This window comes from Stenotrophomonas sp. STEN023 (assembly GCF_056760135.1).
In genome coordinates this window covers 1-52,448 of record NZ_JBRREF010000030.1, presented here as the reverse complement: position 1 = coordinate 52,448, position 52,448 = coordinate 1, and the positions used below count along the sequence as shown (strand labels likewise).

Genomic DNA, 52,448 nt, shown 5'->3' with positions numbered 1-52,448 from the left:
GATCTTAGGCGGCCTGACACCGGCCGCCTATGCCCAACAGTTGGCGGCCAAAGCCGCTACGATTAAATCTGGACTCTAAAGGGCCCCGCTACTGAAAGCGGGGGGACGTCGATCCCAAGCGCTTTCGCCACCGTGGCATTACAAGGGACGTAACCGTTGCTATGAAACCATCGGTAATCAAGCGCGATCGATTTAACGGCAGCCTCCAGCTCAGGAACTCGCATGATCGTATCGATCGAACGCTTGCAGCGCCACGGAGGGAAGAGAGGAGCGGCGGCCGCCTCCATTGGCCGGTGCAGGATCTCCACAACGTTGGTTCCATAGCCCGCAGCGAGCATCATCAAGGTTGGTAAGGTGATGCCCCCCTTTCCACGTAAGAGGTTATGTGCGAGTGAAATGAATCCAATAGCACGTCGATCCTCACGCGCAGGCCCGGTGACACACTCTAAGAAACTTCTCACGGAAGCACCTTCTACTGGCTCCCTATCTGCAACGCAGAAAAACTCTATTAGATGCTCGCACTGCCCCTGTACCCATAGTTCATAACGGTTCCTCCTGGTGAATGTCGGTGGCACAGTCAAGGTACTATCGCACTTGTGGCAGATTGACCACTTAGACGGATACCAGCTTCTCCATTGGGGTGCACTACAGTTGAGGCAGCGCTCAAGGATATCGCAGCCGTGACGTGGGCATACGCTGCAGCCCTTCAACGTGAAGACAAGAGGCTGATAGGGTTCATGCAGCTTCGAGGACAAGCACATCGGGCACCAGCGAAGTCGCTGTGGATTATGTCCTTGAAACCCTCTACTGGCGATTGCGTTAAGGCTGTAGAGAGTGCCTCTTCGAATGGTTGATGAGTTGGTGAGTCGGGCGAGCGTCTCAAACGTTTGTGCCCCTAGCGGCGACAATCCATCCATCACCGACGGCCACTGGCTTGAACGCGAGAGCCCTAGGGAGTTGTAAACAGAACTCATTTTATAGCCACAACGGGCGGACTGACGTGCGATCCAGGAGTGCAGAGACTCCACCATCACCGAGTTGGAATTGAGCAGGTCGTCGCTCGGGAAAGGGCGCCAAGTCACGGAGAGCGCCCCAGCGCTATACCTAGTGCCTTTGCCTTCATGAGCGCGCTGTCATCTGCAGGAAATCGGATTCTATTGAAGGTGGCTATCGAGGCCCAGATACTCTCGATAGCGTCTGCGGGCTGCACCGACTGTCTGACGGCCTCGGCTGTCAGACACGCAGACCTGTGCTTGCTCGCGTCTTCAAACAGTCTGCGCGCCTGTCCGATGATCCCGCCGGTCGCAGCATGAATCATTTTGATGCGTCTTAGAATGTTTCTATCATGCTGATAGTCGTTGAGCATGTTTGACATCACGGATGCAAAAACTCGTGTGTCTTCCTCAGTCTCTATTGAGTATGGAGGCAACCAGATTTTTGCAACCCTCCTGGAAAGCTCCGACGAGGCGTGCCACAAGTCAGGAAGGGTCTCGACGCCAACCAGAAGTATACGAACCCCTGCCGTCTCACCCCATGACATTAGGTTCTGAAGGTGCTGCGCAGGGGTTGTGTCCTTGTGATTCTTAAGCAAAGCATTCGCATGCTCGACGATCACAAGTTCGACCCCATTGCTCCGAACCAAATCGACCGCATGCGCCCACTCCTCCCTTTCAGCGGAACGTCGAGTGGTGGGTATCACCCGCATCGCCGTCTGAATCTCAGAGTCGAGCTCGGCAATCCACTCATTTGAGGCCATGTTGTCGCCCTGGCCGAGCCAGCGGATGTCAGGAAACATGATCTGCTTCTTGATAGATGTTACAAACGCAAGAGGGCTGAAGAAGGCCTTGTCTGGGAGAACTGCCATCACGCGTGCCACAGGAGTGACATTGCTTTTCCACATTGAGGCTTGGCCGAACATCTCCCGGCAGACCCGAGCGATGACCGTGCTCTTTCCAGTCCCACCGATCCCGACAAGCGCAATGATGTGACCAGGCAGGCAGCTTCTTATCGCATTGCTGAGTTTGTCGGCTGCGTCTTCGCCGAGCGGATGCTTGAAGACTCTGGTCACTTAGAGATCCTCATACTCGTCTAGCGATGTGATGTCTGTATCGGGGTAGGTTTTTTCGACAGTACTAGCGCTGGACGTGGCCTGCTCTGTGATCTGATTGGTGCCACGCTTGGCGTTGACTAGGCTCTCCAGCTCGCGCCTTGCGCGGATGAGTCTCCTCTTGGCGGCTTCTTCTCGATGAACTCGACGCAGCGAACTGATCGTCGGTCCAGCCCAATGCTTTGCGATTTTCTGGCAATCTGTCATATCAAAGGTGTCTGCGGCATCACTCCTTAACGCCTTGAACCACTGACTCCCAATCCTCGCCCAGACAAGCGATGGGTTCGTGCAATCTGAGCGGACGTCACACGGCTTTCTGTGACGCAGGGCATTCTGCATGTCTTGGTTGAGATACTTCCCCTCAGTCAGCCGAATCCCGAACTTCTCCGAGGCTTTGTACTTTGATCGTGGAACTGAAGTGGCGATGAGAAATGCGTCATCAAAAGCACAGGGCCTTCCTCCCAGGCCAAGGTGTTCACGTCGTTCCGAGTAGTCGCTACGGAATGAGGCGCCGTTGGAATTTGGGGATTCGGCGAAATCCTCGAACAGGTAGTGCTCAATCGCCTTGTAGATTGCAGGGAAAGCGTGACGTGCCGTACGAACGCTCTTGAATCGACCATCTACGGCACGTCCATACCGGTCAGGAAGTGTGTTCCCGTCCATCCAGTGACAGATGTCAATGTTGATGTAGTTGAGGATGTTCTCAGCAGGACTGTTGAAGCGTGATGCTGCCGTAGGCGTGTAGTTTAGTTGGAAGCGCGAGCGCGCGAACGCACTGTGCCATTTACTCTGGTTCTCCGTGCCTCGGTCACAGTAGACAGAGGTCGGAAGTTCGCCGTGTCGTGCTACGCAGTCGCGGTACAGGAGCGTTATGCTCTGAGTCCTAGGTTTCCCGAGTGTCACTGAGAAGGCCAGAGGGAGGCCATGCACATCGCGCATAACCATCACCCAAGCTCGATCAACTGCGCTATCTTCGCCAAGGTTAAGAATCCCCCTAACATCGAGAGCAGTGGCGTCGATGTGCACGGTGTGACCGGCTAGTGCCGTGGGCTCCGTACGATGAAGTGGTTCCGACATGCGTGCCTGGCTCTGATAGCCACGCATTCCGCCGGACTTAAGAGCCCGCTTCTCTGGATCTGTGCCGCTCAGTGCCTTGTATAGTGTCGTCCTGGAAACCGAAGGTACTCCTCGGGCATCGGATTCCGTATGTAGTTCAGTGAGTGCGTGGAGCTTCTTCGCGAACTCCCCATTCGCCCAACGCCAAGCGATTTCGCTAACGAGCTGCTGTTGTTCCGCGGAGAGCCTTGGCACACGGTTACCGCAGTTCGAAAAGTTTGGGATGAGTGGAGCTAGTGCGTTCGGATCTTCGGGTTTGCGAAGCCTAGATTCTAGCTTTCTTAGTGCTTTCGTCTTCTTTATCTTCCCCGCGAGCATGTCGTTGATGCGCGCCATCCTCGCCAGAGCGAACTCTTTCGCCTTGTCTGTGCAGGTGAGCAGTAGGTCGTCTATGGCAGGGTCAGAGTAGGCGCAGGTGAGCCTGGCGAGCCAATGGTCATCAAACGCAGCCATCGACGCTCGGTCTCTGCTGATCAATGTCCTCTCGTCGTGGATTCGACAGCTAATCAGCGGCGCGTACAGCTGGTGAGTTGCGAGTAGGTAGATGATGTGACGAACGGACGTACCAGGATGATCTTTCATCACTGCGCTGGCGGTGCGAGCCCCAGTTTCCGAAAAGCAGTTCATGATCGCCTTGGAGCGCTCTACGAATTCCTCGGAGACGTTTGAAGTCAGGACCTGATGCATCATCAACAGGTTTGCGCGGTACCTTGCTGAATGCTCTGGTGGCGACCAGACAACATGGTTGATGCTTCGTGCAAGTGCCCATTTACGATATGGGCCATGTACATATCGCCCATCCTGCATCAACCAGTCGCCGTGCTTTTCCGCGACCTTCTGCTGCAGCCATCCGAGACTCTTGCATTCCTCGGCCTGTATTCGATCTTCGTAGAAGACAAGGAGATCGAGGTGAGCGCTGGACACATGTCGCCTTCCGTTAGGCAGAGTACGAATGATTCCAGCTATTGGCACTTGCGTGTAGACGCTGACAACGGTGGGATCGAGGTCGCACTCGAGTTGACGCACGAGCTCCACGGAATGACTTTCAGAATCAATTGCGCAGTGGCTCTTCTCGAAGGTGGTCTGTGTGACAACATTGCGGAGAGCTCCTCTCCCCACTCGGCGGCCAGGCAAGGACTTGATCGCAGCCTCAAGATCCGCCTGCGCGGACAGAGGAAGCTGAATTCGTTCATAGACTCTCTGCCGTATGACTAGGTCATCGGCTTCGCTACGTCGCTCTTTCATCGACTCGTCCTCAAGCCACAGCGGACTTGACATTTTTTTAGGGACGAGCGAGGCTAAATGCGCGAGCCGTCCAAAGCGCGCATTCTGAAGGCCCGAGAGCGTCCACTCTCGGGCTTTTCTTTTGGCCTCACTCAGTGAGTTGCTGGCACTTCACATCTCCTCCAAGGTGTCTCCACACGACCCTACTCGGATTCAAGTTTCCATGCAAGATTATGATTTTTAAAGAAAAACTTTCATTAGTGTATCGGCTCGTTTTCTCGGTCTGATGTGGGCTAGCGACTACCGAAACCCTTGTCGTCACCACCTCTACAGGCAACGCCTTCATTGACTGCGGTCGCCGACATAGCGTCGGCGATACTCCTGCCCGGCTCTACTACGCGGGCTTGGGCGTCCACTCTGGCTACTACGTGGCTGTCACCCTATCGATTCGGTGGTAATCGCCCCGTGGGGCGTGGGCACCTTGTCGGTGAACACTAGCCATGCGCGGCGCATCTGCATCTGTGATGGCATGATGTCTGAACGCAGCCATTTTCCGATGTGTGGCGAAGTAACGCTCCACAATGCGATTCAATGTGACGTCCTTCAGGACGTGCGTCGTCAAAGATTATGGTGTGGGACCACAGGCATCGACGACGCTCTCGGGTAGCTCGAAGCCACCCAGCGCGTAGTTGAGCAGAGACACATCGTTGGCGTAGTCAGTGAACACGACGGGCTGAGGAATTGCACTGAGAAACTCTCGCACTGCAGCAGTCATCAACAGATCGGAAGCAGCTAACGTTCCGCGTTCAAGTAGCGGATAGACGGCAACGCCAGCGAGATCAGTAGGGGCGGAGGGCAGCGGATCACGTTCTGCATAGCAGGTGTGCCTGCCGTCTTCGCTGACGAAGGCTCAGCTCACCAGTTCATTGCCGATCACATCGGCCCGTTTGGTGTCCAGGAAGAAGTTCATGTGTCAGCCTTTGAGCGGGCATGACTGGTCATGTTCCCGTCTGAGTCTGCAGCGTCAGAGGAGTGTCCAACCACCACGCCGAGTCTCTCTGCTGGCGCACTCGCTACAGCTTGATCGGAAGGAGTTGGGAGTGACTTAGCGCACGTGCCGTGGGAGGATCGCCCGCGAGTGCGTCCCTCGGCGCGACCTCTTGCCGCAGACACGTGGTGCCCCTGGCCGGACTCGAACCGGCACAAGCCGCTTATCTGGCGCTGACGGGATATAAATCCGCTGCTCTACCCATTGAGCTACAGGGGCATGATCGTTGCGATCAGACCGGTATTCGGCTGTAGCTCTGGACGAATGGGTGGGCGGACATGGCTTAACCCTAGCATATTCGAGCGGCAACGTCGTGCCGGCATCGCTGCCCGGCAGCTGGCCACTCTTGCGCCAACTGCGCACTCCCTTCGCGCCGGGTCAGCTCGGATGCCCGCTTAAGCAGCGCTACTTCGTCCTCCGCAACTCCAGAACCGTTCGTCACCAAAGGTGCGCCCGGGTAGCAAGCAAAGTTGCGCGCCGCCCAACTTTGGTGAACCGCCCGGCATGGTTGGCTTTGGGCGGGTCAGAGTCCAGAAGTTCACCAAAGTGGCGCCCGAAGGGCGTGACTTTGCTTTCCTGCCTACCTGTTGGACATGCCCCGATAGTTCGAGCTCCCAGGCACACATCATGGGAAAGGTGTGTGCTCGAGCTCTTGATGCACTTCGACAGGACGATGCGACGGCGGTCCAGCAAACCAGGCCAGCCCAGCGCGGCTGTCGTCCAGGAGGAGGGGCGACTGCGTGCCGCAGCCGGTCCCTGGACGGGAATGGCCGGGCACGAAGCGATTGCGCCGGATATCTACAGCGTGAGTTGTGTCCCGGTGCCGCCTGGCGCCAGCACTTCCGCTGCGGCAGTCACTACCCTGCCGTGGCAGGGCGACGACTCAGATCGATGATTTCTCTCCGTCCGTCCTTGGCCTGCTCGTGCATGGCCTGGAGCAACTGCTCCAGTTGCGCGGCAAATTTATCGGACTGGTAGAGAACCGAAGTGCTCAGCTGCTCGCCAAGCTTGCGTCGGATTGCCTCCCGTTTCGATGGATTGCTGGCCAGTTCAACGGCCAGCGACACATAGTCAGCTCGACGGGTGGTGCAAAGTTCCTGCATGCCCAAGGTGTGCAACAGGCTGCCCGCCATGCGGCTGACGAAGGTTTCCCCCATGCAGGTGATCAGAGGAACACCGGCACGTAATACATCACTTGCCGTTGCCCCTGAGTTGTACGGGAACGTATCCAGTGCAATATCGGCAAGGGCAATACGTGCACGGTGATCTGCGAGCGATTGGCGTTCTGCGAAAACTACCCTTGTTGGCGCTACGCCGCGCTTCTCGGTCTGCTTCAACAAGTTGCTGCGAATCATCTCGGAGGATCCAGGTGCGATCCACAGCACGGCTTGCGGCACGCGGCGCAGGATTTCGCACCAGTCATCCCACAGCTGCGGTGTGAACTTGAAGGCCTGATTGAAGCTGCAGAAGACGACCGCGTCCATCGGCAGGTTTTCCGCTTCGCGAGTCGGCGGGAGCGCTACTGGCATCAATGGACTGTTCGGCTGGAAGCACTCGGGCATCAGCGCCAAGGCTTCGCTGAACTGGCTGGCATGCTCAGGCGGCGTGGCTACTGCGTCGCTGATGATGTAGTCGGCAAGCCGCGCCTCCCCCAAGCTGCCGATATAACCAATCCACGATGCTATGACCGGGGCTGGACGCAGTGCGCAGATTCCCAGACGGGCGTGGGTTGTGTAGCCGGTGAGGTCAATCAGGATATCGATCTGATCATCGCGTATCCGCCGCGCGGCTTCCAAGTCATCCATTCGGCTGATTACCGTGAAGTGATCAGCGGCTTCAATCAGACTGCGTCGTTCTGCATCGTCGACTTCTGGGCCATAGGCATATAGGTGCGCTTGGAAGTGCCTGCGATCATGGGCCGCAATGACCTGGGTGATTAGGTGGGCGACCGGGTGGTTACGAAAGTCGGCTGACAGATAGCCGATACGCAGACGCCCATCGTGCGCACGGGCAACTGAGGACACCAATGGATCGGCAGCCAGTGCAGATGCCCAGCGTTTACGTCCAAACTGGCTGGCGACCCTGCGTTGCATTGCGGCATCGAATTCCGGCCAGGCCAGCATATCAAGTGGCGACACTTCGCCGCCGTCGCCCTGTGCCAGCAATACGAGAAAATCGCAGATCGATGGTTGCGTGGCATTCCAATCAGCCAGCCTTCGGCGCAGACTCAGAATGCGTCCGATGATCTCGACATTGCCCGGTTGCAGTTCCAGCGCTTCCTGCAAGCAGCTCAGGGCCTCAACTTCCCTGCCGGTCTTTTCGAGAATTCCTGCGAGGTTCAGGCGTGGCTGCAGGTAGCCAGGATTGCAGGCGATGGCCGAACGAAAGCTCTCCTCCGCAGCGGTCTTGTCGCCATTGACTGTGTCGAGGGCATGGCCAAGATTGTTGTAGGCGTTGGCATAGGTCCGGTCAGCCTTGATCGCCTGCCGATAGCACGCCAGCGCTTCCGCCTGCCGGTCTGCCTTGAAGCTGCTTGTAAGAATGTTGCCCAGGTTGTTCCATGCGTTCGCTTGACCGGGGTTCAACGCCAGCGAACGGCGATAGGCCTCCTCAGCTTCAGGCAGACGATGCATGGCCGCGAGAGTCAGTGCCAGATTGGTATAGGCGTCGGCATTGTCTTCTCTCGCCGCCGCCAACGTCAGATAGCGCTCTGCGGCAGGGAAGTCTTTGTTGAGGTAGCAGATCACGCCCGCGCAGACCAAACCACCCGGATGCCGGGGTGCCAACTTCAATAGCTTGCTGTGGCAAAGCTCCAGCGCCTGGTTCAGTTGACGCCGTTGGTATAGAGCCAACACTCTTGCGTAGGTTGCATCGACAGCGCTTGCTGGGCGATTGTTTGATCGTTGCGGAAATTTTCCGTTCAAGCGACTCATTCCGCTCTCCGTGTAGATAGGTTTTCGTTCTGCCGCGCAGACAGATATGCGTGCCCTGGATGGCCGGGCCATGCGGATCTCGAAATCTGCTTTGGCGCATGAGCTCGGCTAGATTGCAACCGAGTTCACCGGGGCAGGAGAATCCTCGGAATGGTGCTATAGCTCGTAAGATTCTTCTGTAGGACAGCGCCTATTTTGATAGCCAGAACTGGCGTTGGCCTGTAGCCGCTGCTCCTCGAACAGCAGGTGCAAACAATCGCCTCCAGCTTCTCGATATATCCAGAACGGCGGTTCCTGGTGGAGGCAACCGCCAGCAATGAAGTGGCTTTCTGTAGCCGGTGCTCAGACCGGGCAGTGACGAGCTGCGAACTTCGTACCGTTACCCGATCCTTCTCTGCGTCTGTGGCAAGCCCACGCGTGGCATTGAGCCAGACACATATCTGCGCATGTCCCGTGTGCAGCGAGCGCGCAAGGTTTCACAAGTGAATCCGTTTTTTGCGGTTTCAGTGGACCTAAGCCGTCTCGGTTTCCCAAGTGAATTTCGATGTTTTGAAGCTAAGACAAGCCCTGGGATTTAAGCTGATTCTCATGTCTCAATTTAGGACAGCGGCTGATAATCCCGCCGTTGAGACCGCATTGGTTGCTTGCATCGCCAGTACGCTCCAGGCCAGCAGAAGGGCTGTTTCCGCGCATCGCTAAATGAGGAGGTCCGCATTGTGCGGGGCTCGCTCAGCATGGATAGATGCAGCAGGAGCGAAGTTTCCGCTGGCATGTTGATGCGTCTGGCAGGACAGCCAGGCGACCTGAGTGGTCGCGGACGGCATCAAGACCGGATTTCCCACGCGCCAGGGTAGAGCGCCTCCAATCCACTGATTGGAACGGTACGACGAGCAGTTTGGGCAGGCGTACGTACGCTGACTTGCCCATGCGCTCGCCATGAGACACGCGATTGTCGGCAACGACCTCCAGCACTGGTGCCGGAGGCCGCGCCGGCTGGCGCGTGCAGATAGCGCCGCGACTAGCAGTTTCAGTTCTGCAGCCTGGCGCGCAGTCGTTGCACGGCTGCACGGTCAATTCAAGTCAATGGAGACAACAAGTGAGCGCAGTAGGTTATGGCCGGACTTCACAGACGGCGAAGGTCAACTATGTGGATATGTATGCGGCAGGAAACACACCTGTGATCGAGACGATCATCGACGACCATGGCAGCAAGACAGGTGACATCGGCAACGGCGGCTACACGGATGACGGTCGCCCGGAGATCAAGGGTTGGGGAACCCCCGGTGATCTGGTGCACGTCTATGATGGGGTCAAATTGCTGGGCTATGCCGAGGTGGCTGGCGACGGCAGGTGGGCGTTCATTCCAATCCACCCGCTGGCAGATGGCAGGCACAGCATAAGCATCATCCACGAATCCCCGGATGGTGATGTCAGTGATGAATCCGAGCCGTATGTGATCATCGTGGACAAGGTGGTCCCCGAGAAGCCGGCAATCGATGCGGTGTCGGATGATGTTGGTGCGCAGACCGGTGCGATCGACAATGGCGGCAGCACCGATGACAACACGCCAACGCTGTCGGGCAGGGGCGAAGCTGGCGCGACGGTGACCATCATCGACAATGGCCAGATAATTGGTAAGGCCGACGTTGCGGACGACGGCACCTGGACCTTCACGCCGGAAGACGAGCTTCCGGATGGTCAGCATGAATTTGAAGTGGTGATTTCCGACGCAGCCGGAAACTTCTCAGAGCACTCGGAGAAGCACATCATCGTTGTTCAGGCGCCGGTACCTGCACAGATTGCCACGGTTACCTCGATGAGCAAGGACTGGGGTGCAAGCAGCAGTGACTGGCTCACCAATGACGGTGCTGCCGGGCGTCTGATGCAGGGGGCACTCAGTGCGCAGTTGGCAGCCGGTGAGCGTCTGCTGGTGTCCACCGATGGCGGCCTCAGCTGGAGTCAAGCGTCGGTAGATGGCCTTCGCTGGGCTGCACAGGACAACATTGCTCACAGCGGCAACTGGTCGATCCAGACCAAGGTTGTAAACGCCGCTGGGCGCAGTGGCGAAATAGAAGCACGCGATGTGTTCCTCGATACCCTGGCGCCGGATGCACCTACCAAGCTCAGCGTCGAGGGTTCCTACCTGACGGTGGCATTCAAGACGGCGGCCGTGTCCGCCGGCGACATTGTCAGTGTCGTGTTGAACGGACAGCGTTTTGATCACGCACTGACTGTGAAGGATGTGGATGCGGGCAGCGTACGCCTCGCTCCCGGTTTTCCAGTCGCCAGCGGCGATGTCATGGCCGCGATCATCGACAAGGCTGGCAACAGTTCGAAGTATCGGGACATGGGCGAGAACAAGCTCATCGACTTCAATGATGCCGCCTACGTGAATCTCAGTACGGGACAAAGTACGACCTACAAAGGTCTGCGCATCACCTCCGAGATCGATCATGATGTCTGGCAGATACCTGACGCGGTTACCGGACTGACCAGCCACGATCCTGCGGTCTATACCGGAATGAAGATCGGCATCACCGGGCGCACCCGTATTGATTTTACCGAAGGCCCGGTGTCCGAGCTCAAGTTCCTGGTGACCAATCTGCAGGCCGGCTACTTCGATCCCTCGGTGGTCAAGTTCTATACGGCCAGCGGTGCACTGGTCGGGCAACTTTCGCTGTCCGCCTACTGGCCGAACTCCTTGAATGCTTCGTTCAAGGCACCGGCCGGACAGGACTTCTCGTACATGGTGGTGAGCACCGGTTACAAGGTGCCAGGCTATACAGGGATCGGCAGCTGGGATTGGATTGGCCTGGATGACTTCCAGATACGCGGCGGTAGCAGCGAGCTCAATGTGCTAACGAATCAGACGATCGATGGCGGGGCTGGTAGCTACTACGGTGGCGACGAGGACAACGTATTTTCGCTGGCTAACGTCGCACTTCTATCGACGGCCAGCAGCGGTGGTGTTTTCGGCGGCGGTGGTGTGGACCTCCTCAAACTCACCGGCGCCAACCAGGGCCTGGATCTGACCGTATTGAAAGACAAGATCAACTCGATCGAGATCATCGACCTGACCGGTAACGGCAACAACACGCTGACCTTGTCATTGGAGGATGTGCTCGCCAATGGTCAGGTGGATCTGTTCCACGAGGGCGGCAAGCAGACGGTGCAGATGATGGTGAAGGGAAACACTGGCGACGTGGTCAAGCTGGATGACTTGCTCGGTGCTGGTGGTCTGGATCTCGGCGACTGGGCCTGGATGGGAAAACAGTCCATCGAAGGCCTCTCGTATGTTGTCTACCAGCACTCGGGGCTGGACGCGGAGCTGCTGGTGCAGGATGCGGTACGGGTTGACCTGATCTAAGCCTTGCGACCAGTTGCCGTCATGGTGCCGGTGTCTGGCAGGCGTCACTGCAACAGGAGGGCGGCACCCAACGGTGCCGCCTTCTTTGCATGCGATCGATGCGGACTCTTGCAGCACTGTTTGTGCATATGAGCACGAAAGCGGCTCATTACTGCGCAGGCGTTTCGTACCAGTGCGTGTGGCATCACTCAGCTACAGGCAGGCTGATGTAGCTCGGATGCTCGCTGCTGTTCCAGATGCGCTGGGTGGCCTTGCGGTAATCGGCCGGTTGCGCGAAGAAGATGTTGTCCACGTACTTCTGTGGGTTGCGGTCGTAGAGTGGGAACAGGCTGGACTGCACCTGCACCATCAAGCGGTGCCCAGGTTGCAGGGTCTGGTTCACGTTGGGAAGATCGAAGCTGTAAGTCTGCGGCGCATCCGGCGTGATGGGTTTGGGTTGGCTGAAACTCTCGCGATAGCGGCCACGGAAGATGGTGACCGCCAACGGCAGCTGGTAGCCAGCCATCTTCGGGTTGTCGGGATACTGGTCTGGGTAGACGTCGATCAGTTTCAGCACCCAGTCGCTGTCGCTGCCGGAGGTGGATGCGCTGAGTTGTACCTGTGGAACACCGGACAGCTTCATCGGCTTGTCCAATACCGGGCCGGTATAGGTCAGCACGTCGGTGCGGCCGTCAACAAAACGCTGATCACGCACCAGCCACGTCGTCCAGACATCGCGATCCCCCATGTTGACCGGGCGCGGCACGAATGGCACCGGCTTGGCGGGATCGGAAATGTATTCGGCGTATTGGGTGCCGGTGTCGGTGGCGCTGAAGGCCAGCTGCGCATCGGCATTCAGATAGAGCCTGCGTGCATTGGCGGTGCAGCCTTGCGTGCAGCTCTGCGGCCAGCTGTTGTAGGTGTCCCAGCGATTGCTGCCGGCGTTGTACACCCACACCGGCGGCGTGTTGGCGACTGTTGCACCATCCTTGAGGTATTGGTCGAAGAACGGCTTGAGCACATCGCGTCGCCACTGCAGGGCGGTGTCGCCGTTGAAGTCCAGCGCGCCCAGCGAGCTGCCGTTGTAGTTGGCGCCACTGTGTCGCCACGGGCCGATCACCAGGAAATTGCGCTTGTTGTCGTGGTCCTTGGGTTCCAGTGCGGCCCAGGCGGTGTGTGCGCCGTAAATATCTTCCTGATCCCATAGCCCTTGTTCCCACATGGTGGGAACGGTGATCTCCGGCAGCTTGGCCAACAATTTGTCCAAGGCCTGTTGCTGCCAGAACGCGTCGTAGGCCGGATGCCCGCTGACCTTGTGCCAGGCCGGGATCTGTTCAAGCCCCAGTGACCTGGCGAAGGCACCGACCGAGCCGGCCTGCAGGAAGCTGCTGTAGTCATCGCCGGTTGGCATGGCGATTTTTGCGCCGGCGCCGCGTGCAGTCATCTGCCCGCTGAAGTAACCAAGATTCACCTGCCGATAGGCGCCGTGCTGGAACCAGTCGTCACCCATCCAACCATCGATCATCGGGCTTTCCGGCGCGGCAACCTTCAGTGCGGGGTGCGGATCCAGCAAGGCCATCACCACGGTGAAACCTTCGTAGGAAGAGCCGAGCATGCCGACCTTGCCGTTGGACTCGGGCAGATGTTTCACCAACCAGTCGATGCTGTCCCAGGCATCGGTGCTGTGGTCGATCTTGGTAGGGTTGAGTGGACCGCGCGGTGGCCGGGTCATCACATAATCGCCTTCCGAGCCGTACTTGCCGCGCACATCCTGGAACACGCGGATATAGCCGTCCTCGGCGAATACCGTGTCGCCTTGGGCGAGGGCATCGACCAGACGTGTTGCGCCGGGCGTGCGATCAACCCGGCCGGCCGCGTTGTACGGTGTGCGGGTGAACAGGATCGGTGCGTTGTGTGCACCTTTGGGAATCATGATGACGGTATAGAGCTTGACCCCGTCGCGCATCGGGATCATCACCTCGCGCTTGTCGAAATCACGCGCGGGCTGCGGCGCGATGAACTTCTTGCCGGTGATGTCCGGCGTCATCGGCGCGACCTGTGCCGCGGCTGGCGGTGCCACGCCCAGGCAGGTGATGGCAGCGATGGCTGCAGCCAGAGTCAGGGTCCGCATTGCGCCTACCTCAAGTGCTTGGGTAAACGCTGACGCTATGCCTGTGTAGTGCTGGTTACACATGGCAAAGGTAATGGGAGCAATGCGAAAGGCACCCCTCCCCAACCCTCCCCTGCACCTTCGGTGCAAGGGAGGGGGCTGTTGGCTGCGCTCTGCCAGTTCATGTCGGCGCTGCTTCCACCCCCTCCTTTGCGCGTAGCGCAGGGGAGGGTTGGGGAGGGGTGCTTTTGAGCTGTTGCTGTTGCCTTTACCAGCATCCCATCACCCAACAAGCAACTCCACATGCTCTCCGGCGGGCCCACGCAGACTACGTCGCTCACCAGCATCCAAGACAACCCAGCCGGCCTCAGCCAGCACAGCAGCATCCACCACCGGCAAACGCAGCCCCAGGCTGTACTGACCCGCATGCCGCAGCTTGGGTGAAGCAGGCAGGTCAACCTGGTCAATCTCCACCATGCACTGCCCGGGCATCGGTACCACGGCCACCGGGTAACGGCCATCCAAGGCCTGCCCATAGGCGCGGTTGAGCACCGTTATTTTTGTATCGAAGGCCCAGCCCTTGGCACCCAACAATGCAGACCAGGCGCGTTGCGAGGCATCACGATCCGGCGTGGTCATCACCGCAATGAAGGTGTTGGCAACCGTAGCGTCGGTCATCGGCAGATCGAACGGTGGCACCGGTGCCGTGATCTGGGTGAGGTAAAGCAGCTCGCCGCAGGGGCCCAGCACCTGCGCGGCGCGAATGGCATCGCTCAGTTCCAGATTGGCGGCCGGCCCCAGGACCTTGAATGGCGCGTGCAGGCCTGCGGCAAGGGTATCGATAGCGCCCACCAGCACTTCCAGCGACAACCAGCCGTGACGGAACATGGGTTCGGCAACGATTGCATGCGGGTCTTCAATCACCCGCAGCACCGGCTCGCCAGCGCTGTTGGCCAGCCATGTCAACGGCGCGCCGATCAGATCTGTCAGGTCGAGTGCGGCAGCATCCTCGGCGCCCAGTGTGCCGCGTTGCTGTACCTGCAATTCCAACTGCGCGACATAGGCGTCGCAGACCTGCTGCAGGTCCGGCGCAATCAAGGTCGCATGGATGATGCCCAGTTTTGAATGCGGCGCGTTCATATGTGCCGCTCCGTGGCCAGCTTGCGCTCCAACCATGGCATCAGGCCGCCGCCGGCAACGATTGCCATCAACTCGCTGGGAATCTTCTCGCAGACGAACTCACGCCCTGTGCTGTGATTGATGATGCGTCCTTCCACCGGTCGTACTTCCAGTTCATCGCCGCGTGATGCTTCAAGCGTCGCACAAACCAGCGCGGGAACGCCGAGATTCAGCGCGTTGCGATAGAAGATGCGTGCGAATGACTTGGCGATGATCGCGCCTACGCCAAGCTCGGCCAGCGCCTGTACCGCCTGTTCGCGCGAGGAGCCGATGCCGAAGGATTCACCACCCACAACGATGTCGCCGCGGCGAACTTCGTTGGCGAAGTCCGGGTCCACCGCTTCCAGGCAGTGGCTGGCGAGCACGCTCATTGGTTCGCGCATATAAGGGCCGGGCGCCAGTACATCGGTATCGATGCGGTCGCCGAACACGAAAGCCTTGCCACGGACGTTCAAACGTCTTCTCCCAACAGCTCGCGTGGATCGCAGATTTCGCCCTTCACCGCGGCGGCGGCAACGCTGTACGGCGAGCCCAGATAAACCTGTGCCTCGGCCGAGCCCATGCGGCCCTTGAAGTTGCGTGCGGTGGTGGACATGCAGACTTCGCCGCTGCTGAGCATGCCGGCACCCATGCCGGCGCAGGCACCGCAGCCGGATGGCAGCAGGATGGCGCCGGCTGCGGTCAGCGTTGCCAGCGTGCCTTCGGCTGCAGCCTGCGCGGTCATCGCCACCGAGGCTGGGGCGATCAGCAGGCGCATGCCCTTGGCGATCCTGCGCCCTTTCAATACCTCGGCGGCCATGCGCAGGTCGGTGAGTTTGGCGCCGGTGCAGGCGCCGATATAGGCCTGGTCGATGCGTACCTTGCCGTGCTCGGCAACCGGGCGGCTGTTTGCCGGGCTGTGCGGTGCCGCCACGTGCGGTGCGATCTGCGCGGCGTCATAGCGATAGTGGTGCAGATAGTTGGCATCGGCATCGCTGCGCCACTGCGCCAGATCACCGCCGAAGGGCTTGCCGGCCTGTTCCAGCGCGGCAAGCGTGGTTGCATCGGCTTCGACGATGCCAGTCTCTGCACCGAGCTCGGCGGCCATGTTGCACAGGGTGAGGCGCTCATGCATCGGCATCGCCTGTACGGCACTGCCACCGTATTCGAATACCTGGCCTTCGTTGCCCATGCCATGTTGGCCGCACAGCATCAGCATCACATCCTTGGCGCTGACGCCGGCACCGAGCACGCCATCGAGTTGCACGCGGGTAGTCTGCGGCACCCGCAGCCACACTTCACCGGTGACCAGCGCGCCGGTGATGTCGGTGGCACCCATGCCGACCATGAAGGCACCAAAGGCACCGCCGCTGGGTGAATGCGAATCACCGCCGACGCAGAACATGCCGGGTTGCACGTGGCCGTGCTCCTGCAGCACCACATGGCAGATGCCGAGCATGTCGTAATGGGTGACGCCGTGCGCCTGCGCCCAGCGGCGGGTGAGGGCGAGGATGTCGGCGCTTTCCATGTCCACCGCCGGCACGAAGTGATCGGAGACCACGACGACCTTGTCCGGGTCCCACACCTTGGCGCCGAGCTTTTCCAGCCGCGACGCGACCCGGCGTGGACCACCTGAGTCATGCATCATCAGCAGGTCGAGCTTGGCGGTGAGGATTTCGCCCGCCTGCACGGCCTCACGCCCACAGGCACGGGCGAGGATTTTCTCGGCGAGCGTTGCACGCACAGTTGCACTCAAACAAATGTCTCCGGCTTGTTGGTTTCGTAGTCCAGGCGCATCTGGTAGCGCAGCTGGTCGGGGCGATATTGGATGTCCAGCAGATCCAGCAACTGCTGGTCGGGGCCGTAAGAGCGACGGGTCAGGTTCATCACCGCCTGGCCGGGCGACATCTGCAGGTGCATGGCGGTCATCGCACCGGCGCGCAGTGCACTGACGGTCTGCTGGACCTGCAGGAAGCGGATGCCGCAACGGCGGAACAAGGCGATGCGCGAACCGTAGGCCAGTTGTTCGGCGTTGAACTCCGGATGTGTGGTGCGGGTCCAGCTGGCGTAGTAACCAAAGGCTTGACCGTGCCGCGAGCGCACCCGCACGCAATGCACCAGGGCTTCCTGCGGACCGCTGCCGAACTGCTCGCGGATAGGCTCGGGCGGGACCGCGCGCTCCCAGCCGAGCAACCGCACCTGGGTGTTGCTGGCCAGGGTATCGAGGCTGTGGATCAGCTCGCCCAGTGGCGTCTTCAACGGCATCGGAATACTGGAGCTGCGGCTGGTACTGCCACCGACCACACGGGTGCCGCGGCCGCGCTGGCGTACCAGCAGGCCATCGTTGGCCAGCAGCTGCAGTGCCTGACGCACGGTGACCCGCGAGATGCGCAGGCGCCGGGCCAGTTCTTCCTCACGGGGCAACTGTTCGCCATCGCCAATCTCGCCACGCTCGATCAGCCCACGCAGGAATCCCTGCAGCTGGTGGTACAGCGGCGCATGCAGGTCACGGCGGAGGATGCCCTCCAGGGATTGGGTGGTGAACGGGTCCACGGTGGGCTGCCGGCAGGTCCGAAATGATCTTAATGATATATCTATATATCTAAAAGGGTCGTAGGTATAGACCTTGTTGTGTTTCGGGCAGTAGTCGGTTGGGTTGGGAGGCGCTCTCGCTGGCTGATGCGGCGCCGGGAAGGCCCCTGCCGAGCATGGCTCGGCACTACCGCTTTAGCCCCTCTCCCGCCTGCGGGAGAGGGGTTGGGGTGAGGGCGCTCCGGCCTTGGCGGGTGAAGCCCCTGCCGAGCATGGCTCGGCACTACCTGTCGCTATCAGCCCTCACCAGAACCGGTAGCTGAACTCCACGCCGTAGGTGCGCGGCACGTTCGGGTAGATCACGCCTACGCCCAGTCCAGCGATATCAAAGCCGCCGGTGGAGGCGAATTCATTGCTCAGGTTCTTGCCCCATAGCGCCACCGACCACTGCGCATCACGCGGTTCGTAGGCGATGCGCGCGTTGTACTCATGCCCGGCCTTGCGCATGATCAGACGCGAGGCATCCTGGTTCTGGAAGTAGTCGTCGGTGTAGCGCGCCTGTGCGCTGAACACCAGGTCGGCATTGCCAAGCGGCTGCACGTAACTGCTGCCAAAGGTCCATTGCAGCTTGGGTGCGTTCTTCAGCGGGTGGCCGCGGAAATAGGCGGCGTTGATGGCCTTGTACTTCTGGTATTCCGAATCGATGGTGCCGAGCGTGGCGTTGAGCTTCAGCCCGCGGGTCAGCTGCGCCTCTGCTTCCAGCTCGATGCCCTGGATCAAGGCGCCGGTGGCGTTGGTCACCACGAAGATGCCTTCCGGGTTCACTGCGGCCAGTTGGATGCCGTCGTAGTCCAGCCGGTAGTAGTTGCCGTTCAAGCGCAGGCGGTTGTCCCACAGCGTCGACTTGATGCCTATTTCATAGGCGCGCAGGGTTTCGGCATCCACCTGCACCAGGGTTGCCGGGGTGCTGCCACGGCCATTGAAACCGCCGCTCTTGAAGCCGGTGGTGACGCTGGCGTAGCCCATCACGTTGTCGTTGAAGTTGTAGGACAGCAGCGCCTTCCAGTCCGGGCGGTTCCAGCTGTTGCGCATGTTCTTGCTGAAGTTGGGGTCGCCGTTTGCCTTGACCGCGCGCACCGAGAAATCCTTGCTCTCATAGCTGTAGCGGCCGCCCAGGGTGAGGGTCAGCCTGTCGGTGAACTTGTAGTCGCCCTGTGCGTAGATCGCATACGCCGAGGTGTCCTGGGCGATGTAGTTGGTGCCACCGCGCACGAAGATGTCGCTGCGGGTTGGCTGGTCGTTGTGTTCCTTGAACGCGAACACACCGGCAACCCAGCTGAAAGGACCGTCGAGCTGTGAGGTGAACTGCGCCTCGTAACCCTTCTGGTTCTGGCGCTGGTCCTGTTCAAGGTGATAACGGGTCTGCGCGGTGCCGTCCACGTCCATGTAGAAGTGATGGTCCAGCGTGCGGTAGTGCGCGATGCTGCGCCAGGAGAACGCACCGAAGTCGGTTTCATTGGTCAGGGCCACGCCGAACTGATCGATGTCGTTCAAACCCAGCGTGTCGGTTTCGGTCTTGTAGAAGCTGCCCAGGCGTGGCACCTGGTTGCCATTTGCATCCAGCGCCACCGGTGTGCCCCAGGCCGGGGTGGAACGCTCGCGCAGGCGGTCGATGCTCAGCGTGGCATAGGAGGCTTCGCCCCAGGTCGAGGCCAGCGACAGACGCCCGGCCAGTACATCCTGGTCGTTGACCATGCGGTTGTGGGTGATGTCCTTGAGGATGCCATCGCGCTGGCGGCTGAGCGCGGCGGCGGAGATGTCCAGCGTCTCGCCGATGCGGGTGGCAAAACTCACGCGTGCGTCGCGGCGTCCAAGGTTGCCGATGCTGCCATCCAGCGCCAGCTTGCTCTCGCCGGTAGGCTTGCGCGAAATGTAGCGGATTGCGCCGCCGGTCGCGTTGCGGCCATACAGCGTGCCCTGCGGGCCGCGCAGCACTTCGATCCGCTCGACGTCATACAGGTCGAACATCGCCCCGTTCTGGCGTGGGATGTAGACATCGTCGATGTACAGCGCCACCGCCGGATCATTGGTGAACATCGACTCATCGGCACCCACGCCGCGCATGAAGATCTTGGCGCCGGAGCTGGTGCCGGTGTTCTGTTCGATGATGATGTTGGGGGCGGCGAACTTGATGTCGTCCACGCGCTTGACCTGCATGCGGTCAAGCTCCGGCCCGCTGATCACGCTCATGCTCAGCGGCGTCTTCTGCATCTGTGCTTCGCGGCGTTGCGCGGTGACACTTACCTGATCCAGCTGCACAGCTTCTTCCCCAGACGACTGGGCGAAAGCATCGCCGCTGCCGATGGCCGTCATGATCGCGACAGTTAAAGCACTCCGGTACAGAACATCTTTCATGACTTGCCTCGTAGCGTGATGAAGGAAAACCGCGTTCGGATACGGCGCACATCGACATATAGATATATCAATGCTTCCTGGCGAGTATTCCGCCATTTGTCCGGACAATCAACAGGACTATTGCTGGCTTTCTACAATTGCCAACGCGGTCCGGATCCTGCGTATCTATCTGAGATCAAAGGGTTTTGAAAAATGAATGCGGAAGCTGGTTTGTCTTATAGGTTTGGTTGTTAGGTCATTCCAGCGTGTTTGCTGCGACCGCAGTACATCCACTACAGGCGTCAATCTGCGATGTTGATCAAACGCGGAGTGGAGCTATCTGTTGATATGAAAACGATCATCACAGCCAGCGTGACCGTAACCATGCGCAGTGCTGCCGCCAGCCGTCGTCAGTTCATCCGCACCGGTGGTCGCAGCGAGCATTGCCGTTGCCCAGAGCAGGGCCTGGTGCTGTTGCATCAATCGCTGCATGACGCGTGCACCTGACCGCGCAGATGATCGAACGCTTCTTTGATCGCGAGCCGGTGATCGCACCGGTTGCACCGGGCGTTGGCTACTTCGCTGGTTTTGCAGAGGCCACATCGGAGTTTCTCGATGTGCTGGATAGCGAGTGCTTCGCGCTTGTTGTGCATCCGCACCGGCAGCTTGAACGGCATGCATCCGGCCTGGATTTCACCGGAGCGTCTGCAGTGCTGACGTCGATGGCCACGTGCTGTTCAATGTTGAAGAAAGCGTCTGTTGCAGCGAGCAATGCCTGCCGCCATCCCTGCGCAGCGGGGACGGCGGGCATCTGCATTTGCCGTGGCCACGCATGCGCCAGCAGCAGTGCTTCTTCCCATGGTGTTACCCCTTGGCGGGCAAGTCACAACACACGTATTCGTCGCTGTTTCGGCGATTTCGTGAACACCTCGCCGAGCAAGCATGGGGACAGTGAATCAACTATGTGGGCACACCCCGGGACGGGGCGGGGATCGCAACGAATAGCCTTGACTTGATAGTCGCCATCCACGATTTTCACGCTGCGGTCTTCGACAATCGAATGCTTCGCTCTCTCCACCACCTCACAGCCAATGTGTCGAGGTGGACAATGAATGCCGCCACCGGAAGTCGAAACTGCAGGACCGCAAGCAAGGACGAGAGACACCGGCCGATGAACGGGATACGCAGAGTCCAAGCTTGCGATCCCGTCGACATCGCAAGCCTGCTTCCAGGCACATCTCGGTCCCTCGACAGAGGCTGTGGCAGCGGCGCGCTGCTCAAACAAGCGGTTGTCTCCAAACCATGGCTTGAGCGCATTGCCCGCTTGGATTTTTCAAAAAAGAACAAAGAAACATCCGAACTCCCGCGATGCGAATCTCGGGGAGCGTTGATCTCAAAGGCCTGTTCAAACAGAAGTCGTGAGCGACGTACCGCCAACAGAGCCCACTCTCAATCCAGGCTGAAGCCTGAAGCACTGCTCCGAAGATAGCCCCCTACGCACACACCTATTTGAGGATCCACCACATGACCAGATTGAGTGGAAAAACCGCCGTGATCACCGGTGGCGCCACCGGCATCGGCCTTGCTGCGGCAAGACGCTTCGTCGAAGAAGGCGCGTTCGTCTTCATCTTTGGCCGTCGGCAGGAAGCGCTCGACGCCGCCGTGGCCGAACTGGGGCCGCATGCCCGGGCGATGCAGGGCTCGGTCTCCGAACTGGCCGACCTCGACCGGCTCTACGCAGCGGTGAAGGCGGAGCGCGGAACCCTCGACATCGTCTTCGCCAATGCAGGGGAGGGAAGCCGGCTCCCGTTGGGCGAGATCAGCGCCGAGCACATCGACGGGATCTTCGACACCAATGTGAAAGGTACGATCTTCACGGTCCAGAAGGCGCTACCGCTGATGGGACAGGGGGGCTCGATCATCTTGACCGGATCAAGCGCCGGCACCACCGGAGCTACGGCATTCAGTGTCTACAGCGCGAGCAAGGCAGCTGTACGCAATCTGGCGCGGACATGGGCAGAAGACCTGAGAGGCACCGGTATCAGGATCAATGTGTTGTCGCCGGGACCGACGGCGACCGAACGGGCGGCGACAATCGTGGGCGAAGAGGGCATGAAGGTCTTCGCCTCGATGAATCCGCTCCAACGCATGGCCGAGCCAGCGGAGCTTGGCGCTGCGGCGGCTTTTCTTGCTTCGCATGACAGCAGCTTCATGACTGCGAGCGAGCTCGCGGTTGACGGCGGCATCGCACAGATCTGACGCGCTGCACGCGGCCGAACGCTCCATGCGAGGGCTGGCTTGGAGCGTCGTAGGTAATGAGTCAACAGCGCGTGCCATCAACCGTGGGGCTGCTTGTGCAGACCCGCGGCCGGGTCGGGAGTCCGTTGTTTTCCGGGATAGGTTCACTACAGAGCCGTGAGCGATGCACCGCCATCACGGCAAGATTGTGACCACTCTGCAGCCTGGAGCATTCTGTCTGTTCCCTGGCCTGCGACCTTTCTCAGTCATGCCCACCGTCATCCACATCCAGTGTCATCTGGTAGGTGAACTGATCGGGCCGGTACTGCACGTTGAGCAGGTCCACCAGGTTGCCATCGCCATCGTAGGAGCGGCGTTCCAACGACAACAATGCGGTGCCCGGTTCCACCTTCAGGTGCAGCGCGGCTATGGCGTCGGCATTCACCGCTGACAGCACCTGTTCCACCTGCTTGATCTGGATGCCGGCGGTCTGGAACAGCTTCAGTCGCGAGCTGTTGGCCAGCCGCGCCTCGTTGAATTCGGGGTGGTCGGTATTGGTCCAGCTGATGTAGTAGCCGAACGGGACATCAGCACGCAGGCGCAGACGGATGGCCTGCGCCAGCACATCACGTGGGCCGGTATCGAACAGTGCCCGGATCGGCTCCGGCGGCACCGCACGGCGGAATTGCAGCAGCTGCACCTTGGTGTGCTCGGCCAGCACTTCCAGGCTTTCCAGCAGCCCGGTCAGCGGGCTGTGCATCGGCTTGGGCCGGGAGCGGTGGATGACGTGGGTGCCCTTGCCGCGACGGCGCTCGACCAGGCCTTCGGCGGCCAGCTCGTCCAGCGCCCGCTTGGCGGTGATGCGGGACACCCCAAAGCCATCGGCCAGGTCGAACTCGGTGGGGATGCGGGCGCCGCGCGGGATCTCGCCATTGAGGATGCGGTCGCGCAGCAGGCTGAACATCTGGTGGTAAAGCGGCGTCGGCAAGTCATTGCGCAACAGCTTGTGCGCGTTGGCACTCAATAGTGTGGCCAGTGTGTCTTGGGACATCTCGCTTCACCCTCCTTTGGCTTAATGCTATAACGATAGAACAAATAGGATAGGCCATGGTCACTGAAGAAACCGTGATTTGCTGGAGCCGTGACGGTGCGCTAGCCCGCATCGGCATCCACCGACCCGACAAGCGCAACGCCCTGGCCACCCGCCACTGGGCGGCAATCGAGGCCGCACTGGACGAAATTGCCGCCAGTGACGCCCAGATCGTGGTGGTATCCGGCGAACCGGGGGCGTTCAGTGCCGGCGCCGATATCGACGAACTCGGTCAGCTGCTCACCGCTCCGGCCGCCTTTGCCGCCAACAACGCCCAGGTCCAGCGTACCCAGCTCAAGCTGCAACGCCTGCCGCAGACCACGCTGGCCGTCATTGACGGTGCCTGCGTGGGCGGCGGCCTTGGCCTGGCCCTGGCCTGTGACCTGCGCCTGGCCAGCAGCCGCAGCCGGTTCGCTATCACCCCAGCCAAGCTCGGTTTAGTTTACAGCGCCGATGACAGTCGCCGGTTGCTCAACACGGTTGGCATGGCCCGCACCCGCGAAATGCTGCTCACCGGCCGGCTTCTCGATGCCGCCACTGCGCTGGAATGGGGCTTGATCAACCAGCTGGCGGGCGAGGCAGGCATCGAAGCGCTTGAGCAGGCGCAGGTGCAGCAGCTGCTGGCCACCTCCGGCCAGGCCAGGCGCGCGATCAAGACCGTGCTTGGCCACCTCGGCGGCGATGCCGGCATCAGCCTGGCCCAGGCCGATGCTGCCTTCAACGACGCCTTCAGCAGCAGCGACTTTGTCGAAGGCGCTGCTGCCTTCCTGGAAAAGCGCGCTCCAAGCTTCAAATGAGCTCTCCAGCACAGCCCTCCAATCGAGCCTGCCATGACCGCCTACCTGATCATCGAAGCGCACATCACCGATCCGCAGGGGTTCGGTGCTTACGCCCGCGCAACGCCTGACGTCGCCGCACGCTATGGCGGGCAGTATCTGGTCATGGGCGGTGCCCAGCAGAGCCTTGAAGGCGAACACGCGCCAGCCCGCACCGTGATCTCGCAGTGGCCAGACCGCGCTGCAGCGTTGGCGTTCTGGCACAGCCGCGAATACGCCGCGATCAAGCCACTGCGCGCTGGCACCGGCACATTCCGCGTGCTGCTGGCCGATGGCGTGCAGACGCAAGCCCTCAACGACACCGCTACCGAAGGTAAGGTTCCATGATCGATGCATATCGTGCGCTGGCACTGCAGACCACCTGCCGCGCCATCAATGCCTGCGCCACGCCGGAAGACGCCGCTGCTGCGGTTGCGGACAATATCGAACGCGTAGGCCGGCAGATCCGCGCCTCCAAGGCCTTCATCGGCGCCGACCTGAAACTGGTGGTGTTGCCGGAGTATTTCGCCACCAGTTATCCGCTGGGCGACACCATTCCCGGCTGGGCGGCCAAAGGCTGTTTCTCGATGGACGGCAGCGAGTACGCGCAGCTGGGCCGCATCGCCCAGGACAACGGCGTGTATCTATGCTCCAACGCCTACGAGCGCGATCCAAACTTCCCCGAGCTGTACTTCCAGTCATCGGTGATCCTCGACGACAGTGGCAACCAGATCCTGCGCTACCGCCGGCTTATCTCGTTGTACGCACCCAGCCCGCATGATGTCTGGGACAAGTACCTGGATGTATACGGCATCGACGGCGTATTCCCGGTTGCGCGCACGCCGCTCGGTCGCCTGTCCTGCATCGCCTCGGAGGAAATCCTGTATCCGGAGATCGCGCGGGCGATGGGCCTGCGTGGTGCGGAAGTCATCCTGCATTCCACCAGCGAAGTCGGCAGCCCGGAGCTGACTCCCAAGGACATCGCCAAGCGCGCGCGCGCGCTGGAAAACATGGCCTATGTGGTCTCCGCGAATACCGCCGGCATCAGTGGTGTGGATATTCCGCTGGGCAGCGCCGACGGCATGAGCAAGATTGTCGATGACCAGGGCCGGGTGCTGTCCGCTGCCGGTACCGGCGAGTCGATGGCCGCGTACGCCGACCTGGATATCGCCGGCCTGCGTCGCCGCCGGCAACGGCCGGGCATGGGCAATTTCCTGTCACGTCTACCGCAAGCGGCGATCAACGCCGGCCTGGCCAGCACCGCCTTGAAGCCCAACGCGCTGCTGGATGGCGGCCGTTTGAAGATCCCGCAGCGCGCCGATTTCGCCGCGCGCCAGAACGCCACCCTTGATGCACTGCTGAGCGCCGGAGTACTGGGCAATGACTGAAGCCACCACACTGCCGCTGCGCAATCCGCGCAGCGGGCTATCCGATGGCGAACTGCCAATCACGCCTGCCGCCGAGGTTGCGGCGTTGGGCTTGGGCCTGCGCCAAGCGCAGCTCGGCTGGGCTGAGCGCAGCATCGAAGAGCGCTGCGCATGCCTGGATGCTCTGGCCGATGCGCTGGTCGCACGCCGCGATGGCTTCCTCGATGTGCTGCTGGCCGATACCGGGCGCTGGCATGAATCGCAGATTGAAGTGGATGGTACGGTCGCTGCTATCCGCCGCTGGGCGCAACAAGCGGCGGGCTGCCTGACGGAAAAGCCGGCCCAGCCCGAAGCGATTCCCTTCATCCACAGCCAGCAGACCTGGGTGCCGTATGCGGTGGTGGGCGTGATCAGCCCATGGAACTTCCCGTTGATGCTGACCCTGATCGATGCGGTGCCGGCGCTTGCGGCAGGCTGCAGCATCCTGGCAAAGCCCAGCGAAGTCACTTCGCGCTTCGTGCCGCTGCTGCGTGAGGCATTGGAGGAAGCTGGCCTGGCAGAGGTGTTCAAGCTGGTTACCGGCGCTGGCGCCACCGGCCAGGCGCTGATCGAGGCCAGCGACCAGATCTGCTTCACCGGCTCGGTCGCCACCGGCCGCAAGGTAGGCGAAGCCTGTGCGCGTCGCTTCATCCCCGCGTCGTTGGAACTGGGCGGCAAGGACCCTGCGCTGGTCTTGTCCGATGCCAATATCGATCATGCGGCACGCGCCTTGGCCTGGGGCAGCTTCGTCAACGGCGGCCAGAGCTGCATGTCGATCGAGCGCGTCTACGTGGAAGCACCGGTGGCCGATGCGTTCATTGCCGCCTTGGTGAAGGAAGCCTCCGCATTGCAGCTGGCGTGGCCGGATCCAAAGCAGGGCCAGATCGGTCCGGTGATTGCCGCCTCGCAGGTGGAACTGGTCCGCGCACAGCTTGCCGATGCCAAAGCCAAGGGCGCACGCGCACTGACCGGCGGCGAACTGATCGAGCACGGCGGCGTCTGGTGCCCGCCAACGGTGCTGGTCGATGTCAGCGACGAGATGGCCGTGGTCGCAGATGAAAGCTTCGCCAGCGTGTTGCCGGTGATGGTGGTAGCCGATGAAGCCGAGGCCATCGCGCGCGCCAATGCCACCGAGTTTGGATTGTCGGCAGCGGTATTCACGCAAAGCCCCGAACGTGCGCAGCGGGTGGCACGTCAGCTGCAGGCCGGCGGCATCTCGATCAACGACGCCTGTTTGACCGGCATGGTCCAGACCGCCGAAAAACAGAGTTTCAAGCTGTCCGGCATGGGCGGCTCGCGCATGGGAAGCGCATCGATCCGTCGCTTCGTACGTGCACGCGCGCTGCTGATCAATACCGGCACCGCATCGCCATGGTGGTTTCCGGCAGCGTGATGCGCTGCCTCAGCACACCAGCACGAATTTGCCGAGGAAGATACCGAAGCCCAACATCCACATCGCCAGCATGGCCGGAATGCTGGCAATGCGCAGCAACCAGCGTGGGCGCGGCTGGGCATTGCGGGTAGCGCGGAAGATCAACACCACCAACAGGATCCCACCGACCACGAACAGGGCGAATACCAACCAGCCGAGCAGCCAGAAACCGGTGGATTTTCCGCCGGACTCCTGCGGGCACTGAGTCATGGCCAGCGCCAGCGGCGATGACAGATAGAGGGCGGCGGCGAACAGCGAACGGATCAAGCCGGGTGAAGCAAGAGACATGTGGACGAGTCCCCGAATGGATGCGTCAGGGGATGATCCTGCCACAACTTGCGTTCAGAACGTCTACACGCCTGACTTCACGCCGCAGTACAGAGCCCGCTGTTGTCTGATGTCAGGTAGCAATGGGGCCGGGATAGCGATCATTGCCGACGGCTTCATGCCGGCTTGTAGCTGCTGAGGACCACGGCCGCTGCGATCAGCAACCATAAGACACCCAGCACCGATGTGGCCTTGACGTAGGTACGGCGAAAGGCATCTCACTGCGGTTGTGGCAGACCTAACGCCAGGTGCTGTTGATCGCCAGTTCCAAGCCAAGCCAATAGCCGGGCACGGCACTATGCGCGACCGGCAGGATCTGCAGCAGCACTTCAGTGCTCCAGCATGAGGTAACCGGTCAGCTCGCAGGCGCTGTGCATATAGGCGGTGACGCTGGCGCGCAAGTCGACAGGTACGCGATCAGTGCTTGCCGATGAGCCGCATCGGATACAACGATGGCCATGCGCGTGCCAGCTACGCGCTTCGTCGGCGCCGCCAGATAGGCATCGAGCTCCCGCGCATTCAAGCTGATGTCGCTGGCGCGCAACGCGGGCGAGTAGCCAAAGCCGGGGCTGCTGCCGGATTACGGTTGCTGCACTGGCTCCTTTGGCATCTTCTAGCCGAAGAGAAAATGACATAGTCTCCAATTCAGGATTCTGACCGTTTGGGGAACGCGTCATGGGTAATGCAGGGAAAGCGAAGTTCCGATCCATGTTGTTGTTGGCATGCCTGGCATTTCTGGCGTGGCCGGCAGCGGCGCAGCAGGTACCGGTGGAGGCCTTTGCCAAGGCCAGCCCGTTCTCGATGCCGAGGCTGTCGCCGAGTGGCGAATATCTGGCCATGGGCACCGATTTTGGTGAAGGCAATCATGCGGTGCAGATACTGCGCCTGGGCGACATGCAGCGCACCGCAGTGCTGCGGTTGCCGCGTTTTGAAAGCCCGTACCAGATCATCTGGGTAAGCGACAAACGGCTGGTGATCGCCAAGGGACGCAAATACGGTTCGCTTGAAAAACCGCTGCCGATGGGCGAGATCATCGCCAGCGATTTCGACGGCCAGAACCAGCGGTACATCTACGGCTACGAGCAGCAGAACGCGGCGGCGGGTCTGGATCGCGGCTTCGGCTTCATCGAAGGTGTAGCCCAGGGCAATGATGGCCGCTTCTACATGCGCCAGCTCAAGCGCAACCCAACCAACTCGATGTTGTACCTGGTCGACGCGGGGCAGCGGCCCAGCTTCAAGTTGATCGCCAGCCTCAATGTGCCGAGCCTGCAGTTCGTGATCGATCGCAATGGCGTGGCGCGTTATGCATGGGGACGCGACGATGACGACAACCACCTGCTGTATGCGTCCGAAGATGGGCAGCGCTGGCAGCCGATTCCAGAGGGAAAAACAGGAGGCATCTGGACGCCGTATGCGTTCTCGGCCGACAACCAGCGCGTGTATGGTCGATTCAGTCGCAATGATGGGCCGACATCACTGATATCCAGCGCCGCTGATGGTAGTGACCGCGATACCTTGCTGGCGGATGGTTTCAGCAATGTGGGGTTGTCGCAATGGACGCGCGATCCGGCGGTACCCTTCGCTGCCTCGCCGGTGGCGGGGCGCCCGCAGCTGCAGTACTTCGACCCGGGCAAGCCCGAGGCGGAACTGCACAAGGCCCTGGCAGACCTGCTACCGGCACAGCACGTGACCATCGATGACGTGAGCCGCGACGGCCAGACGGTCCTGGTGCACCTGGCCAGCGACCGTGATCCGGGCGGCTGGTACGTCTTCCGGCGCGCGACCAACAAGCTGGAAAAGGTCTTGTCGCCGCGCGAAGGAATCGATCCGGCGTTGATGGCCGAGCGTCGCCCGGTGCGTTTCAAGGCCGGTGACGGAACGGAACTGGAGGCGATACTGACCATTCCGCGCAACAGCGAAGGCCGCAGATTGCCAACCGTGTTGCTGCCGCACGGCGGCCCGCACGGGGTAAGCGATGATTGGTTCTACGACAACGATGCACAGTTCCTCGCAAACCGCGGCTATCTGGTGGTACAGGTCAACTACCGCGGTAGCGGCGGCCGTGGAAATGCATTTGAAGAGCTCGGTTACCTGCAGTGGGGAACGCGTATCCAACAGGATGTGCTGGATGGCTTGAACCATGCGGCGACCCTGGGCCTTGCCGATACCTCGCGTGTATGCAGCTATGGTGCGAGCTTCGGTGCGTACTCGGCGATGATGCTGGCCGCGCGGCAGCCCGAGCTCATCCGCTGCGCGGTGGGCCTGGCCGGCGTCTATGACCTGAAGATGATGTACAAGAAGGGCGACATCAAGGACAACGCCTATGGCCGGAACTACCTGACGCGTGTGATCGGGCGCAGCGACGAGGAGTTGGCCGCCAACTCACCGACGAGTCTTGCGTCCAGCATCAAGGCGCCGGTGTTCCTTGCCCACGGTGAGCGTGACGAGCGCACGCCGATTGCACAAGCCAATGCGATGCGCGCGGCGCTGGTATCGGCCGGAAAGCCGCCCGAGTGGATGGCGGTGGCGGGCGAAGGCCACGGTTTCTATAACGACGACAACAGCGCGGCGTTCTATCGTGCGCTGGAAGCGTTCCTGGCAAAAAACATCGGCCAGTAAGCCTGCACGGGCACCGGAAGCGCTTGCGTGAAGGCTGCACGTCACCCCCGCTTCTGGTGGCGGGGTGTATGGTGGCGGGGTCGATGAATCGCCCGGACAGGAGCACGCAACCATGATCCCGCAAGCGCATTTCGATCTGACTGGCAAAGTCGCCATCGTTACCGGCGGTGGCAATGGCATCGGCCGCGCCAGTTCCCTGATGCTGGCCGCCTACGGCGCGGCCGTGACCATCGCTGATCTAAAGCTGGCGGCGGCGGAGAAAGTGGCAGCGGAGATCATCGCGGCCGGCGGCAAGGCCTTGGCGTTGGAGTGCAACGTGCTCAAGGACGAAGACCTGGTGCGCGTGGTCGAACGTACGGCTGCCGAACTTGGCGGCATCCATATTCTGGTCAACAACGCCGGTGGCGGCGGCGCTGGCCGCGAGAGCCCGTTCGAGATCACGTTGCAGCAGTTCGAGCGGCCGTTCCAGATCAATGTGTTCAGTGCGTGGCGGCTGTCGCAGCTGTGCGCGCCGCATATGCAGAAAGCCGGCTACGGTTCGATCATCAACATGTCGTCGATGAGCTCGATCAACAAGAGTCCAGCGATCAGTGCTTACGCTGCATCGAAGGCGGCGATCAACCATATGACTGCGAATCTGGCGCACGACTATGGTCCTGCAGGAATCCGCGTCAATGCGGTGGGGCCGGGCGCGGTGCGTACCGATGCCTTGGCGACGGTGCTGACGCCGCAGATCGAGCAGCGCATGTTGTCGCATACGCCGATCAAGCGCCTGGGTGAGGCCGATGATATTGCTGGCGCGGTGCTGTATTTCGCGGCGCCGATCTCCAACTGGGTCAGTGGCCAGACCTTGTTCGTCAATGGCGGCGGTGTGCAGACGCTGGATTGATGCGCCGCTTATTCGGGTAGCGTGGACAGGAACTCAATCACGGCCTGGCGACGCGCCGGGTCGGAGGTGGCGTTTACCATCTTGCTGCCGGGTACCTGTTTGGTTGGCGATCTGATGAAAGCGTCCAGGGTCTGTGCATCCCAGGTGATGTTGCTGGCCTTCATTGCTTCGGAGTAGTTGTAGCCCGGAGCGGTGCCGGCTTTGCGGCCAATCACGCCATGCAGATTGGGACCGACGCGGTGGCCGAGGTTGGCGCGGGTGTCGTGGCAACCAGCGCAGATGGCGAAGGCGCGTTCGAGCTCACGCTGATGTGGATCAGCGCTTGTGCTGTGGTTGAAGGCGTCGCGCTGGCCGCAGGCGCTGAGCGTCAGGCAGGCAAGAGCGATCAGTGGCAGGCGGGGCATTGCTTTCTCGGTGCAGGGGCGGCCGTGGTTGTTCGGCGTTGGCAATGATGGCCGGTGCTTGGAGGGGATGCAAAGGGTCTGGATTTTGTCGGGTTTGGGGGAGTTTGAAGGAATGGCTAAAGCAAAGGCAGAAGCAGAAGCTCCCCTCATCCGCCCGTTGGGCACCTTCTCCCGCAAGCGGGAGAAGGGAAGAGTCATGCATTTTCGGGTCTGTTGGAAAGCGCTCGAAGCAGAAGCTCGAAGCAGAAGCTCGAAGCAGAAGCCCCCTCATCTGCCCGCTGGGCACCTTCTCCCGCATGCGGGAGAAGGGATGCTTCAGAGCATTGCTTGAGCTTTGGCTTTTCGGCTCCGGACAGAGTTGGCGGAGTGCGCCGAAGCTAGTAATGCCAGCCCATGCAGAATCGAGACGAAGCAGCCCCTCTCCCGTTTACGGGAGAGGGGTAGGGGAGAGGGCAGCTTTTGAGCTTTTGGCATTTCAAGCTTCTAAGCTTCCAGGCCTTCCGGCTCATAGCTTCAAAGCCCCCACCAAAAAATCATCCCTTTTTCGCAGCAAGCGTCCTATCCAGACTCTGCTCAAACGTGTGATACCCGATCCGCTCATACAGCTCCTCGCGGGTCTGCATGGTGTCCACCACATTGCGCTGGTGGCCATCACGACGGATTGCGGTATACACATTCTCCGCCGCCTTGTTCATCGCGCGGAACGCCGACAGCGGATAAATGCACATCGCCACGCCTACCGAACCCAGCTCCTCGGTCGAGAACAGCGGCGTCTGCCCGAACTCGGTCAGGTTGGCCAACACCGGCACCTTCACCGCATCGACAAAACGCTTGTAGGTCTCAAGGTCATACGAGGCTTCGGCAAAGATGCCGTCGGCACCGGCCTCGACGCAGGCCAGCGAACGCTCGATCGCCGCGTCCACGCCTTCCATCTGGATCGCATCGGTACGCGCGATCAGGAAGAAATCCGCATCGGTCTTGGCATCGGCGGCGGCCTTGACCCGGTCCACCATCTCGCCCAGCGACACGATTTCCTTGTTCGGGCGGTGGCCGCAACGCTTGGCACCAACCTGGTCTTCGATATGGCAGGCCGCCGCATCGGCCTTGATCAGCGACTTCACCGTGCGCGCGATGTTGAACGCACTCGGGCCGAAGCCGGTGTCGATGTCCGACAGCAGCGGCAGGTCGCAGACGTCGGTGATGCGGCGGATGTCGGTGAGCACGTCGTCCATGGTGTTGATGCCCAGGTCCGGCAGGCCCAGCGAGCCGGCGGCGACGCCGCCACCGGACAGGTAGACCGCGCGGAAGCCCGCCCGCTTGGCCAGCAACGCATGGTTGGCGTTGATCGCACCGGGGATCTGCAACGGGCTTTCCTGTTTTAGCGCTTCGCGGAAGCGGGCGCCTGGACTGACAATGCTCATCAAAACTCCTGTGGGTTGATGGCGATGCTTACATCGCCGGATAGTTCGGACCGCCACCACCCTGCGGGGTCACCCACACGATGTTCTGGGTCGGGTCCTTGATGTCGCAGGTCTTGCAGTGCACGCAGTTCTGCGCGTTGATCTGCAGGCGGGTATCGCTGCCTTCGCCGACGAACTCGTACACGCCAGCCGGGCAGTAACGTGCTTCCGGGCCGCCATAGGTGGCCAGGTTGACGTTCACCGGCACGCTGGCGTCCTTCAAGGTCAGATGGCTGGGCTGGTCTTCTTCGTGGTTGGTCGAGGACAGGAACACCGAGCTCAGGCGATCAAAGGTCAGCACGTTGTCGGGCTTGGGATAGTTGATCTTCGGCTGGCTGGCGGCCGGCTCCAGGCACTCGTGGTCGGCCTTGGTGCGGTGGATGGTCCACGGCGCGTTGCGGATGCCCAGCTTGGGCAGCAGCCATTGTTCGATGCCGGTCATCAGCGTGGCCAGGGTGCGGCCCTTCTTGAACCACTGCTTGAAGTTCTTGGCCTGCATCAGCTCGGCCTTCAGCCAGCTGTTCTCGAAGGCTTCCGGATAGGTGCTCAGCTCATCACGTGAGCGACCGGCGACCAGCGCGTCGAATGCGGCCTCGGCGGCCAGCATGCCGGTCTTGATCGCGGCGTGGCTGCCCTTGATGCGGCTGACGTTGAGGTAGCCGGCTTCGCAGCCGACCAGCGCGCCGCCCGGGAATACGGTCTTGGGCAACGACAGGATGCCGCCGGCGGTGATCGCACGTGCGCCGTAGGCAATGCGCTTGCCGCCTTCCAGGTGCTTGCGGATCGCCGGGTGGGTCTTGAAGCGCTGGAATTCCTCGAACGGGCTCAGCCATGGGTTCTTGTAGTCCAGGCCGACCACGTAGCCGATCGAGACCTTGCCGCCTTCAGCGTGATACAGGAAGGCGCCGCCGTAGGTGTCGTTGTCCAGCGGCCAGCCGGCGGCGTGCACCACCAGGCCCGGCTCGTGCTTGGCAGGGTCGATCTGCCACAGCTCCTTGATGCCCAGGCCGTACGCCTGCGGGTCCTTGCCGGCGTCGAGCTTGAACTTGCTGATCAGCTGGCGGCCCAGATGGCCGCGCGAGCCTTCGGCGAAGATCGTGTACTTGGCATGCAGTTCCATGCCGCGCTCGTAGTTCGGTCCCGGCGTGCCGTCCTTGTGGATGCCCATGTCGCCGGTGGCCACGCCCATCACCGCGTCGTTCTCGTCGTACAGCACTTCGGCGGCGGCAAAGCCCGGGAAGATCGACACTTCCAGCGCTTCGGCCTGCTGCGCCAGCCAGCGGCTGACTTCGCCCAGGCTGATGATGTAGCTGCCGTCGTTGTGGAAGCACTCCGGCAACAAGGCGTGCGGCGTGCTCTTGGCGCCGGTTTCATTCAAGAACAGGAATTCGTCGCGGGTGACGGCCTGCCGCAGCGGCGCACCGCGCTCCTTCCAGTCCGGGAACAGCTCGTTGAGCGCGCGCGGGTCCATCACCGCGCCGGACAGGATGTGTGCGCCCGGCTCGGAGCCTTTCTCCAATACGCACACCGACAGTTCCTGGCCCTTCTCCACCGCCAGCTGACGCAGGCGGATGGCAGTGGCCAGACCGGCAGGGCCGGCGCCGACGATGACGACGTCAAATTCCATCGCTTCGCGCGGCGGCAGGGCGGTGTTGGCTTCAGTGTTCATGCAAGGGCTCTTGGGTAAAGGCCGGCGCGGGTTGAGCGACGACGGTTGCCTGGAACCGCCGCCTCAACGTGAGGCGGCGATGATCTGCGAAGGCGCAGCGTTCCAGATCAGCCCTGCGCGATCGGCCAGATGGGCGAACACGCGTTCCAGGTGCTTGATGCGGTGCGGCTGGCCCATCACCCACGGGTGGATGTTGAGCGCGAGCAGGCGACCCTGTCCGGTGCGCTGCGCTTCCTCCAACAGGAAATCGCAGGCATCGACCATCTGGTCCGCGTACTCGGCCTCGGCATGCAGATTTTCGCCGACGATGAAGCGATCTTCCAATTCCAGTGATAACGGCAGTGCGGTGAGCGGGCCGTTGGCGGTCTGGAAGGGGTAGGGAAGCTCGTCGTTGATCCAGTCGCCAAACCACTGCAAACCGGCCTGTTGCAACAGTTCCGGGGTGTTCTCGGACTGCGAGCGGGCCGGTGACAACCAGCCCTGGATGGGGGCGTCCGAATACGGGGCCAGCGCGGCCAAACTGCGCTGGATGTATTCAGCTTCGCGCGCCGGGTCCAGCCCGCCGTAGTGCACGCTGTCCATGTTCCAGCCATGCGCGACCAGCTCGGCGCTGCGCGCCTTGAGCCGGCGCAGCAGGGCCGGGTAGCGCTCGGCCAGTTCGCCATTGACCGCGGCGCTGGCGCGCAGACCGTACTTTTCCAGCGCATCCAGTACGCGGAACACGCCGACCCGGTTGCCGTAGTCGCGCAGGGTGTAATGGCGCAGGTCCGGGTAGGGCATGACCATGGAGCCGTGCGGCTTGAAGCCCTCGCCCTTGGGGTTGAGCGGGAAGTGCTCCAGGCTCAGGTTGATCCACAGCGCCAGCGGCTTGTCGTCGGGCCAGCGCACGGCTGGGCGTTCGGCGAGCATCGACCAGCTGTAGCGCGCGTGGTCCATGCCGTGGCGCAGCTGCTGGTACTCGAGGAAGCTGCGATCCAGGCTCATGCCGCGTCCTCCGCGTTGATCGCCGCCATCGAGGCCAGCGCGTCGTCGTAGTGCTTGTCCAGGTAGTGCTGGGCGATCTCGCGGCCGGTGGCCTTCCACACCTTGTCGTGGCTGCAGATGTAGTCCATCGCGTCGTGGAAGGCGGCCAGGCGGTGCGGGTGACTGACCTGGTAGGCATGCAGCGGCACGCACATCACCGTGCCGGAGTTTTCGCCTTCGGCGTACAGGCGGTCGAAGGCGTCCTTGATCATCTGCCCGTAGCGGCGCGGCTCGATCTTGTTGGTGACGTAGACGATGGTGTCGTTGAGCTCCAGCGAGTACGGCACCGAGACGAAGCGCTTGCCCGAACGGGTCTTCACCGGCGTTGGCTGGTCGTCGTGGAACAGATCGCAGGTGTACAGGCCACCGGCCTCGGAGAACAGGTCGATGGTGGCGTCCGAATGCGACAGCGCCGGTGCCAGGTAGCCATCGCAGTGCTGGCCGGTGTGTTCGGCGATCAGTGCCATCGAATGCGCGATCATCTCCCGCTCCTGCGCCTCGTCCATGCCGTAGGTGTAGCGGGTGTTGTAGATGCCGTGGCTGAAGAACTCCCAGTTGCGCTCTGCCGCCATCTGGATCACTTCCGGATGGTGCTTGAGCATGGCCGTGGACAGTGATACCGAGCCGCGCAGGCCGTACTGGTCCATCACCCGCATCATGCGCTGGTGGCCGACGCGGTTGCCGTAGTCGCGGGTGCCATAGCCCTGGATGTCGGGCAGTGGACGCGGCCACGGCTTGCGCTGCGGGTTGGCCGGCGGCGCGTACTCGTAGAACTCGATGTTGGGCGCGATCCATAGCGCCACGCGCGCGCCGCCTGGCCATTCGATCTTCGGCCGGCTGTCGTAGGGACAGTAATCGAACAGGCCCGGATCGGACTTTGGCGTGGCACTCATGCGCGCAAGGCCTGCAGCTGTGCGGCCACGTGCTCGACCGATTCCACGTCGCCGTACTTGAGCATGATGTCGCTGAGGTTGGCGAAGTGCGGGATCTCGTGCTTATCGGCCACGCATTCTTCCGGGACGATGCTGCGGTAGCCACGCGACAGGCTGTCGATCACGCAGGCGCGGATGCAGCCCGAGGTGGAGCCGCCGGTGATGATCAGCGTGTCGATCTTGTGGAAGGTCAGCAACGACCACAGGTTGGTTTCGAAGAACGGGCTGGCCATGCGCTTGTGCATGACGATGTCACCCGGCTGCACATCGGCGCGCGGGTCGAACTGCGCACGCTCGGAGCCGTGCTTGATGTTCTGCAACGAGTCCGGCGTGTTGGTGCGGGTGCCCCAGGTGCCGGCATCTTCGCCGGATTCCAGATAGGCAACATAGGTCCACACCACCGGCAGGCCGAGCGCGCGCACCTGCGCCGACAGCGCATTGATGTGCTCGATCTGCCGCGGGTCGGTCTCATACGCGGTCTTGAACGCGTCCATGTCGGTATAGGCGCGCTGCACATCGATGTTGACGATGGCTGGGCGCGCACCGAAACCAAACTTGGCGCGGTTGGGGTTGGCCTTGACCTGCTCCCAGTACTGGCGGGCGGTGAGGTTGGACGTTTCCATCACGGGCATGAGGTCTCTCCGTTGCAGCAGTGGGGATCAGGTGGCCGAAGCGCGGGAGCGTTCGTCGCGCACCAGCGTCGCGGCCAGCAAGGCCAGCACGATCAGCACGCAGATCAGGCTGAAAGCGATGTGGTAGCTCTTGGTGATGTCGAAGATCTTGGCTGTCACCCAGATGCCGAGACCGGCGGTGGTCGCATCGAGCAGGGTGATGGTGCCGAGGATCTTGCCGGCCGAGCTCAGACCGAAGGCGTTGACCGCCAGCAGCTGGATCATCGTGTACAGGCCGCCCCAACCCAGACCGAACAGGGCCAGCGAATACCAGATCAGGTCGGCGCGCATCGTCGCCAGGATCAATGCGCCCGCGGCCATGATGCTCAGGTTGAGCAGGAACACGCGCTTGGCCGGCAATACATCGGCAAGGAAGCCGAACATGAACTTGCCGACCATCGCCAGGCCGAACATCAGGCCAAGGCCGTTGCCGGCGGTGGCCGGTTCAAAGCCCAGGTCGCGCATGTGCAGGAACAGGTTCGAGGCCACCGCCATGATCGAGAAGAACGTCGTCATCGCCACGAACGCCAACACCCAGAAGGTGCGCGTACGCATCGCTTGCTGGTAGCTCAGGTCTGGCAGCGAGGCAGCGGCCGGCGTGCCTGCTGCGGCCTTGGCGGCCAGGGTGTCAGCGCCCCATGGCTGGATGCCGCCCGGGCGCGGGCTGCGCACGAACAGGAAGGCGATGATCAGAAAGGCCAGCGGAATCGCGGCTTCCCACAGCAGCGCGGCACGCCAGTCCATGGTTTGCATCAGGTGCACGCCGAGTTTGGGGAACACCATGCCGCCGAGGCTGGTACCGACCAGGGCAATGCCAATTGCGGTGCCGCGATGGGTGGCAAACCACTGCGAGACGAAGATCACCGCCACATTCAGGCCGGCGGCGACCAGCACCGCGGCAAAGCCGACGTGGATCCAGTACAGGTGGGCCAGCGAATGGATGTGCGCATAGGCCGCATACAGCGCCGCCAGCAAGGCGATGCCGGCCAGCACCAGTTTGCGCGGGCCGACCTTGTCGATCAGCGCGCCCAGGAACGGTGCCATCCAGCCGGCCAGCACCAGGGTGATCAGGTCGCGCAGCTTGAGCTCGCTGCGGGTCCAGCCGAAGTCCTTGAGCAGGGATTCGTCAAAGGCGGTCAGGCCAGTCACGGTCAGACCGTTGGAGACCAGCAACACCAACATTCCCACTACCGCCATCAACCACGGGTAATAACGCTTCATCAAAGCACCTCAATCGTTTGGGTTACGGCAGGTAGATACGCCGGTGGGGGTTTTCCGTCGCCGGCGTTGACCGGGGACGAATGGCATGCCTACACTTTGTCCGGACAAAGTGTGCCACAGTCTTTTACCCGGGAGGAAGCCATGCAAACCGTGATCGTCCTGTTCAACCTCAAAGCCGGCGTCAGCCGTGAGGAATACGAGGCCTGGGCGCGTGCCAGCGACCTGCCGGTGGTCAATGCGCTGCCGTCGGTGGAGAAGTTCGAGGTACTCAAGGCCAGCGGTCTGTTGATTGGGGAGGGTAGCTCCCCGTACGAGTACATCGAGCTGATGCGGGTACCGGACATGGCTGCGTTCGGCGCCGACCTCGCCGATCCGGCCGTTCAAGCCGGTGCAGCGCAGTTCCAGCAATACGCTGACAATCCGTTGTTCATCCTCACCAGCGCGCTGTAAGCGCACAAGGAACATAGGTCATGGCTCGTTTCCCCGAATTGCAAGGCAAGGTCGCACTTATCACCGGCGCTGGTCGCCGCGCCGGCCTGGGCGAGGGCATTGCCCGCCGTCTGCTGCAGGAAGGCTGCAAGGTGGTGCTGACCGATATCGGCCAGGTGCGTGGCGCCGAGATGCCGGTCACTGCGGTGGGGACCGACGAGGAGTTGGCCCAGGTTGCCGCCGAGCTGGTTGCCAGCAGCGGTGGCGAGTGCGTGGCGATGGCCCTGGATGTGCTGGAAGAGGCGCAGGTGGAGGCGGTGGTCAAGGCCACGGTCGAACGCTTCGGCCGCCTCGACATCCTGGTCAACAACGCCGGCATCGGTTACCTGATGAAGTCGCTGGTCGACATCGATGCCAGGGAATGGGACGCGGTGCTGGGTGTGAACCTGCGCGGCGCCTTCCTGACCATCAAGCATGCCGGCCGGCAGATGATCGCCCAGGGCGGCGGCCGTATCGTCAACATCGCCTCGCAGGCGGCGAAGTCTGCGTTCCCGCATGCAGCGGCGTATTGCTCGTCCAAGCACGGCCTGGTCGGCCTGACCCGCGTCGCTGCGCTGGAGTTGGGAGCGCATGGGATCAACGTCAACGCGGTATGCCCGAACCATGTGACTACGGGTCTTGGCGCATGGCAGAACGAATATTTCGCAGAGAAGCAGGGCAAGAGCGTGGAACAGTACCTGGCGGATATGCGTGCGCGCATTCCGGCCGGTCGTCCGGGTCTGCCTTCGGATACGGCCGCGGCTACCGCGTTTTTGTGCTCGGACGACGCGGTTTACATCACCGGCGAGGCGATAAATGTTTCTGGTGGTGAGGAGAACCACTGAGGCATTACCGCCGCATCCATCAGGTCGCTATTTCCACCTTCGCGGGAAAGGCGGCATAGACGCCAAGCAGCCCCCACCACGCAACCAACAACCGCACCGAGACCACCATGTCCAAACCCGTCTACCAGTGGCCCAACAATGCACGCCTGGCCTTGTCCGTGGTCGTCAATGTTGAAGAGCTCTCCGAGTACAACGTGGGCCAGGGTGACAAGATCACCGAGCCGGTGGACGAGCTGCACGTGACCTTGTCCAAGCCGGTGCGCAACTACGGCAACGAATCCAACTACCGCTACGGCATCAACGAAGGCCATGCGCGCGTATCCGCGCTGCTGGACAAGTACAACGTCACCAGCACCTATACCGCCGCTGCGGTGTCGCTGGAGCGCGCGCCGGAAATCGCCGGTTACCTGCGCGGCAGTCGCCACGAAGTGTGCTCGCACGGCCATCGCTGGATCCACCAGTTCCGCTTCAACGAAGAACAGGAACGTCAGTTCATCCGCGACGCCGCCGACAGCATCGAGCAGACCACCGGCGTGCGCCCGGTCGGCTGGCTGTCGCGCTACCTGCATACCGCGTCAACCCGTCGCCTGCTGCAGGAAGAAGGCTTCCTGTACCACATGGACGACTACTCGGCCGATGCGCCGTTCTGGGGTGATGTCGACGGCAGCGACAAGCCGATGATCGTGGTGCCGTACCAGCTCGATACCAATGACATGAAGATGTGGGTGGCGCCGTCCTACCTGCCCAAGGACTGGCTGGATTACGCCATCGACAGTTTCGACACGCTGTACGCCGAAGGCGAGTACAGCCCCAAGGTGATGTCGCTGGGCCTGCACCTGCGCATCATTGGCCGCCCAGGTCGCATTGGCGCGTTCGAGAAGTTCCTGCAATACGTCGCGCAGAAGCCGGGTACCTGGTACGCAACACGCCGCCAGATCGCCGAACACTTTGCTGCAAAGGTGAGCGCCGCATGAGCGCTGCATTGAACAATCCGCGCCGCTGCCTGCTGTTCGTGCCGGGCTCGCGCCCGGAGCGCTACGCCAAGGCGGTTGCCACCGGTGCCGACCAGGTCTGCATCGATCTGGAAGACGCGGTTGCGCCGGGTGACAAGGAGAGTGCGCGTGCTTCGCTGTTCGCGTTTCTTGCAGAGCGGCACGATGTCCGCGGTGAAATCGGCCTGCGCATCAATCCCTTGTCCACCGAGTTGGGTCAAGCGGATCTGAAGGCATTGGCGGCATCCGGTTTGAATCCGGCCTTCGTGATGTTGCCCAAGGTCGAAACCGTGGCCGAGCTTCAGCAAGCCGACAACGCGCTTGCTGCCATCGACACCGTGTTCATCGCGCAGATCGAAACGCCAAAGGGCTTGCTGGATGCACGCGCGCTTGCGACGGCAACTGCGCGTTTGCAGGCGCTGATGTTTGGTGGCTTCGACTACATCGTCGCGCTGCGTGGCCGCGCCGGCTGGGAAAGTTTCTTCCACCCGCGCGTGCAGCTGGCGACGATTGCCGCCGAAGCAGGCGTCGGCTGTCTCGATGTGCCCTTCCTCGACATCAAGGACGAAGCCGGTCTTGTCGATGAAACCGACCGCGTGATCGACCTCGGTTTCACTGCCAAGGCAGCGATCCATCCGGCCCAGGTCGAGCCCATCCAAAGCCGCTACCTGCCGACTGCCGTCGAATATGACCGCGCCCAGCGTGTGGTTGCGGCGCTGGCCGCCAGCGGTGGCGAAGCCATCCAGCTCGACGGCAAGCTGGTCGATCGCCCGATCGAAATTGCCGCCGAACGCGCTATCGCACTGGGTGCACTCGGCGTGCGCGCTGGCTGACCGCAACCCTCCATTGAACGCCTGATCACACCCCCTCTTTGACCAAGCTGCGCCCAGCGCCAGCCCAACACGCACCAAAAGGACATTGTCATGGTTCAGAACGTCAAGCAGATTTCCGAAAACCGCTTCCGCGAAACCTTCGGCCGCTACTACGAAGAGTTCAATGTCGGCGATATCTACGAGCACCGCCCGGGCCGCTCCATCACCGAGACCGACAACACCTGGTTCACCCTGCTGACGATGAACACCCATCCGATGCACTTCGACAAGGAGTACGCCAAGGCCTCGGAATTCGGCAAGGTCATCGTCTGCTCGCCGTTCACCGTGGCCTTGATGGTCGGCATGAGCGTCACCGATGTCAGCCAGAAGGCGGTGGCCAATCTTGGCTGGAGCGAGATCAAGATGACCCATCCGTTGTTCGTCGGTGACACCCTGGTCGCCGAATCGGAAGTGTTGGAGAAGCGTGAATCCAAGTCGCGCCCGGGCGCCGGCATCGTCACCTGCCGCACCGATGGCTTCAACCAGGACGGCAAGTTGGTCTGCACCTTCAACCGCACCATGCTGATCGCCAAGCGTGGGCATTCGGTGGAAGACAAGGTCAACTACTGAGGGCGCGATGATGAGCACTGAACCGGAACAACTGTGGGGCCCTGACGAAGAGCAGGCACTACTCGACTCGATTGACCATTGGGTGGAGAAGTCGGTCGCGCCAATCGCGCAGGAATACGATCTCGAAGACAAGTACCCGCATCACCTGGTCGAGGAGATGAAGGACCTCGGCCTGTTCGGTGCCACCATCTCGCCGCAGTACGGTGGACTTGGCTTGCCAGCGCGTATCTACGCCAAGATCGTGATCAAGGTATCGTCGGTTTGGATGGCGCCGACTGGCATATTCAACTCGCACCTGATCATGGCCGCGGCAATCGAGCGCTGTGGCACCGAAGCGCAGAAGCAGAAGTACCTGCCGCGCATGGCGACTGGTGAGCTGCGCGGCGCGCTGGGTCTGACCGAGCCCAATGCCGGCACCGATCTGCAGGCGATCCGCACGGTTGCCAAGCGCGACGGCGACCATTACCTCATCAACGGCGCCAAGACCTGGATTACCAATTCCATGTATGGCGACATGGTGCTGCTGCTGGTCAAGACCGACCCTGAAGCGCAGCCGCGCCACAAGGGCATGAGCATGTTCATCGCCGAGAAGGGCCAGGGCTTCATCGTCGCCAAGAAGATGAAGAAGTCCGGCTACCGCGCCATCGATACCTGTGAGCTGGTGTTCCAGGACTACAAGGTGCCGGCGGACTGCCTGCTCGGCGGCGTTGAGGGTCAGGGCTTCCAGCATGCCGTTGGTGGTCTGGAGCTTGGCCGCATCAATGTGGCGGCGCGCGGCTGCGGCATTGCCGAGGGCGCACTGCGTCTGTCGGTGCGCTATGCGCAGGAACGCATGACCTTCGGCAAGCCGATCGCCGAGCACCAGGCCATCCAGCTCAAGCTGGGTGAGATGGCAGCCAAAGTTGAAGCCTCCAAATTGCTGATCGAGAGCGCCGCCAATGCCTATGACAAGGGCGAGCGCTGCGACATGGAAGCGGGCATGGCCAAGTACTTCGCAACCGAAACCGGCGCCTATTGCGCGCAGGAAGGCATGCGGATTTTTGGTGGCTACAGCTACTCGGTGGAGTACGACATCGAACGCTTCCACCGTGACGCCATGTTGATGTGCATTGGTGAAGGCACCAACGAAATGCAGCGCATCATCATCGCCAAGCAATTGGTGGCCAGAAACAAGATCTGAAGGTTCAAGCAGACCAGGGCCCTCTCCCAAATGCATCAGACGCAAAGCCCCTCTCCCGCTCGCGGGAGAGGGGTTGGGGTGAGGGGAAGCTCTACGAGCGAAGTCAAAAGCTCCCCTCATCCGCCCTCCGGGCACCTTCTCCCGCAAGCGGGAGAAGGGATAGATCAAAAGCAAGGCCAAGGCGAAAGCCAAAGCCAAAGCAACAGCACCAGCAACAGCAACAGCACCAGCAACAGCAACAGCCAAGTAGACGCAACAGCAGCATCCCTTCACCGCGGTCCTCAGCCGCCGCGGTGCTTTTTACAAACCAGAGGCCACACATGAAAGACCTTCCCCTGCAGGGACTGCGCATCCTTGCCGTCGAACAGTACGGTGCTGGCCCCTATGGCTCGATGCATCTGGCCGACCTCGGCGCGGAAGTCATCAAGATCGAATCCCCGCCGGGCGGCGACGTTTCGCGCGGCACCGGTCCATATTTCCTGGGCGAAGGCGACAGCCTGTTCTTCCAGACCTTCAATCTCAACAAGCGCTCGCTGCGCCTGGATCTGAAAGCCCCCGAAGGCCGCGAAGTCTTCGAGAAGCTCGTCGCCAGCGCCGACGCCGTGCTCAACAACCTGCGTGGTGACCAACCCGGCAAGCTCGGCCTGGACTACGCCACGCTCAGCCAGCTCAACCCGAAGATCGTCTGCGCCCACCTGTCCGCCTATGGTCGCGACAACGAGCGCGCTGCGTGGCCGGGTTATGACTACCTCATGCAGGCCGAAGCCGGCTTCATGGCGCTGACCGGTGAGCCCGATGCGCCACCGGCACGCTTTGGTCTGTCGATGGTCGACTTCATGACCGGCACCACCCTGTCGATGGGCCTGCTCGCCGCCATCATCGGTGCAATGCGCACCGGGCTTGGCCGCGATGTCGACGTCAGTCTGTTCGATGTGGCCCTGCACCAGCTCAGCTATCCGGCCACCTGGTACCTCAACGAAGGCCACCGCACCGAGCGCCTTTCGCGCAGTGCGCACCCGTCCACCGTGCCGTGCCAGGTCTATCGCACCTCTGACGGCTGGGTGATGGTGATGTGCATGCTGGAGAAGTTCTGGCAGACCTTCGTTGAAGGCATCGGCAATCCAGCCTGGGCCGCTGAGCCGCGCTTTGCCGATTTCGCTGCGCGCCGTGAGGTACGTGAGGAACTGACCGTGCTGGTCGATGCGATTCTCAGCACCCAGCCCACCGCTTATTGGACGCAGAAGTTCGCCGGCCGCATTCCGATCGCGCCGGTGTTGGATATCGCCCAGGCGCTGGATAATCCCTATGTGCGCGATGTCGACATGCTGCAGGACGTCGAACATGCACAGGGCACGCAGCGTCTGCTGCGCAACCCGCTCAAGCTCGATGGCCAGCGGCTGAGCGGCAATGCCTGCCCGCCTCTCAATGCCGATGCCGACGCGCTGCTACGCGAGCTGGGCTACAACGATGCAGACCGCGCGCGCCTGCTCGGCGCCTGATGCAACGGAGTCGATGATGAAACTTGAAGGTGTACGCGTACTCGATCTGTCGCTGTTCCTGCCCGGCCCGCACCTGACCATGGTGATGGCCGACCACGGCGCCGAGGTGATCAAGATCGAGCCGCCCAGCGGCGAGCCGGTGCGCGACGTCGGGCTCAAGCAGGCCGGTGTCTCCACCTGGTTCCGCAACACCCATCGCGGCAAGCGCTGCATCGTGCTGGATCTGAAAAGCGCTGATGGCAAGACCGCCTTCGCCAAGCTGGTGGAGTGGGCTGATGTGGTAGTGGAAGCATTCCGCCCCGGCGTCGCCCAGCGCCTTGGCATCGACTACGCCAGCTGCAAGGCGATTAACCCGAAGCTGGTGTACTGCTCGATCAGCGCCTTCGGCCAGACCGGGCCCAAGGTCAACCGGCCCGCCCACGATCTGGCGATGCAGGCCGATACCGGCGTGGTGAGTTTGAACCGGGCGCCGGACGGTACGCCGGCCATGCCGCATATGCCGGTGGCCGACATGGCCGGCTCGCTGATGGCGCTCAACGGCATCCTGATGGCCTTGTTCCGCCGCGAGCGCACCGGCGAGGGCGACTACATCGATCTGTCGATGCAGGACGCCTTGATGGCGTGGTTGCCGAACGTACTGGGCCCGCCATTCGCACTTGGCCGCGACCCGGTCATCAAGGAAGAGCGCAGTTGGGGCGGCAATGCGCTGTACAAGCTGTACCGCTGCGCCGACGACCGCTGGATCGCACTCGGCGGTGCCGAGCACAAGTTCGCCGAGAACCTGTTGAACGCGCTAGGCCGCGCCGACCTGATCCATCTGTGCCATCTGCCGCCGGGCAGCGGTCAGGACCCGGTCAAGGCGTTCCTGGCCGAAACCTTTGCCCGTCGCACGCTGGTGGAATGGACGCTGTTCCTGCACGACATCGACGTGTGCTGGGCGCCGGTCAAGACCTTGACCGAAGCCTTCAATGATCCGCACACACGTGCGCGCGAAATGGTCTGGACCGATGCACAGGGCGGTACCCACCTGGGCATTCCGATCAAATTCGCCAACGAGCCGGGGCGTATCAACCCGCAGCTGGACGACGTCGGTAAATCCACCGCAGCCGTACTGGCCACACTAGGCCTCTAGCAAGCTGCAGGACCTGCTCCCTCCCTTGCGCAAAGCGCAGGGGAGGGCCGGGGAGGGGTAGCTCTTGCCTCAAGCACAACCCCCCAAAAAAACTCAGGCGTCGCTACCAATATCGCTGGTCTCATCAGTCACGCTGGCCGCATGACGGCGACGCTGCGCGATCTGCCGCGACTTGGCCTCGATGGCCTCGTTGTCGCGCTTGTTCTTGCGGTACAGCGCATAGCCAATCAGCCCCAGGCCGACGGCCGCAACCGCGACAGTAGCGGTGGGGTTGCGCTTGGCGACGCGGGTGACGGCACGGCCGCCGGTCTTCATCGCACCAATGGCGGCGCCGGTCTTGAGCCATTCGGCGGCGCTGGAACCACCGTGCTTGATGTTGCCACCGGCGCTGTTGACCAGTTCCAGTGCACGCTCCAGTGCCGGGCCGGTAATATCGCTGAACTTGCTCATGTGGGGACTCCATGTAGATGAGGGCCAGACCCCCATTCTTACCAGAGGGCCGTGTAGGGGATGTTAGCCGGGAAGCGTTGGGTGTGGTTGTGGAAGGCTGAAGCTGGAGTAACGAGCACTGCGAACGTCAAAAGCTACCCCTCCCCAACCCTCCCCTGCGCTGTGCGCAAGGGAGGGGGCCGAAGCGGCTGCGCTGCATACTGCCAGAGTGCCAGCAGCCGCCCCTCCCTTTGCCGCAGGCAAGGGGAGGGTTGGGGAGGGGTGCTGTTGCTCTTGCTCTCGCCTCTGCCCCCAATCCCCAATCCCCAATCAAGTCCCCCGCGGCTTCGCCCGATGCGTCGCCGTAGCACTCCAAGGATCATCCGGCCACGGATGCCGCGGATAGCGGCCCTTCATCTCTTTCTTGACCTCGGCATAGGTGTTCTGCCAGAAATTGCGCAGGTCACCGGTCACCTGCAGCGGCTTTCCACCCGGCGACAACAAGTGCAGCAGCAAGGGCACACGCCCATCGGCAATACGCGGCGTGTCGGCCAAGCCAAACAGCTCCTGCAGCTTCACCGCCAGTACTGGTGGGCGCGGGCTGATGCCGTCATCGTCCAACGCATACTCGATGCGTCGCTCCATTCCAGAGGGCACGCTGATGCGCGTCGGCGCATGACGATCCACCAGTTGCCGCTTGCTCCAATCAATGCCGGATTTCAGTGCTTCACCCAGTTCTTCCTCGGACAAGGCTTCCAGGCGTGTCTTGCCGTTGAATGCAGGTAGCAGCCAATGGTCCAGCGTCTCCAGCAAGGCCGCATCGGACAGATCGGGCAGCTCCAGCTCCGGCATCCAGCGCCGCATTCCCATCACCCGCCAGCGCAACTGCTGCAGATTTTCGGTCCACGGCAATGCTTCCAGTCCCAGTTCGCGGACCGCATCTGTCAGTGCGCGTGCGGCGCGCGCCGGGTCCACCTGGCCTGCAGGGCGGCTGTCCAGCACGATGCGCTCGAAGCTGCTTTCACGACGTGCTTCCAGTGCGCGCTTGGCGCTGTTCCAGCGAACGACATCCTGCGTCCTGAAACGATCAGGGAAGTCGCGGCGCAGGCGTTGTTCATCCACCGGTGCCGCACGCAGGATCAGCGCATCACGTGGGTCATGGCGCAATTCGCTGATCACCAGCCAGGGCTCGCCACGCAGGTCGCTGTTGTCGAACTGGCGTGCGCTGCGGCCATTGGCCAGCTGGTAGCGCTGTGGGTCGTTCGGATGCTGGGTGGCAATGCGGTCAGGGAAGGCGTGGGCGAGCAGGTCGCCGAGTTCATGTGCTTCGATATCGGCTGGCGGCGTCGCATCGCAACGCAGGCGACGGCGCCATTGCTTGGCGGCCGCATCAATCGCGGCCAAGCCACCGCGGTTGGCGTCGTAGGGCGCGCGGCCATTGCGGAAGGCGGCAAGGGCGCGCCAACGCGCGGCCAGTGCGTCACCGCCCTGACGCAGCGGATCGCGTGCTTCCAGCAGTGCGGCAACATCGGCGGCCAACGCCTGCTCGCGCGGATTGCCTGCAGACAGCAGCATCGCCGCCATACGCGGATGTGTACCCATTGACAGCATGCGCTTGCCCAGCGCGGTGATGGTGTTGTCTGCGCTCAAGGCGCCCAGCCGCTGCAGCAGCTCGCGCGCGGCCGACAGTGCACCGCTGGGCGGTGGATCGACGAAGCGCAGATCGTCACTGCCCCAGGCTGCCAGTTCCAATGCCAACCCGGCCAGTTCCACCTGCGCCATCTCCGGACGTCGCTGTGGCTCCAGCCGCTGTGATTGCGGCCACAGCCGCCACGCCCAACCGGAAGCAACGCGGCCCGCACGGCCGGCGCGCTGGTCGGCCGAGGCCTGCGAGATGGTCACCGCATCCAGCCGCGAAAAGCCGCTGTTGGGGTCGTAGCGCGGTTCGCGCGCCAGCCCGGCATCGATCACCACGCGCACGCCGGGCAGGGTGACCGAGGATTCGGCGACATTGGTGGCCAGTACCACGCGGCGGCGGCCGTCGGAATCGGGCTGCAGCACGCGGGTTTGTTGCTCGATTGGCAGCTCGCCGTGGAGGGGGAGCACGTCAAACCCTTCTCCCGCCGGGAGAAGGTGGCGCGCAGCGCCGGATGAGGGTGCGGGCGAAGCCTCATGCAATTGGGCCGTGCGGGTGGCTGCGCCACTTACCCTCTCCCCAACCCCTCCCCCTGAGGGGGAGGGGCTCAAAGCGGCTTGCACCCGCGCAATCTCCCGCTGCCCCGGCAGGAATACCAGCACGTCGCCAGGATGCTCGGCCAGCGCCTGTTCCACCGCGCGCCGGGCCTGCGCTTCCAAGGCCTCGTCACGCCGGGCCGGGAAATGGCTTATCTCCACCGGATAGCTGCGGCCTTCGCTGGACAGCCGCGGCGCATCCAGGAACTGCGCCAATCGTTCACCATCCAGCGTTGCCGACATCACCACGATGCGCAGGTCGTCGCGCAGCTGTGATTGCACGTCCAGCGCCAATGCCAGGCCGAGATCGGCGGACAGATGGCGCTCGTGGAATTCATCGAACAACAGGGCGCTCACGCCCTCCAGCAGCGGATCATCCTGCAGCATGCGGGTCAGGATGCCTTCGGTGACCACCTCGATGCGGGTACGCGCGGATACCTTGTTCTCGAAGCGGATGCGGTAACCGACGGTCTCGCCAACCGGTTCACCCAGCTGCTTGGCCATGAAGGTCGCGGCACTGCGGGCGGCCACCCGGCGCGGTTCCAGCATGATGATCTTGCCGCCCTTCAGCCACGGCGCATCCAGCAGCGCCAGCGGCACCTGGGTGGTCTTGCCGGCGCCGGGCGGGGCTTCCAGCACCAGCCGCGTGTGCGCTTCCAGTTGCTGGAGGATGTCGGGGAGTAGCGGAGTGATGGGGAATGCTATTGCCATTGCAGCATTGTAGAAGCCGTGCGCCAGATGCGCCGCCGGAAATCCGTAGCCCGGGTAAGCGCAGCGCACCCGGGGCTCTGCGCATGGCATCTGACGAATCCGCGAAACGCCCCCGGGTGCGCTGCGCTTGCCCGGGCTACCGGGCTCCGTTCATGCAGCACAGGGCTTGCTTGTGGCCAAACCTCTACAATTCACCTTTCCGCCTCACCACACCCAGCTCAATGCAACTGATCGACATCGGCGCCAACCTCACCCACGAATCCTTTGATCGCGACTTGGACGCGGTGCTGGAGCGCGCCCGCGCCGCCGGCGTGGTGCAGATGGTGATCACCGGTGCCAGCCGCGAGCATTCGCCGATGGCCTTGGAGCTGGCGCAGCGTCATCCGGGGTTCCTGTACGCCACGGCCGGCGTGCATCCGCACCACGCCAGCGAGTACACCGAGGAATGCGACGCGGAAATGCGCGCACTGCACGCGCATCCGGAAGTGGTGGCGGTGGGCGAATGTGGCCTGGATTTCAATCGCGACTTCTCGCCGCGTCCGGCCCAGCGCAAGGCCTTCGAGCGCCAGCTGCAGATCGCCAGTGAGAACGGCAAGCCGCTGTTCCTGCACCAGCGCGACGCGCATGACGATTTCATCGCGATGATGAAGAACTTCGATGGCAAGTTGGGCCCGGCGGTGGTGCATTGCTTCACCGCCGAGCGCCGCGAGTTGTTCGACTACCTGGACCGCGATTGGTATATCGGCATCACCGGCTGGCTGTGTGACGAACGCCGTGGCGCGCACCTGCGTGAGCTGGTCAAGCACATCCCGGCCGAGCGCCTGATGATCGAGACCGACGCGCCGTACCTGTTGCCGCGCACGATGCGGCCGCTGCCCAAGGACCGCCGCAACGAGCCGGCCTTCCTGTCGCATATCGTCGAGGAACTGGCCCGCGACCGTGGCGAAGACGTGGCGGTCACCGCCGCCAATGCCACTGCCGCGACCCGCGCGTTCTTCCGTCTGCCGCAGCTGTGATTGCAAGGCCGCACACCGCGGCCCTGGTAAATCAGCAGCTAACCGGCTTTACCTGACGATTACAGCCGTCGCTGCTGACGCCGGCGCGGCATCGTCCTGTTCGGATCGCAGGCGTTCAACCACCACCCAGCCGGCGCTCAGGTACTCCAGGCGCGCATGCACCCAGATCTGCCGCCCATCGGCCAGGTCCGCGCGGTATACCAGCAGGTTGAAATCGTCCCAGTTGTAACCGGCACTGCCCGAGTATGCAGCGCGCAGGGTTTGCGGAACCGATTCGGCCTGCTCCTTGGGAATGCGGCCTTCGAACACCTTGGTGGCATTCACCGCTGCCATCATCGCCTCGAGGTTGCGGCGCACTTCGTGCATCGAATACGCGTGCTCGCCCTTGTCGAAATCGGCCGCCCAGGTTTTGCCTGCGACCTGCTTGAAGTGCTCACCGGTCCAGATCGGGAAGCTGTCCAGATCGCGCTGGACTGGCGTGTTGCGGTCGCCGTAGCCTGCAGGCAGCGTCAGGTGCGGGAACTCGCTGGACCACTGCGCGGTGGCGCTGAACGGCACTTCTTCCAGCACCACCAGCCCGGCATGCATGTCGTCCAGCGACAGCTGCACCCACACATTGCGCTGTGCCTGGCGGATCACGTACACGCTGGTCGGCGCATCGGAGCTGTTGTTGACCGCATCGATGAAGCCGCCGCCGATCTCGTCTTCCAGCTGCGGGCCGTAATAGATATCGCGGCGCTCGGGGCCGTCAAATACCTTGTTGGCACCTGCGGCAACGAGCTGGCTGTCGAGACTGCGGCGCAGTTCCTGTGCGGAAAACTCCTTGCCGGAACTGCTCTGGGTGGCGATCTGCGCTGACCAGCTCGGCCCTTCCACCCAGTGCACGCCGTCGCCAAGACGCATCGGAAAGCGTGCCCAGGCGCGCAGGTGCGGGGTGTTCAAGGGTTCATAGCCCTGCGGCAGGGTCAGGAAAGGCAGCTCGCCGAGAGGCTTGTCGGTCACCTCGACGCCGCTGATATCGAAGGCCAGCACCGGTACCGGTTTGCCTTCACGGTCGTGGATGCCGCCTTGTGCGGATGTAGCGCCCGTGGGCGTGGTATCTGGCGTGTCAGCGGAAGTGGCCGTTGTCGGCGCTGCCGCCTGCTCCGGTTGCGGCCGATTGCAGCCCAGCAACATCGCTCCCAACACGCAGCCCAAGGTCAGCGTATGTCGGTTGATCATGTCGGTCCTTCGCGCGGTCAGCCCCTGTACCCGCGACGATAGACCAGTCCGGAGACGGCTGCATGCAGCCGCCTCCCCGGCGGCTGCGCATCAGCTGCCGCGCTGTGCCTCATAGGCCTGCAGGTGGCAATACGCGGCCTGCAGCAGCGGTGCAGCCTGACCGGCGGCAAGTGCACGGCCGAGCATGTCGCCGACGATATGCGCCGCTTCCACGCGTTGGCCGGCTTCCAGATCGCGCAGCATCGAGGCCTTGGCCGGCGAACCGGGCTTGGTGATTGCGCCCAGTGCGATCTCCTGTGCCTTCGCTGGAATCGGCTGCCCGGCCTGCGCGGCGACCGCCAGGCATTCGGCATACAGCGCCTGCATGAAGGCGGTGCCGTGGTCGCTGGCAACGATGCTGCCGACGTCGGCGCGCATCAGGCAGGTGCCGGCGGCGAGTGCGGTCAGGAAGCTGTACTTGATCCACTGTTCCTGGGCGATATCGGCCGAGGCGACGTGATCGATGCCGGCGCTTTCGCAGGCCTTGGCCAGTGCTGCCACGCGTGCGCTGTCGGTAGCGCCGTCGCGTTCGCCGAAGGTGATCTTGGCCGGCTTGTCCAGGTGCAGCACCGCGCCGTCGTCGCTCTTGGTGGCGCTGATGAAGCACAGGCCGCCGAGCACGTTTTCGCGGCCGAAGCGCGTATCCAGCGCAGCGTAATGACGCAGGCCATTGAGGATCGGCAACACGGTGGTATTGGCGCCAACCGCTGGCGCGATCGCGTCGATCGAGCTGTCCAGGTCATAGGCCTTGCAGCTGAGGATGACCAGATCGAAAGGTTGTTCATTTGCCAGCTGCGGCAAGTTTTCGGCGGTGACGTGCGCAACCGGGAATGTGGCGTCACCGAGCGGACTGCGGATCACCAGGCCATCGCGGTCCAGCTGGGCAGCGCGGTTGGCTCGCACCAGGAAAGTGACATCAACGCCGGCCTGCGCCAGCCGACCACCAAAGTAACCACCGGTACCACCGGCACCGAGAATCAGGATGCGCATCGGGTTGGATATCCATCAACAAAGGGGAGTGAAGCCATCATAGGTGTTCGGGGTGTTGTAGGAGCGGCGTCAGCCGCGAAGCTCGTAC

General features: G+C 62.1%; 42 protein-coding genes and 1 tRNA gene. 19 read left to right on the top strand and 24 right to left on the bottom strand.

All coding sequences use genetic code 11. The features are described 5' to 3' along the window. Nucleotides 1-62 precede the first annotated feature (62 nt). The 5 genes from ACVOLV_RS10705 to ACVOLV_RS10685 all read right to left on the bottom strand — a co-directional run bounded on the left by ACVOLV_RS10705 (nucleotide 63) and on the right by ACVOLV_RS10685 (nucleotide 8,428). Entirely contained in the window at nucleotides 63-1,031 is a 969-nt protein-coding gene (locus ACVOLV_RS10705; RefSeq protein WP_481554381.1) for a TniQ family protein, read from the bottom strand. Nucleotides 1,032-1,078: 47 nt separating this feature from the next. Continuing rightward, the gene (locus ACVOLV_RS10700; protein WP_481554380.1) at nucleotides 1,079-2,068 is read right to left on the bottom strand and encodes a hypothetical protein; all 990 of its coding nucleotides are present in this window, start codon (nucleotides 2,066-2,068) and stop codon (nucleotides 1,079-1,081) included. Continuing rightward, the gene (locus tag ACVOLV_RS10695; protein ID WP_481554379.1) at nucleotides 2,069-4,468 is read right to left on the bottom strand and encodes a hypothetical protein; all 2,400 of its coding nucleotides are present in this window, start codon (nucleotides 4,466-4,468) and stop codon (nucleotides 2,069-2,071) included. It lies immediately after the preceding gene. 1,153 nt (nucleotides 4,469-5,621) lie between these two features. Next, nucleotides 5,622-5,714: transfer RNA gene (locus ACVOLV_RS10690), tRNA-Ile, on the bottom strand. 638 nt (nucleotides 5,715-6,352) lie between these two features. After that, entirely contained in the window at nucleotides 6,353-8,428 is a 2,076-nt protein-coding gene (locus ACVOLV_RS10685; RefSeq protein WP_481554378.1) for an O-linked N-acetylglucosamine transferase, SPINDLY family protein, read from the bottom strand. Nucleotides 8,429-9,524: 1,096 nt separating this feature from the next. On the opposite strand from ACVOLV_RS10685, the gene ACVOLV_RS10680 reads away from it, so the two are divergent. Beyond that, nucleotides 9,525-11,795: an Ig-like domain-containing protein gene (locus tag ACVOLV_RS10680; RefSeq protein ID WP_481554377.1), complete on the top strand. Its 2,271-nt coding sequence runs from the start codon at nucleotides 9,525-9,527 to the stop codon at nucleotides 11,793-11,795. Nucleotides 11,796-11,979: 184 nt separating this feature from the next. Here ACVOLV_RS10680 and ACVOLV_RS10675 read toward each other — a convergent pair whose 3' ends face one another. The 6 genes from ACVOLV_RS10675 to ACVOLV_RS10650 form a co-directional block, all read right to left on the bottom strand. Continuing rightward, a complete protein-coding gene (locus ACVOLV_RS10675; protein ID WP_481554376.1) occupies nucleotides 11,980-13,905 on the bottom strand; it encodes a CocE/NonD family hydrolase in 1,926 nt (641 codons plus the stop codon). Between the two features lie 261 nt (nucleotides 13,906-14,166). After that, the gene (locus ACVOLV_RS10670; protein WP_481554375.1) at nucleotides 14,167-15,024 is read right to left on the bottom strand and encodes a hypothetical protein; all 858 of its coding nucleotides are present in this window, start codon (nucleotides 15,022-15,024) and stop codon (nucleotides 14,167-14,169) included. Beyond that, nucleotides 15,021-15,518 carry a LeuD/DmdB family oxidoreductase small subunit gene (locus ACVOLV_RS10665; protein WP_481554374.1) on the bottom strand — a complete coding sequence of 166 codons (498 nt, stop codon included), beginning with the start codon at nucleotides 15,516-15,518 and terminating at the stop codon, nucleotides 15,021-15,023. Before ACVOLV_RS10665 ends, ACVOLV_RS10670 begins: the two co-directional genes overlap by 4 nt. Further along, nucleotides 15,515-16,798, bottom strand: a complete 1,284-nt coding sequence (locus tag ACVOLV_RS10660) for a 3-isopropylmalate dehydratase large subunit (protein ID WP_481554373.1) — start codon at nucleotides 16,796-16,798, stop codon at nucleotides 15,515-15,517. The genes ACVOLV_RS10665 and ACVOLV_RS10660 overlap by 4 nt, the downstream gene beginning before the upstream one ends. Further along, nucleotides 16,795-17,595, bottom strand: a complete 801-nt coding sequence (locus ACVOLV_RS10655) for a GntR family transcriptional regulator (protein ID WP_481554372.1) — start codon at nucleotides 17,593-17,595, stop codon at nucleotides 16,795-16,797. Before ACVOLV_RS10655 ends, ACVOLV_RS10660 begins: the two co-directional genes overlap by 4 nt. Before the next feature lie 282 nt (nucleotides 17,596-17,877). Continuing rightward, complete coding sequence (locus ACVOLV_RS10650) at nucleotides 17,878-19,989, bottom strand: TonB-dependent receptor (RefSeq protein WP_481554371.1); 2,112 nt, start codon at nucleotides 19,987-19,989, stop codon at nucleotides 17,878-17,880. Between the two features lie 291 nt (nucleotides 19,990-20,280). On the opposite strand from ACVOLV_RS10650, the gene ACVOLV_RS10645 reads away from it, so the two are divergent. From ACVOLV_RS10645 to ACVOLV_RS10635, 3 genes are all read left to right on the top strand, one after another. After that, nucleotides 20,281-20,475, top strand: a complete 195-nt coding sequence (locus tag ACVOLV_RS10645) for a hypothetical protein (protein WP_481554370.1) — start codon at nucleotides 20,281-20,283, stop codon at nucleotides 20,473-20,475. A gap of 8 nt (nucleotides 20,476-20,483) precedes the next feature. Then, entirely contained in the window at nucleotides 20,484-20,984 is a 501-nt protein-coding gene (locus tag ACVOLV_RS10640) for a hypothetical protein (protein WP_481554369.1), read from the top strand. A 508-nt stretch (nucleotides 20,985-21,492) separates the two neighbouring features. Beyond that, nucleotides 21,493-22,227, top strand: coding sequence for an SDR family NAD(P)-dependent oxidoreductase (locus tag ACVOLV_RS10635; RefSeq protein WP_481554368.1), 735 nt, complete (start codon nucleotides 21,493-21,495; stop codon nucleotides 22,225-22,227). A 241-nt stretch (nucleotides 22,228-22,468) separates the two neighbouring features. Here ACVOLV_RS10635 and ACVOLV_RS10630 read toward each other — a convergent pair whose 3' ends face one another. Continuing rightward, nucleotides 22,469-23,257: a GntR family transcriptional regulator gene (locus ACVOLV_RS10630; protein WP_481554367.1), complete on the bottom strand. Its 789-nt coding sequence runs from the start codon at nucleotides 23,255-23,257 to the stop codon at nucleotides 22,469-22,471. A 56-nt stretch (nucleotides 23,258-23,313) separates the two neighbouring features. Between ACVOLV_RS10630 and ACVOLV_RS10625 the strand changes: the two genes are divergently transcribed. From ACVOLV_RS10625 to ACVOLV_RS10610, 4 genes are read left to right on the top strand one after another with little or no spacing between them, the layout of a single operon-like run. Next, nucleotides 23,314-24,093 carry an enoyl-CoA hydratase/isomerase family protein gene (locus ACVOLV_RS10625; RefSeq protein WP_481554366.1) on the top strand — a complete coding sequence of 260 codons (780 nt, stop codon included), beginning with the start codon at nucleotides 23,314-23,316 and terminating at the stop codon, nucleotides 24,091-24,093. Nucleotides 24,094-24,126: 33 nt separating this feature from the next. Then, nucleotides 24,127-24,459, top strand: coding sequence for a DUF1330 domain-containing protein (locus tag ACVOLV_RS10620; RefSeq protein WP_481554365.1), 333 nt, complete (start codon nucleotides 24,127-24,129; stop codon nucleotides 24,457-24,459). Next, the gene (locus ACVOLV_RS10615) at nucleotides 24,456-25,499 is read left to right on the top strand and encodes a nitrilase-related carbon-nitrogen hydrolase (RefSeq protein ID WP_481554364.1); all 1,044 of its coding nucleotides are present in this window, start codon (nucleotides 24,456-24,458) and stop codon (nucleotides 25,497-25,499) included. Before ACVOLV_RS10620 ends, ACVOLV_RS10615 begins: the two co-directional genes overlap by 4 nt. Then, a complete protein-coding gene (locus tag ACVOLV_RS10610) occupies nucleotides 25,492-26,910 on the top strand; it encodes an aldehyde dehydrogenase family protein (RefSeq protein ID WP_481554363.1) in 1,419 nt (472 codons plus the stop codon). The genes ACVOLV_RS10615 and ACVOLV_RS10610 overlap by 8 nt, the downstream gene beginning before the upstream one ends. 9 nt (nucleotides 26,911-26,919) lie before the next feature. On the opposite strand, the gene ACVOLV_RS10605 is transcribed toward ACVOLV_RS10610, so the two are convergent. After that, nucleotides 26,920-27,237, bottom strand: a complete 318-nt coding sequence (locus ACVOLV_RS10605) for a hypothetical protein (RefSeq protein ID WP_481554362.1) — start codon at nucleotides 27,235-27,237, stop codon at nucleotides 26,920-26,922. A 747-nt stretch (nucleotides 27,238-27,984) separates the two neighbouring features. On the opposite strand from ACVOLV_RS10605, the gene ACVOLV_RS10600 reads away from it, so the two are divergent. Together ACVOLV_RS10600 and ACVOLV_RS10595 are read left to right on the top strand one after the other, a co-directional pair. After that, nucleotides 27,985-29,895 carry an alpha/beta hydrolase family protein gene (locus ACVOLV_RS10600; RefSeq protein ID WP_481554361.1) on the top strand — a complete coding sequence of 637 codons (1,911 nt, stop codon included), beginning with the start codon at nucleotides 27,985-27,987 and terminating at the stop codon, nucleotides 29,893-29,895. A 112-nt stretch (nucleotides 29,896-30,007) separates the two neighbouring features. Then, nucleotides 30,008-30,784, top strand: coding sequence for a glucose 1-dehydrogenase (locus tag ACVOLV_RS10595; protein ID WP_481554360.1), 777 nt, complete (start codon nucleotides 30,008-30,010; stop codon nucleotides 30,782-30,784). 8 nt (nucleotides 30,785-30,792) lie between these two features. Here the strand turns inward: ACVOLV_RS10595 and ACVOLV_RS10590 are convergent, their stop codons facing one another. The 7 genes from ACVOLV_RS10590 to ACVOLV_RS10560 all read right to left on the bottom strand — a co-directional run bounded on the left by ACVOLV_RS10590 (nucleotide 30,793) and on the right by ACVOLV_RS10560 (nucleotide 38,164). After that, the gene (locus ACVOLV_RS10590) at nucleotides 30,793-31,188 is read right to left on the bottom strand and encodes a c-type cytochrome (RefSeq protein ID WP_481554359.1); all 396 of its coding nucleotides are present in this window, start codon (nucleotides 31,186-31,188) and stop codon (nucleotides 30,793-30,795) included. Nucleotides 31,189-31,721: 533 nt separating this feature from the next. Continuing rightward, nucleotides 31,722-32,609: a methylisocitrate lyase gene (prpB, locus tag ACVOLV_RS10585; RefSeq protein WP_481554358.1), complete on the bottom strand. Its 888-nt coding sequence runs from the start codon at nucleotides 32,607-32,609 to the stop codon at nucleotides 31,722-31,724. 28 nt (nucleotides 32,610-32,637) lie between these two features. Continuing rightward, the gene (locus ACVOLV_RS10580; RefSeq protein WP_481554357.1) at nucleotides 32,638-34,317 is read right to left on the bottom strand and encodes an electron transfer flavoprotein-ubiquinone oxidoreductase; all 1,680 of its coding nucleotides are present in this window, start codon (nucleotides 34,315-34,317) and stop codon (nucleotides 32,638-32,640) included. Nucleotides 34,318-34,380: 63 nt separating this feature from the next. Then, complete coding sequence (locus ACVOLV_RS10575; RefSeq protein WP_481554356.1) at nucleotides 34,381-35,301, bottom strand: polysaccharide deacetylase family protein; 921 nt, start codon at nucleotides 35,299-35,301, stop codon at nucleotides 34,381-34,383. Continuing rightward, nucleotides 35,298-36,233 carry a polysaccharide deacetylase family protein gene (locus tag ACVOLV_RS10570; RefSeq protein ID WP_481554355.1) on the bottom strand — a complete coding sequence of 312 codons (936 nt, stop codon included), beginning with the start codon at nucleotides 36,231-36,233 and terminating at the stop codon, nucleotides 35,298-35,300. Before ACVOLV_RS10570 ends, ACVOLV_RS10575 begins: the two co-directional genes overlap by 4 nt. Beyond that, the gene (locus tag ACVOLV_RS10565; RefSeq protein WP_481554354.1) at nucleotides 36,230-36,904 is read right to left on the bottom strand and encodes an isochorismatase family protein; all 675 of its coding nucleotides are present in this window, start codon (nucleotides 36,902-36,904) and stop codon (nucleotides 36,230-36,232) included. Before ACVOLV_RS10565 ends, ACVOLV_RS10570 begins: the two co-directional genes overlap by 4 nt. A 27-nt stretch (nucleotides 36,905-36,931) precedes the next feature. Beyond that, nucleotides 36,932-38,164, bottom strand: coding sequence for an MFS transporter (locus ACVOLV_RS10560; protein ID WP_481554353.1), 1,233 nt, complete (start codon nucleotides 38,162-38,164; stop codon nucleotides 36,932-36,934). A 141-nt stretch (nucleotides 38,165-38,305) separates the two neighbouring features. Here ACVOLV_RS10560 and ACVOLV_RS10555 point away from each other — a divergent pair, with 141 nt between their 5' ends. From ACVOLV_RS10555 to ACVOLV_RS10520, 8 genes are all read left to right on the top strand, one after another. Next, complete coding sequence (locus ACVOLV_RS10555) at nucleotides 38,306-38,614, top strand: hypothetical protein (RefSeq protein ID WP_481547873.1); 309 nt, start codon at nucleotides 38,306-38,308, stop codon at nucleotides 38,612-38,614. Nucleotides 38,615-38,634: 20 nt separating this feature from the next. Beyond that, nucleotides 38,635-39,477 (top strand): SDR family NAD(P)-dependent oxidoreductase, encoded by an 843-nt coding sequence (locus ACVOLV_RS10550; RefSeq protein ID WP_481554352.1) that lies wholly within the window; start codon nucleotides 38,635-38,637, stop codon nucleotides 39,475-39,477. Nucleotides 39,478-39,584: 107 nt separating this feature from the next. Further along, nucleotides 39,585-40,451, top strand: a complete 867-nt coding sequence (locus ACVOLV_RS10545; RefSeq protein WP_481554351.1) for a polysaccharide deacetylase family protein — start codon at nucleotides 39,585-39,587, stop codon at nucleotides 40,449-40,451. Further along, nucleotides 40,448-41,302 (top strand): HpcH/HpaI aldolase/citrate lyase family protein, encoded by an 855-nt coding sequence (locus tag ACVOLV_RS10540; protein WP_481554350.1) that lies wholly within the window; start codon nucleotides 40,448-40,450, stop codon nucleotides 41,300-41,302. The genes ACVOLV_RS10545 and ACVOLV_RS10540 overlap by 4 nt, the downstream gene beginning before the upstream one ends. Before the next feature lie 90 nt (nucleotides 41,303-41,392). After that, nucleotides 41,393-41,911 carry a MaoC family dehydratase gene (locus ACVOLV_RS10535; RefSeq protein WP_057634054.1) on the top strand — a complete coding sequence of 173 codons (519 nt, stop codon included), beginning with the start codon at nucleotides 41,393-41,395 and terminating at the stop codon, nucleotides 41,909-41,911. A gap of 10 nt (nucleotides 41,912-41,921) precedes the next feature. Further along, nucleotides 41,922-43,091, top strand: a complete 1,170-nt coding sequence (locus ACVOLV_RS10530) for an acyl-CoA dehydrogenase family protein (RefSeq protein ID WP_481554349.1) — start codon at nucleotides 41,922-41,924, stop codon at nucleotides 43,089-43,091. 320 nt (nucleotides 43,092-43,411) lie between these two features. Further along, on the top strand, nucleotides 43,412-44,590 hold the full coding sequence (locus ACVOLV_RS10525) for a CaiB/BaiF CoA transferase family protein (protein WP_481554348.1): 1,179 nt from the start codon (nucleotides 43,412-43,414) through the stop codon (nucleotides 44,588-44,590). A 16-nt stretch (nucleotides 44,591-44,606) separates the two neighbouring features. After that, nucleotides 44,607-45,722, top strand: a complete 1,116-nt coding sequence (locus tag ACVOLV_RS10520) for a CaiB/BaiF CoA transferase family protein (protein WP_481554347.1) — start codon at nucleotides 44,607-44,609, stop codon at nucleotides 45,720-45,722. A 93-nt stretch (nucleotides 45,723-45,815) separates the two neighbouring features. On the opposite strand, the gene ACVOLV_RS10515 is transcribed toward ACVOLV_RS10520, so the two are convergent. Continuing rightward, on the bottom strand, nucleotides 45,816-46,172 hold the full coding sequence (locus ACVOLV_RS10515; protein ID WP_282268299.1) for a hypothetical protein: 357 nt from the start codon (nucleotides 46,170-46,172) through the stop codon (nucleotides 45,816-45,818). A 309-nt stretch (nucleotides 46,173-46,481) separates the two neighbouring features. Next, nucleotides 46,482-49,094, bottom strand: a complete 2,613-nt coding sequence (gene hrpB, locus ACVOLV_RS10510) for an ATP-dependent helicase HrpB (protein ID WP_481554346.1) — start codon at nucleotides 49,092-49,094, stop codon at nucleotides 46,482-46,484. A 221-nt stretch (nucleotides 49,095-49,315) separates the two neighbouring features. Here hrpB and ACVOLV_RS10505 point away from each other — a divergent pair, with 221 nt between their 5' ends. After that, a complete protein-coding gene (locus tag ACVOLV_RS10505; RefSeq protein ID WP_481554345.1) occupies nucleotides 49,316-50,110 on the top strand; it encodes a TatD family hydrolase in 795 nt (264 codons plus the stop codon). Between the two features lie 48 nt (nucleotides 50,111-50,158). On the opposite strand, the gene ACVOLV_RS10500 is transcribed toward ACVOLV_RS10505, so the two are convergent. Further along, complete coding sequence (locus tag ACVOLV_RS10500; RefSeq protein WP_481554344.1) at nucleotides 50,159-51,331, bottom strand: OmpA family protein; 1,173 nt, start codon at nucleotides 51,329-51,331, stop codon at nucleotides 50,159-50,161. Nucleotides 51,332-51,421: 90 nt separating this feature from the next. Next, complete coding sequence (panE, locus tag ACVOLV_RS10495) at nucleotides 51,422-52,360, bottom strand: 2-dehydropantoate 2-reductase (protein ID WP_481554343.1); 939 nt, start codon at nucleotides 52,358-52,360, stop codon at nucleotides 51,422-51,424. Nucleotides 52,361-52,448 lie beyond the last annotated feature (88 nt).

Coding starts and splice junctions, on each gene's coding strand:
- ACVOLV_RS10695 (WP_481554379.1), bottom strand. CDS start 4,468: ATGAAAGAGCGACGTAGCGAAGCCGATGACCTAGTCATACGGCAGAGA.
- ACVOLV_RS10600 (WP_481554361.1), top strand. CDS start 27,985: ATGTTGTTGTTGGCATGCCTGGCATTTCTGGCGTGGCCGGCAGCGGCG.
- ACVOLV_RS10570 (WP_481554355.1), bottom strand. CDS start 36,233: ATGAGTGCCACGCCAAAGTCCGATCCGGGCCTGTTCGATTACTGTCCC.
- ACVOLV_RS10610 (WP_481554363.1), top strand. CDS start 25,492: ATGACTGAAGCCACCACACTGCCGCTGCGCAATCCGCGCAGCGGGCTA.
- ACVOLV_RS10505 (WP_481554345.1), top strand. CDS start 49,316: ATGCAACTGATCGACATCGGCGCCAACCTCACCCACGAATCCTTTGAT.
- ACVOLV_RS10515 (WP_282268299.1), bottom strand. CDS start 46,172: ATGAGCAAGTTCAGCGATATTACCGGCCCGGCACTGGAGCGTGCACTG.
- ACVOLV_RS10550 (WP_481554352.1), top strand. CDS start 38,635: ATGGCTCGTTTCCCCGAATTGCAAGGCAAGGTCGCACTTATCACCGGC.
- ACVOLV_RS10580 (WP_481554357.1), bottom strand. CDS start 34,317: ATGAACACTGAAGCCAACACCGCCCTGCCGCCGCGCGAAGCGATGGAA.
- ACVOLV_RS10645 (WP_481554370.1), top strand. CDS start 20,281: ATGTTGATCAAACGCGGAGTGGAGCTATCTGTTGATATGAAAACGATC.
- ACVOLV_RS10525 (WP_481554348.1), top strand. CDS start 43,412: ATGAAAGACCTTCCCCTGCAGGGACTGCGCATCCTTGCCGTCGAACAG.
- ACVOLV_RS10565 (WP_481554354.1), bottom strand. CDS start 36,904: ATGCCCGTGATGGAAACGTCCAACCTCACCGCCCGCCAGTACTGGGAG.
- ACVOLV_RS10605 (WP_481554362.1), bottom strand. CDS start 27,237: ATGTCTCTTGCTTCACCCGGCTTGATCCGTTCGCTGTTCGCCGCCGCC.
- ACVOLV_RS10590 (WP_481554359.1), bottom strand. CDS start 31,188: ATGCCCCGCCTGCCACTGATCGCTCTTGCCTGCCTGACGCTCAGCGCC.
- ACVOLV_RS10555 (WP_481547873.1), top strand. CDS start 38,306: ATGCAAACCGTGATCGTCCTGTTCAACCTCAAAGCCGGCGTCAGCCGT.
- hrpB (WP_481554346.1), bottom strand. CDS start 49,094: ATGGCAATAGCATTCCCCATCACTCCGCTACTCCCCGACATCCTCCAG.
- ACVOLV_RS10500 (WP_481554344.1), bottom strand. CDS start 51,331: ATGATCAACCGACATACGCTGACCTTGGGCTGCGTGTTGGGAGCGATG.
- ACVOLV_RS10560 (WP_481554353.1), bottom strand. CDS start 38,164: ATGAAGCGTTATTACCCGTGGTTGATGGCGGTAGTGGGAATGTTGGTG.
- ACVOLV_RS10685 (WP_481554378.1), bottom strand. CDS start 8,428: ATGAGTCGCTTGAACGGAAAATTTCCGCAACGATCAAACAATCGCCCA.
- ACVOLV_RS10625 (WP_481554366.1), top strand. CDS start 23,314: ATGGTCACTGAAGAAACCGTGATTTGCTGGAGCCGTGACGGTGCGCTA.
- ACVOLV_RS10615 (WP_481554364.1), top strand. CDS start 24,456: ATGATCGATGCATATCGTGCGCTGGCACTGCAGACCACCTGCCGCGCC.
- ACVOLV_RS10650 (WP_481554371.1), bottom strand. CDS start 19,989: ATGAAAGATGTTCTGTACCGGAGTGCTTTAACTGTCGCGATCATGACG.
- ACVOLV_RS10595 (WP_481554360.1), top strand. CDS start 30,008: ATGATCCCGCAAGCGCATTTCGATCTGACTGGCAAAGTCGCCATCGTT.
- ACVOLV_RS10630 (WP_481554367.1), bottom strand. CDS start 23,257: ATGTCCCAAGACACACTGGCCACACTATTGAGTGCCAACGCGCACAAG.
- ACVOLV_RS10520 (WP_481554347.1), top strand. CDS start 44,607: ATGAAACTTGAAGGTGTACGCGTACTCGATCTGTCGCTGTTCCTGCCC.
- ACVOLV_RS10540 (WP_481554350.1), top strand. CDS start 40,448: ATGAGCGCTGCATTGAACAATCCGCGCCGCTGCCTGCTGTTCGTGCCG.
- ACVOLV_RS10545 (WP_481554351.1), top strand. CDS start 39,585: ATGTCCAAACCCGTCTACCAGTGGCCCAACAATGCACGCCTGGCCTTG.
- ACVOLV_RS10705 (WP_481554381.1), bottom strand. CDS start 1,031: ATGGTGGAGTCTCTGCACTCCTGGATCGCACGTCAGTCCGCCCGTTGT.
- ACVOLV_RS10530 (WP_481554349.1), top strand. CDS start 41,922: ATGAGCACTGAACCGGAACAACTGTGGGGCCCTGACGAAGAGCAGGCA.
- ACVOLV_RS10620 (WP_481554365.1), top strand. CDS start 24,127: ATGACCGCCTACCTGATCATCGAAGCGCACATCACCGATCCGCAGGGG.
- ACVOLV_RS10670 (WP_481554375.1), bottom strand. CDS start 15,024: ATGAACGCGCCGCATTCAAAACTGGGCATCATCCATGCGACCTTGATT.
- ACVOLV_RS10575 (WP_481554356.1), bottom strand. CDS start 35,301: ATGAGCCTGGATCGCAGCTTCCTCGAGTACCAGCAGCTGCGCCACGGC.
- ACVOLV_RS10640 (WP_481554369.1), top strand. CDS start 20,484: ATGATCGAACGCTTCTTTGATCGCGAGCCGGTGATCGCACCGGTTGCA.
- ACVOLV_RS10675 (WP_481554376.1), bottom strand. CDS start 13,905: ATGCGGACCCTGACTCTGGCTGCAGCCATCGCTGCCATCACCTGCCTG.
- ACVOLV_RS10635 (WP_481554368.1), top strand. CDS start 21,493: ATGACCAGATTGAGTGGAAAAACCGCCGTGATCACCGGTGGCGCCACC.
- prpB (WP_481554358.1), bottom strand. CDS start 32,609: ATGAGCATTGTCAGTCCAGGCGCCCGCTTCCGCGAAGCGCTAAAACAG.
- ACVOLV_RS10535 (WP_057634054.1), top strand. CDS start 41,393: ATGGTTCAGAACGTCAAGCAGATTTCCGAAAACCGCTTCCGCGAAACC.
- panE (WP_481554343.1), bottom strand. CDS start 52,360: ATGCGCATCCTGATTCTCGGTGCCGGTGGTACCGGTGGTTACTTTGGT.